The sequence below is a fragment of the Aeromicrobium alkaliterrae genome, from assembly GCF_039529015.1.
Taxonomy (GTDB): Bacteria; Actinomycetota; Actinomycetes; order Propionibacteriales; family Nocardioidaceae; genus Aeromicrobium; species Aeromicrobium alkaliterrae.
In genome coordinates, this window is the sequence record NZ_BAAAME010000002.1 from 861,684 (window position 1) to 918,480 (window position 56,797).

The window sequence follows — 56,797 nt, forward strand, 5'->3', positions numbered from 1 at the left end:
GCTGACGGCCGCGGCGAGCGTGCGGCGCGACCAGGCCGAGGCGGCGGTCTCGCCCGACCTCGCGCGCACGCTCGGCTCGATCGCGGCCTGCCTGGCGCTCATGGGGTCGGGGGTCGTCTCATGAGCGAGCGCCAGCGAGCGAACACCCGGGATGCCCTCATGCCGCCGTCGCGCATGCTTGCTCTTCCTGGCGCGGTGGCGGCATGAGCGACCTGGAGCAGGTCCTCGCGCTGGAGCACGAGGCGGTCTGGACCTACGGGTTGATCGGTGGCGCCTTCGAGGGTCTCCGCGAGCAGGCCGAGGCGTCGTTCGCGGCGCACCGCGCCGAGCGCGACCGGCTGCTCCCCCGCGTCCGCGAGGCCCTGCCGCCGCAGGTCGCCTACGCGCCCGCGACCATCGCCGACGAGGCCTCGGCCCGCCTGCGGGCCCAGGACGTCGAGTCACGACTGGCCGCCGCCTGGAGCGCCGTCGTCGGCACCACGACCGGCGACGACCGCAGCGACGCCGTCGACCAGCTCGTCGTCACCGAGACCGCACGCCTGGCCTGGGGCGGCACGCCCGTCGCCTTCCCCGGCCTCGACTGACCCCGCCCCTCACCCGCCCAGAATTGTCGAGTTTGAGCCCATTCCTGGCTCGAAGACGGGACCAAAGTCGTCACATCTTGGCGGTCAGGGGGTCGTGAGGACGGCGACCAGGTCGGCGACCGGGACGTCGCGACGCTCGCCCGTGGCGCGGTCCTTGACCTCGACCAGGCCCTCGGCGTAGCCGCGGCCGACCACGACGATCGTGGGCATGCCGAGCAGCTCGGCGTCCTTGAACTTCACGCCGGGCGACACCTTGGGGCGGTCGTCGAACAGCACCTCGACGCCCGCGGTCTCGAGGTCGGCGACGACCTGCTCCGCGCCGGCGACGGTGACGTCGTCCTTGCCCGCCAGCACGACGTGGACGTCGTACGGGGCGAGCTCCTTCGGCCAGACGATGCCGAGCTCGTCGTGCGAGCTCTCGATCACGGCGGCCACGGCCCGCGACACGCCGACCCCGTACGAGCCCATCGTGACGGTCGCCAGCTTGCCGTCCTCGCCCTGCACTTGCAGGCCGAGGGCCTCGGCGAACTTGCGGCCGAGCTGGAAGATGTGACCCATCTCCATGCCGCGGGCCAGCTCGAGCGGGCCGGAACCGTCGGGAGCCGGGTCCCCGGCGCGGACCTCGGCGGCCTCGATCGTGCCGTCGGCGGTGAAGTCACGGCCCGCGACGAGGTCGAGGACGTGCTTGCCGGGCTGGTTGGCCCCCGTGACCCACCGCGTGCCGGGCACGACGCGCGGGTCGAGGAGGTACCGGATGCCCGTCCCGCTCTCGGTGCCCAGCGAACCGGGACCGATGTAGCCCTTCACGAGCCCGGGGTGGTTCTTGAACGCGACCTCGTCGAAGGCCTCGACCTCGGCGGGCGAGACCTGCGTCTCGAGGCGCTTGGTGTCGACCTCGCGGTCTCCGGGCACGCCGATCGCGAGCGGCTCGGTGGAGCCGTCGGGGTGCCGCAGCATGACGAGGACGTTCTTGAGGGTGTCGCCCGCCGCCCAGGGGCGGTCCTCGCGCGGGAAGCGCTCGTTGAGGTGGTCGACGAGCGTCTCGATCGTGGGGGTCGCGGGCGTGTCCTCGACGTGCGAGTCCGGCAGCCCGTCGAACGCGATGGCCTCGGGCACGACCGTCGTGACGGCCTCGACGTTGGCGGCGTACCCGCCCGGCGAGCGCACGAACGTGTCCTCGCCGATCGGCAGCACCGCGAGGAACTCCTCGCTGGCCGAGCCACCCATCGCGCCCGAGTCGGCGTGCACGATCACGTACTCGAGCCCCAGCCGGTCGAAGATGCGGATGTACGCGTCGCGGTGGTTCCGGTAGCTCGTCTCCAGGCCCTCGTCGGAGAGGTCGAACGAGTACGAGTCCTTCATGACGAACTCACGGCCGCGCAGGATGCCGGCGCGGGGACGCGCCTCGTCGCGGTACTTGGTCTGGATCTGGTACAGCGTGACGGGCAGGTCCTTGTACGACCCGTAGAGGTCCTTGACGAGGAGCGTGAACATCTCCTCGTGCGTGGGCCCGAGGAGCATGTCGGTGCCGCGGCGGTCCTGGAGGCGGAACAGGTTCGGCCCGTACTCGGTCCACCGGTTGGTGGCCTCGTAGGGCTCGCGCGGCAGCAGCGCCGGGAAGCGCACCTCCTGCGCGCCGATCGCATCCATCTCCTCGCGCACGATCTGCTCGACCTTGCCCAGCACCTTCAGTCCCAGCGGCAGCCACGTGTAGATGCCCGGCGCCGCGCGGCGGACGTATCCGGCTCGGACGAGCAGCTGGTGGCTCGGCACCTCGGCGTCGGTCGGGGCGTCGCGGAGCGTACGGACGAACAGCTGGGACATGCGCATGGAGCGACCCTACTGACCCGTCTCACTGGGGCGTGGAGGCAGCCTTGCGCGCGATGGCGATCAGCGGGACCTGCAGGGGCAGGCGGGCGACCGTGCCGATCTTGAACCACGTGGGGGTCTTCCGGCTGCGCAGGACGTCGGCGGTCATCTGCACGTTGGCCGGGAAGACCGACAGGAGCAGCAGCGCGGCGATCCGGCCGCCCCACTGGCGGGTCCGGGGGCGAGCGAGCAGCACGGCCGAGCCGACCTCGACGACGCCCGACGCGTACACGAGCTCCTTCTTGTACGGCAGCGCCTTCGGCACGATCTTCTCGAAGGGCTCGGGCTTGACGAAGTGCAGCACCCCCGCCACGCCGAGCAGGACGGTCAGGAACGTGATGTCACGGTTGCGGGCCATGGCGCGACTGTAGTCGGCCTGGACCGCCCCAGCCTGCGAGAGTCTCAGAGCAGGATCGTGGCGAACGTGTCGTGCTGGCGGAAGCCCGCGCGCAGGTAAGTGCGGTGGGCGCGCTCGTTGTGCCGGTTGACGTAGAGGCTCACGGTGGGCGCGATCTCGTCGCGCACGAGGTTGACGACCCCCGCGACGGCGGGCGCGGCCAGGCCGGTGCCCCGCAGCTCCGGGTCGACCCACACGCCCTGCAGCTGGCACGTGCCGGGCCCGGTGGCGCCGACCTCGGCCTTGAACAGCACGCGGTCGCGCTCGACGATGGCGTAGGACCAGCCCTGCGCGATCAGCTGCGCGACACGCGCCCGGTACAGGTTGCCGTGGGTGGCCTCGGGGTCGACGCCGACCTCCTCGGTGAACATCTGGACGCAGGCCGGGTAGAGCAGGTCGAGCTCGTCGACCATGACCCGACGCACCCGGAGGTCGGGGGCGATGACGGGCGCGTGGTCGATCAGCAGGAACGGCTGGTCGGGGCGCACCGAGCGCGCCGGACCCCACGCGGGCTCCAGGCCGGCCCACAGGCGCAGCACCGCGTCACGCGGTCCGGCGATCGAGGCCGGCCGCACGGGGCTCGTGCCGATGATCTCGGCGAACGCGTCGATCGCGGCGTCGTCGGCCTCCCCCGGCACGACGTTGGCGCCGCAGTGGCACACCGAGCGCAGGCGTCCGTCGACGAAGAACCCGAGCACCTGGCCGCCGAGCCAGCGGGGCTCCAGGCGGGTCAGGTCGCCGCGGTGCCGCAGGAAGACGTTGACGTGCGGATCGGCCTCGATCACCCGACGGAACTCCGGGAGGTCGAACGGCGTCAGGGGCCGTACCTCCGTGCGCGTGCCCAGCACGACGAGCTCCCTTCGACCGACTGGGGTCAGCCTAGGTCACGGTGACCTGGGCGGCACCGCCGTCGACGGGCTCCATGTCCTCGGCGATGCGCATGGCCTCCTCGATCAGGGTCTCGACGATCTTGCTCTCCGGCACGGTCTTGATGACCTCGCCCTTGACGAAGATCTGACCCTTGCCGTTGCCGGACGCCACGCCGAGGTCGGCCTCGCGGGCCTCCCCCGGGCCGTTGACGACGCAGCCCATCACGGCGACGCGCAGCGGTACCTCGAGGCCGTCGAGCCCCGCGGTGACCTCCTCGGCCAGCGTGTAGACGTCGACCTGGGCCCGCCCGCAGGACGGGCAGGAGACGATCTCGAGCTTGCGCGGGCGCAGGTTGAGCGACTGCAGGATCTGGATGCCGACCTTGACCTCCTCGACCGGAGGCGCCGACAGCGAGACGCGGATCGTGTCGCCGATGCCCTTGCCGAGCAGGTAGCCGAAGGCGACCGAGCTCTTGATCGTGCCCTGGAACGCCGGCCCCGCCTCGGTGACACCGAGGTGCAGGGGCCAGTCGCCGCGCTCGGCGAGCAGCTCGTAGGCGCGCGACATGATGACCGGGTCGTTGTGCTTGACCGAGATCTTGAAGTCGTGGAAGTCGTGCTCCTCGAACAGCGACGCCTCCCAGACGGCGGACTCCACGAGCGCCTCGGGGGTGGCCTTGCCGTACTTCTCGAGCAAGCGCTTGTCGAGCGAGCCCGCGTTGACGCCGATGCGCAGCGAGGTGCCCGCGTCCTTGGCCGCCTTGGCGATCGCGCCGACCTGGTCGTCGAACTTGCGGATGTTGCCGGGGTTCACGCGCACGGCGGCGCAGCCGGCGTCGATCGCGGCGAACACGTACTTCGGCTGGAAGTGGATGTCGGCGATGACCGGGATCTGCGACTTCCGCGCGATCGCCTCGAGCGCGTCGGCGTCGTCCTGGCTGGGGCACGCGACGCGCACGATGTCGCAGCCGGCGGCGGTCAGCTCGGCGATTTGCTGCAGCGTGCTGTTGACGTCGGAGGTCAGCGTCGTCGTCATCGACTGGACCGAGACGGGGGCGTCGCCACCGACGTCGACCGAGCCGACCTTGATCTTGCGCGAGACCCGCCGCGGCGCCAGCACGGGCGGCGGCGCTTCGGGCAGACCCAGATCGATGCTCATGACTCCGAATCTAGCGCCCCGCACCTCAGATCGGCCCGCGCACCTCAGGTCACCCGGACGGGATTGACGATGTCGGCATAGATCAGGATCACGCTCATCACGATCAGCGTGATGCCCACGACGTAGGCGACCGGCAGCATCTTGGCGACGTCGACGGGTCCCGGGTCGGGCTTGCCGCGCAGGCGGGCCCAGCGCGACCGGGCCCCCTCCCACAGCGCGCCGGCGATGTGGCCGCCGTCGAGCGGCAGGAGCGGCACGAAGTTGAACAGCGCGAGGAACAGGTTGAGGCTCGCGAGCAGGGTCAGCACCCGCTGGGCGCGCTCGGCCCACGTCGGCTCGTCGACCGTGACGAGCTCACCCGCGACCCGGCTGGCACCGACGACGCTGATGGGGCTGTCGTCGGGTCGCTCGGCGCCGAAGGCGGCCTTGACGACGTCGACCATCCGGGACGGCAGGTGGAGGATCGCCTCGGCGGTGCGCTGGGTCGTTTCCCACATGACCTCGCCGACGTACAGCGGGCCCTGGCGCTGGTAGGTGAACTCCGGCGAGACGCCCAGGAATCCGACGTCCTCGACCTTCGAGGGGTCGTTGACCGCGAGACGCTCGATGACCGAGGTCGTGACGGGCACCGTCGAGCTCGTGCCGTCGCGGACGTAGGTGATCGTGGACGTGTCGGAGCCGTTCGCCCGGATCAGTCCGGTGAGCTCGTCCCACGACTCGACCTCGGTGCCGCCGAAGGCGGTGATCTCGTCGCCGGGGAGCAGCCCGATCTCGCTCGCGGGCGTGGGCGGGTCCTCGCTGGTGCAGGCGCGACCGGCCTCGGCGTCGCTGATGGCGCAGTCCGAGACGGTCTGGACGGTCGTGGTGGGCTGCTCGACGCCGAAGCCCATGATCACGACGGCGAACAGGAACGCCGAGATGACGACGTTGACCATCGGCCCGCCGGCCATCACGACGACCTTCTTGTACCAGGGCAGCTTGTAGAACAGGCGCGGCTCGTCGGCGGTCGTGATGGTCTCGTACTCGGCCTGCCGCGCGTCGGTGACGAGCTGCGTGAACAGACCCGTGTTGGTCGAGCGCACCGCGTGGGGGTCGTCGTCCGGCCCCGGCGGCAGCATCCCGACGAGCTTGACGTAGCCGCCGAGCGGGATGGCCTTGAGGCCGTACTCGGTCTCACCGCGTCGCGTCGACCACACCGTGGAGCCGAAGCCCACGAAGAACTGGGTGACCTTCACGCCGAACTTCTTGGCGGGGTACATGTGGCCGCACTCGTGGAGCGCGATCGAGATCGCGACGCCCACGAGGAACGCGATCACGCCGAGGGCGTAGATGACGGCGGTCATGCGGTCTCGATCCTGGTCCGGGCCCGGTCACGCGCCCACGCGTCAGCGTCGAGCACGCCCTCGAGCGTGAGGTCGGCGGCGCCCGCCTCGGCGGAGCCACAGTGCTCCTCCACGACCTCGGCCACCGTGTCCACGATGCCGAGGAAGTCCAAACGGCCCTCCACGAACGCGTCGACGCAGACCTCGTTGGCCGCGTTGAACACCGCCGGGGCGGTGCGGCCGAAGCGGCCCGCCCGTTGCGCGAGGGCGACGGCGGGGAACGCGACGTGGTCGAGCGGCTCGAACTGCCACGTGACGGGCGAGGTCCAGTCGCAGCCGGGGACGGCCCCGGGGACACGCGCTGGCCAGGCGAGCCCGAGGGCGATCGGGAGCCGCATGTCGGGCGGGGACGCCTGGAGCATCGTGGACCCGTCGACGAACTCGACCATGCTGTGCACGACCGACCCGGGATGGACCACGACGTCGATGCGGTCGTAGTCGATGCCGAACAGCAGGTGGGCCTCGATGACCTCCAGACCCTTGTTGACCAGGGTCGCGGAGTTGATCGTGATGACCGGGCCCATGTCCCACGTCGGGTGGGCCGCGGCCTGCTCCGGCGTGACGTCGGTCAGCTCGGCACGGGTGCGGCCCCGGAAGGGTCCCCCGCTCGCCGTGACGATCAGGCGACGCACGTCGGCGGGGTCCTCGCCCTTGAGGGCCTGGGCCAGCGCGGAGTGCTCGGAGTCGACCGGGACCAGCTGGCCGGGCCGCGCGGCCGAGGTGACCAGCTCGCCCCCGACGATCAGCGACTCCTTGTTCGCCAGGGCGACGGTCGTGCCGGCTGCCAGCGCGGCCAGCGTCGGCCCGAGGCCTACAGCGCCCGTCATGCCGTTCAGCACCACGTCGCACGGCGTGCGGGCGACCTCGGTCGCCGCGTCCTTGCCGGCCAGCAGGCGCGGGATGCGGTGGTCGCCCTGCTCCCAGCCGCGCCGCTGGGCCTCGGCGTAGAGCGCCAGCTGCACGTCCTGGGCGGCCGTGGCCTGCGCGACCGCGACGACCTCGACCTCGTGCGCGATCGCCTGGCGGGCCAGCAGCTCGGGCTGACCACCGCCGGCGGCCAGGGCCACGACGTCGAACCGGTCGGGGGTCGCCTCGACCACCTCGAGAGCCTGCGTCCCGACGGACCCGGTGGAACCAAGAATGGCGACACGCTTGCGCATGTCGCCATTCTGGCTCACCACTGCCGGTTCCCCCGAAGCGGCAGGGAGCTGTGAGGTGGTGTCGAGCACCACCGGACCTACTTGACCTCGGCCCGCAGGACGGCCCAGAGTCCGAGCGCCATCGGGATGACGAACCAGATCAGGCCGGACGTGCCGAGCTGCGCGAGCTGCTCGCCTCCCAGGTCGCTGCCGTCGAACAGCGGCTGCTGGGCGTAGCCGAAGTCGATCCACGGCTGCAGGTCGCGGAACCACTCCTGCAGGCCCGCCAGGATCGCGAGGACCCCCGGCAGGACGAAGGAGTAGACGAGGTACCCGACGACCGCGGCGGCGGAGTTGCGCAGCAGCACGCCGAGCATGAAGCCGATCAGGAGCCCGAGGATGTTGCCGATCAGCAGGTACACGAGCTGGGTCGCGTCGAGGTCCCAGACCGGGTCGATCCCGTTGATCGCGGCGCCCACGACGTTGCCCAGCGCACCGATGACCAGCGCGAACACGATCGCGACGACCGCGACGATGATCGAGGCGGCGGCCTTCGCACCGATGACCGCGGCGCGGTTCGGCGCGAGGCTGAACGTGACCAGGCCCGACCTCTGGCTCCACTCCGACGTCACGGCGAGTGCCGCGATGATCGGCAGGAGCAGGGCGAGCGGCGTGCCGAAGGCGGCGCCGAAGATCTCGTAGGAGAGGCTCTCGTCCGGCACCACCAGGATCACGATGACCGCGGCGATCACCGAGATGATGAGGCTGCTCGCCACGAGCCAGAAGCCCGAGCGGGTGTCGAACATCTTGCGGAGCTCGACCGCGACGAGGCGACCGAACGGCACACCAGGACGCTGGGTCTGGATGGTCTGCGGCGGGGCGGTGGGGTTTGCGGCGCTCATGCGACACCTCCGGTGGTGACGACACCCTCGCGCTGGGTGGTGGCGGTCAGCTGCAGGAACATCTCCTCGAGCCCGGCGCTGTCCGCGCCACGCAGCTCGACGAGGGCGAGGCCGGCCGCTGCGGCGACCTGGCCGATCTGGGCGGGCTCGGCGTCGACCGAGAGGCCGCCGTCGCTGGGCGAGGCGGTCAGGCCGGCCTGGGCGAGCGCGCCGGCCAGGGCGGCGTTGTCGGCGGCCTTCACGAAGGCGCCGGCGCCCTGGAGGAGCTCGGCCTTGGTGCCCTGGGCGACGATCTTGCCGTTGCCGATGACGATGATCTCGTCGGCGATGATCTCGATCTCGTGGAGCAGGTGCGACGAGAGCAGCACGGTGCCGCCCTGGTTCGCGTAGGCCCGCAGCAGGCTGCGCATCCAGTGGATGCCGGCCGGGTCGAGGCCGTTGGCCGGCTCGTCGAGGATCAGGATCTTCGGGTCGCCCATCAGCGCGTTGGCGATGCCGAGGCGCTGGCGCATGCCGAGCGAGTAGTTCTTGACGCGACGCTTGGCCTCGGAGTCCGAGAGGCTCACCAGGTTCAGCATCTCGTCGACGCGGGACTTCGGCAGTCCCATCGTCAGCGCGCTGAGCGTGAGGATCTCGCGGCCCGTGCGGCCCGCGTGCTGGGCCGAGGCGTCCAGGAGGACGCCGACCTGCGTGCCGGGGTTGGGGATGTCGCGGTAGCGGACGCCGCCGATCGTGGCGGTGCCGGAGTCGGGGATCGTCAGGCCGGCCATGATGCGCATGGACGTCGACTTGCCGGCGCCGTTCGGACCGAGGAAGCCCGTGACGGTGCCGGGCTTGCACGTGAACGAGACGTCGTCCACGGCACGGAACGCGCCGTACGTCTTCGAGAGGTGTTCAACGGTGATCATGGGCTCCACCTTGCCGGTGCGACGGCCCCGCCCGCATCGTCCCGCCGTCCACGGTTCGCCGCCGAAAGTATGAAGACGCCCGAGCCTGTCGGCCGGTCTGCCGGGCCGAGCGACTCACCTAGGCTGACGACGTGAACGAGTCCCTGCCCCGCGAACGGCGCCAGGTCTTCGACCCGCCGCCGATCTCCCGGTGGGGCCGCGTCTGGAGGTGGACCCTCGCCCTGTTCATCAGCGGCGTGGCCTGGGCCTCGATCGCGATCTGGCAGTGGCAGAACGCGCAGTGGTGGTTCTGGCTCGACCTGGGACTCGGCGTCGCGGCTGCCGTGCTGTCGACCCGGCGTCGCCAGCGCCCCGTGCTCGTCGCACTCGTCACGAACGCCGTCACCTGCGTGTCGTACTCGGCCAGCGGACCGGCAACGCTCTCGCTCTTCTCGCTCGCCACGAGGCGCCAGTGGCGCGAGATCGTGCCTGTCGGCCTCGTGACGCTGGCCGCGGGCCTCATCGGCCTGCGCAACGAGCCGGACGCCCAGCGCGACGACTTCATCGTGACGGGGCCGGCCCTGGTGGCCGTGCTCGGCGTGATCATCGCCTGGGGCATGTACGTCGGCTCGCGGCGCGAGCTGCTGGGCACGCTGCGCGAGCGCGCCGACACGGCCGAGTCGGAGCAGGCCGCACGCCTCGCCCAGGCCCGGGTCAGCGAGCGCACCCGCATCGCCCGCGAGATGCACGACGTCCTGGCCCACCGGATCTCGACCGTCACGATGCACGCCGGGGCGCTGACCTATCGCGAGGACCTCTCGCCCGACCAGATGCGCGAGACCGCCGGGGTGATCCAGCAGAACGCCCACCAGGCGCTCGTCGAGCTGCGGGAGGTCCTCGGCCTGCTGCGGGAGGGCCCCGGCGACGCAGCGCCGGAGCGGCCGCAGCCCGATGCGTCGGCCGTGGGCGCGCTGATCGGCGAGGCGCGCGCCACCGGCCTCCGGGTCGAGGCAGCGTTCGACCTGGACGTCGACGCCGTGCCGCAGACGACGGGGCGCACGGTCTACCGCGTCGTGCAGGAGGGGCTGACCAACGTGCGCAAGCACGCCACGCACACGGCCGCCGAGGTGCAGGTGTCCGGCCGTCCGGGCGACGGGCTGCGCGTCGTCGTCCGCAACAAGCTCCCGCTCGGGCAGCCCGCGTCCGTGCTGCCCCCGTCGGGCCTTGGGCTGATCGGCCTGCGGGAGCGGGTCGAGCTCGCGGGCGGGCGCCTCGACCACCGGATCACCTCCGACCGTGACTTCGTGCTCGAGGCGTGGATACCGTGGCCCGCATGAGTCCTGAGGGCCCCGTGCGTGTGCTGCTGGTCGACGACGACGCCCTGGTGCGGGCCGGTCTCGCCCTGATCCTCGGCGGGTCCGACACGATCTCGGTCGTCGGGCAGGCCGGCGACGGCCGCGAGGCGCTCGAGCTCGTGCGCGCCGGTGGCGTCGACCTGGTCCTCATGGACATCCGCATGCCCGTGCTCGACGGCATCGCCGCGACCGCGCAGGTGCTGGCGCTCCCCGACCCGCCGAAGGTCATCGTGCTGACGACCTTCGACGCCGACGACTACGTCGTGCGAGCCCTCGCCGCGGGCGCGCACGGGTTCCTGCTGAAGGACACGGCCCCGGCCGACATCGTCGACGCCATCGCGCGAGTCGTCGCGGGCGAGCCGATGCTCTCCCCCACGATCACGGCCCAGCTCATCCGGCAGGTCGCCGACGCCGCCCCGACCGCGGTCGCCGACCAGGCTCGCGAGCGGGTCTCGGAGCTGACCGAGCGCGAGCTCGAGGTCGCCGTCGCGGTCGGACGCGGCGCGTCGAACGCCGAGATCGCCGAGCACCTGCACCTGAGCCTGGCGACCGTGAAGGCGCACCTCGCGCACATCTTCACCAAGCTCGACGCGACCAACCGGGTCCAGGTCGCGATCGCCGTGCACGACGCCGGCCTGCTCTGACCCGGCCTTCTCACCGGACCTCGCCTAGCGTGGAGGCATGAGCCTCCCGAGCACGGTCACGCGCGCGATCGACACCGCCCTCGACAAGGTGGTCCCTGCGGGGTACTCCTCGATCGGACCGACGCTGCGTCGGCACTGGTGGCCGGCGGACCCGCCGGAGCACTCCCTGGTCGGCAAGCACGTCGTCGTCACCGGCGCGAGCCGCGGCCTGGGCCTCGCAGCAGCGACCGACCTCGCACGCCTCGGGGCCGTCGTGCACCTGCTGGGCCGCGACCAGGCACGCCTCGACGAGGCCGCGGCAGGCCTCCGCCTTGCCGTGCCGAACGCCGACGTGCGCCCCGAGACCTGCGACGTGAGCGACCTCGACGCCGTGCGCGCCTACGCGACCCGCACGCTCGAGCAGGTTCCTGAGCTGCACGCCCTGATCCACAACGCCGGCGTGATGCCCCCGGCGCGCAGCGAGTCCGCCCAGGGCACCGAGCTGACGTTGGCGACCCACGTCGTCGGGCCGCTCCTGCTGACCGAGCTCCTGCGTCCGGCGCTGCGAGCCGCCGACGACGCGCGCGTGCTCATCATGTCCTCGGGCGGCATGTACTCCGCGCCCCTGGACAGCGCCCTGGCCGACGACCTGCAGTACCGCGAGGGCACGTACCGCGGCATCCGCGCCTACGCCCGGACCAAGCGCCTGCAGGTCCTGCTGGGCGAGCAGCTCGCCGCCCGCCTGGCCGACGACGGCGTCGCGGTGCACAGCATGCATCCCGGCTGGGCCTCCACCGAGGGGATCGCCGAGAGCATGCCGGGGTTCGCGCGCGCCATCCGGCCGATCCTGCGCGACGCGCACTCCGGGGCGGACACGCTCGTGTGGTTGACCGCTGCCCCGGAGGCCGCGACGACGTCGGGTCTGTTCTGGTCCGACCGTCGCCCGCGCTCGACGAGCTACCTGCCGTGGACGTCGGAGGACCCGGTGCTGCGACGTCGGGTGTGGGACGCGATCGCCGCGCTCGCCGGCATCGAGCACGCGCCGGCCTAGACCTGCAGGGTCGCTCCGTCGAGCAGGGCGTCGATGACGTCAGGGTGCTCCACCCGCCAGCGCTCGACGCCGTCCAGGTCAGCGGCCGGGGCCGGGAGCGGGTCGGTGCGGCCCAGACCTCGCAGGAGGTCCCACGGCACCTCCTCGTCGCCGATCGTCGCCGAGGCCGGGTCACCGGCGATGCTCGCACCGTCGTCGCCGGGCACGACCTGCAGTCGCAGGGCTGCGAGCACCGCGACGACGCGAGCACGGCCGGTCAGCTCGATCCGCAACGTGTCGCCGTCGGTCAGGCCCAGGAGGCGCAGGGCACCCGCGAGGGAGGCCACCTGGTCGAGCAGGTCGGCGAACGTCAGGTCTCCGTCGTCATCGCTCAGGGCGACGTCGTCGGCGCGGCCGTGGACGACGTGGTGATCCAGCGTCAGGAACGCCAGGGTGGAGGTGCGCGACATCAGACGCCCCGGAAGACCGGTCGACGCTTCTCGTCGCGGGCCGTCAGCGACTCGCGGACGTCCTCGGACGCCCAGACGTCACGGAAGCTCTGCTCGATCGCGGCGTCGTCGGCCGTCGATCCGTTGAGGACGAGCTTGTTGTGCGCCAGCGCGAGCGGCGCCAGCGCGGCGATCTCGTGCGCCCAGGCCAGCGCGTCCTCGAGCGTGCCGGCGCGGTCGGCGAGGCCGCAGAGCAGGGCCTCCTCGCAGTCGAGGGACTCCCCCGCCAGCATCAGCCGGCGGGCGCGACCCGTGCCGGCGAGCTCCGCCAGCGTGCGGATCGTCCAGGCGTCGACCGCCATGCCGTTGCGGGCGGTGGGCACCGCGAACTTCGCCGTGGCATCGGCCACGCGCAGGTCGCAGGCCATCGCGAGCTGCGTGCCGGCCCCGATCGCCGGCCCGTTCACGGCGGCGACGATCGGCACGGGCACCTTCGCGAGGTGGTGCAGCATCCCGTAGAGCGCGTCGAGGAACTCGTCGCCGTACACGCCTCCGAGGTCGGCGCCCGAGCAGAACGCCGTGCCCTCGCCGGTCACCAGGATGGCGCGCGCTCCCGTGCCGACGGCCTCGTCCACGGCCGCGCGGATCGCGAGGCACAGGTCGGTGTTCAGGGCGTTGCGCCGATCGGGACGCGTGAGCGTCAGCACGGCGACGTCGCCGTCGCGCTCGGCGGTGAGGACGGCGTCGTCAGAGGCGGGGGGCACGGGATCCGACATGGCCGTCACGCTAGCGGGACCGGAGGATGGACCGTCGCCGGGTCAGGCGCGGTACGGCGCACCCACGATCCAGCCACCCAGGTGGGCAGGCTCGGCGGACGTGTCGACGACCTCCACCTGGTCGCCCTCGCGGATCGTTCCGGGAGTGATGACCCACGCGTCCAGCGCCAGGCGGTTGTCGAACCGGGTGCGGATCTCGCGGAAGACGTCGAGGTCCTGCTCACCGGAGTCCGGGTCGATGCTCGTCACGACGCAGCGGATGCGGCGCGCGAAGATCCCCACGACGGCGGTGCCGATGCGCAGGGCGCGACCTTCCCAGTCCCGCTCCTCGTCGCCGAGCGTGCCGCCCACGAGGATGTTCGGGCGGAGCCGACGGACGTCGTGACCGAACTGCTCGACGGCGCCGTCGGTCGCGACCAGCAGGTTGCCGATGTCGAACCGTTCAGGGCCGGTGTAGGCCACGAGATCCGCGGGTTCACCGACCGCGCGCCTGATCTCCTCGGCTGCCGCGGGCGAGTCCCAGCGGTGGCCCGCGACCCACGGCACGCCGTCGTCCCCGGTGACCGCCGGGACGGTCAGCAGGCCGTGGCGGGTGCGCCCCGTCAACGGGCCCTTGCGTCCGCGCACGTGCACGACCCGGTCGCCTCGGACGCCGTCGTCGGTCAGCTCAGCGGTCGTCAGGCGCTCGCCGCGCAACGACTTGACCGGGTAGCGCCACAGTCCCTCGACGTGCATCCGCCCACCTCCACTCACCCCTACAACCCGCCCCCTCGCGAGTGAATTCCCGCCCCGCGGCGAGTGGATTCCCGCCCCTCGGCGAGTGGATTCCCGCCCCTGGGTCCACAGCATCAGGTCCAGGGCAGGGCGGGAAGTCGCTCCTCGCGGGGCGGAAACTCACTCGCGAGCGGTCGTGGGTTACTCGGCGGGGGGCGAACCATCGTCGATTCCGAGGAGGCCGGACAACCTCTCGCGAGTAAAGACCACCATCACCTCGTCGCCTGGCGCGAAAGCAGTTTTCATCTCAGGAGGACACGGGTTCGCCACGACGAACCACACATGCCCAGCGTCGAAATCGAGCCGCAGGGCAAGAGGAAGATCGAACGAACTCTCAGACGACACGATCGTGCCGTCGCTCAGTCGGCCCGGGCCGAGGCTGACGGTTTCCCACATGATGCTCGAGGATCTGACACTCGTCCCGAGGATCCCTTCACACCGACCGGGCAGCGCTGGTCCGATCGGCGTCAGCGAGTGCCCGACGAAATGGGTTCTCATCGGCCCGTCGAAGACGTCCACACCGTACGGAAAGAAGGCGTTCGACCAGGTGATGGTCACGGGTCCGACGTCGGTTTCCAGCTCGACGCCCATCTCCACGTGATGCCAGTCCCCGAAGTCCCATCGAGGGTTCTTGGAGCCCTCGATGAGAACGTCCCAGTACTGGACCGAACGCAAAGTGCGACCCGTCAGAAGGCCAGCTCTTCGATAGAAGTCGGCGCGGCGTTGAGGATCGTCGGCCTGCACGCTCGCCACGATTCCAATCTACTCGGCGACGGCGAGCTGGCCGCAGGCAACGTCGATCTCGTCACCGCGGGCGTCACGGATGGTCGTCGAGATGCCCTTGGGCTTCCAAGCGGCGGACGAACTCGTCCATGTCCTCGTCGAGCGAGCGCCTGTACTTCGAGCCCAAGGACCTCGTTGAGCGGGGTCAACGTGACTCAAGGGGTACCCACCATGGGGCGGTCCGATCTCATCGCACCGACTCCCACCACACGAAGATGCGGTCCAGAACGTCGTCCGTGAGCTGGGAAGCTTCGATCCCCATGTGATCGGTCAGCTCCCTCCTGAGAAGCTCAGCCACTTCCGACCGATCCGCTCCCTTCAGCAAGGAGGAGATCAGCGGGTCTCGCATGCAGTCGTACGCGTCGAGAGCATCGGGTAGGTCATCCGGATCCCCCGGGTAGAAAACGCCGATCGGGTCCCACTCGTTCAAGATGACCCGGAGCTGCGCCTGAGCCGTGCGAGCCCAGCTCGCGTCATGAGCCATGTCGACGAACCTATCGCGGTCGGACCGTCGTCACGATCGGTGCTTTGCCCCAGCGGCTAACGACCGGAGAAGGGCGGAAAGTCGCTCCTCGTGGGGCGGGAACTCACTCGCGAGGGGGCGGGAATTCACTCGCGAGCGGTCGTGGTTACTCGGCGGCGGCGAGCTGGCCGCAGGCGGCGTCGATCTCGTCGCCGCGGGTGTCGCGGATCGTCGTCGAGATGCCCTTGGCCTCGAGCCGGCGGACGAACTCGTCCATGTCCTCGTCGCGCGAGCGGGTGTACTTCGAGCCCGGGACCTCGTTCAACGGGATGAGGTTGACGTGGACCCAGCTCCAGTCGCCGTAGGCGTTCAGGACGTCGCCGAGGAGGTCGGCGCGCCACGCCTGGTCGTTGATGTCGCGCATCATCGCGTACTCGATCGACACGCGACGCTTGGTCACGCGCGCGTAGTCCCAGGCGGCCTCGACCGTCTGAGCGACGTTGAAGTGCGTGTTGATCGGCACGAGCTCGTCGCGCAGCTCGTCGTCCGGCGCGTGGAGCGACAGCGCCAGCGTGACCGGGATGCCCTCGTCGGTGAGCTGACGGATGCGCGGCACGAGGCCGACCGTGCTGACCGTGATGTTGCGAGCCGACATGCCGAGCCCGTCAGGCGCCGGAGCGACCATCCGCCGCACGGCCCCGATGACGGACTTGTAGTTCGCGAGCGGCTCGCCCATGCCCATGAAGACGACGTTCGAGAGGCGCCCGGGGCCACCCGGCACGACACCGCTGGCCATCGTGGCGGCGGCGTCGACGACCTGGTCGACGATCTCGGCGGTGCTCATGTTGCGCTGCAGACCACCCTGGCCCGTGGCGCAGAACGGGCACGCCATGGCGCAGCCGGCCTGGCTCGACACGCAGATCGTGGCGCGCGACGGGTACCGCATCAGGACGGACTCGACGAGCGACCCGTCGAACAGGCGCCACAGCGTCTTGCGGGTCGTGCCCTTGTCGGCCTCGAGCGTGCGGACCGGGGTCAGGAGCGCGGGAAGCAGAGCGCCGGCGATCGCGTCGCGGTTCTTCGCGGGCAGGTCGGTCATGTTCGCCGGGTCGCGCTCGAGCCGCGCGAAGTAGTGGTGCGCGACCTGCTTGACCCGGAACGCCGGCTCACCGAGCTCGGCAGCGGCGGCGGCGCGCTCCTCGGCCGAGAGGTCGGCCAGGTGGCGCGGCGGCTTGCCCCGACCCTTCGGGGGTGCCAGCACGAGCGGCAGCGCGCGCGGTTCGGTCATTCCCCCAGTGTCTCACCCGCACCCCACCGGGACCGAATCCTCCTACCGCTGGCGGAGGGAGTCGACGAAGTCGAGCTTGGCCAGCACCTTCGGCGGGATGATGAACGGGTAGAGGTCGTCGGCGCCCATGCTGCGGTTGATCTGGTTGAGCGCGGTCGACAGCGGGATCCAGACCCCGGTGACGAGATCGCTGAAGATGCTGAACGCGTCCGGCTCGACCGTGATCAGCCCGTTCCAGCGAGCCGTGTCCACCGAGTCCTGGATGTGCAGGGTGTGCGCGAAGCTCTCGGCGAAGTCCTCGAACGGGTGCATCGTGGCGTACGTGCTGATGTAGCTCTCCGCCCAGTCGGCGGGCGGACCCTCGTTGTAGTGCCGCTCGATCTCGTCGGCGTAGGAGATCTCCTCGTTGCCGAAGAGCTCGCGGGCCTCCTGGATGCGGTCGCCGCGCACGTGCAGCGCCTCCATGTAGTGCCCGACCTCGTGTCGCAGGTGACCCAGCATCGTGCGGTACGGCTCAGCCAGCTCAGCCTGCACCTTCGCGCGGTGGGCGTCGTCACCCTCGGCCAGGTCGATCGTGATGAGGCCGTCCTCGTGGCCGATCACGACGTTCTCGTCGACGCTGGACAGCATGTCGAACGCCAGGCCGGTCTCCGGGTCGTCCTCGCGCGAGACCCAGCCGAAGCCGAGCCGTGTCAGCTCGACGAGCAGGTGGCGCTTCGCCGCCTCGGCGACCGGAAGCTGCGACAGGCCGATGGCGTCGTCGTCGGCGGGTCGGGTGCGGGTCAGACGGCAGGCCTCGCACGGCTCGCCCTCGAGGCGCGTCAGCCAGGTGCAGCCCGTGAGGTTCAGGTTCGGGCACACGTGCCAGACGTAGCCCTCCGGGTCGACGAACCGCCCGTCGGCGTCGACCACGACGATGTCGGCCGACTCCCGCCAGTAGCCCAGGGCGGAGCCGCAGGAGACGCAGAGGCTGTTCTCGAAGAACAGACGGTTGTCACAGGTCGAGCAGGTGAAGGCGCGCACGGTTCAGTGTGACGGCTGGCTGGCCCATCCGCTCTTCGGCGTCAGACGCTCGTCTCGTCGCCGGCGTACAGGAAGCTGGCGTCGTCGATGAGCCAGTGGCCCTCGACCAGCACGAGGTCGTACGTGTACGTGTCGGACGTCTCACGCTCGCGCCCGTCGTCCAGGTACGTCCAGCTCTCCTCGGTCGTGATCCGGGCCGTGTCGCCCGTGATGCTGACGTCGAGGATCTCGATCCCGTAGGTCCGCCAGAAGTCGTCGGGCTTGCCGTCCTCGATCTCCTCGAGGCCCTCGTGGAAACCGTCGCACGTCGAGTAGTCGGCGGCCGACTGACCGTAGTCGGCGCGGAACTCGGCCGTGGTCGTCTCCTGGAACGAGTCGCAGTCGCCGAAGCGGAACGCGCGGTCCCACATCAGCACGGCGGCCGCCGGGTCCGAGGCGCCGCCCGGCAGGGCGCGACCGTCGCGGCTGGCGATGCCGGCCACGAGCCCCAGGACCACGCCGAGCACGATGATCGCGAGGCCGGCCAGGGCCGTGGCGTACGGCCAGAGCGGACGGTCATGCATGGACGACATCGTCGCAGAATCTGGGCTCGTCGTGGGACGAGACACTCACACGGGAGCGACGTCGACCTCGACGTCGAGCAGCGACGTCTTGGCCTCGCTGTAGATGACGCCCTTGACGGGTGGCACGTCGGCGTAGTCGCGCCCCCACGCCGTCGTGACGTACCGCTCGCCGGCGAGCTGGTCGTTCGTGGGGTCGAGCGCCAGCCACGTGCCGCCCGGGACCCAGAGCGCGACCCAGGCGTGCGACGCGTCGGCACCCACGATGCGCTCCTTGCCCGGAGGTGGGTCGGTGGCGAGGTAGCCGCTGACGTAGCGGGCGGCGAGTCCGTGCGACCGCAGGCAGGCCAGGGTCAGGTGCGCGAAGTCCTGGCACACACCGGCCTGCGCCTCGAAGAGGTCGTCGATCGTGCTCGTGACGGTGCTGGCGCCCTGCTCGTACGTGAAGTCGGCGTGGATGCGGTGCATGAGGTCCATCGCCGCCTCGACCAGGGGGCGCCCCGGCGTCAGCGAGTCGGCGCCGTAGTCGCGGGCCAGCGCGGCGTGCGGGACGAGGTCGGAGCGCAGCACGAGCTCGGTCGCCGACCAGGCGTCGACGACCTCGCGGCGTCCCGCAGGCCGACACGTCTCCCACGGCTGGGCGTCGGCCTCGTCGTCGCGCACCTCGGTGAGCACCTCGACCTCCGAGAACGCCTCGACCCGCAGGACCTGGTGCGGCTCGTCGACCTGGAAGTACGTGCGGGTGTTGCCGTAGTGGTCCGTCGCGGCCCACTGGTCGGTGGCACCCGGGTCGACCGTGACCTCGTGACGGCCGACGTGCTGCCACGGCAGCTCCCGCGGGGTCACGTGCGCGACGCCGTAGCTGTCGCTGACGTCGGCGTCGTAGGTGTACGTCGTGGTGTGTCGGACCTGGTACCTCACGGCGCCACCTCCCGCACCGGACGCGGCAGGTCGAACGAGCGCGGCGTGGGCGCCGAGACGAGGTGCACCTCGACGACGGCGTCGGCGAACCGGGACAGCAGCCCGCGCACCGTGGTGACGGCCTGCTGCAGGTGGGGTCGCCGCTCGCCCTCGATGACCACCAGGCTCGCGAGCTCGAGGTTCTCGAGCTCGCCCTGCAGGTCGGCCAGGAGGCGCTCGGGACGGGTCGAGCCGGTCGAGGCCGGCAGCGCGCGCAGGACCTCGGAGGCGCGGGCGAGGTTGAACGCGACGGACCTCGGGTTGTCCGGATCGAACATCAGCAGCTCCACGACCCCCGCCGGGCGCACGTAGCCGCGGTAGCGGCGGCGGTGCGTCACGGCGCTCTCCGCGATCATCAGCACGGTCGAGAGGACGTCGCGGTCGACGTCGATGCCGCGGCGCTCCGTGACGGTGCCGTCGAGCAGCCGGACGACCTGCTGGCAGCGCTCGATGGCGCGGCCGACCATGATCATCCGCCATCCGTCGTCGCGCATCATGCTGTCGATGACGCCGTGAAGGGCCGAGATCGCCGTCAGCATCCGGCCGGCGGAGTTGGTCACCTCGTGGCTCAGGGCCGACTCGGCGAGCGTGCTGGCAGCGCGGTCGATCGCACCGAACACGCGCCAGACGTCGGGCGAGAGCTGGTCGCGCACGGCCTGGGCCGCGTCGCGCAGCGAGGCCACCGACTGCGCCACCGACCCGGGTCGGAAGGGATCGAGCAGCAGCGACCGCAGCTCCTCGTCGAACTCGTCCTCCTCGAACGGCGACGGGCTGAGGTCACGGAGCTTGCGCGACACGACCCGGAGGTTCTGGCCTCCGGCCGACCACGGACGCGACCGGAAGTCCTGGGCCAGTCCGTGCGCCGCGATGACGAGCCGCAGCGTGTCCTCGGCGCGCTCGGCGTAGCGGCCGAACCAGAACATGTCCTCGAGCACGCGCGGGACCATCGCGGCGGGCGCGCGCACGTTGGTCATGGGCAGGACCTCGACGAGGCGCTGGTCGGGCTCGTCGGGCCGCGACTTCAGCACCCAGACGTCCTTGCTGCGCGGGACGCGACCGGTCTCCATGATCGAGCCGAGACCGCCGAGCAGCGTGCGGTAGGCCGAGCCGTGCCGCACCGTGAACGTGCGGATGACGACCGGCTCCGGCTGCACGCCGAACGGCCCGAGAGCCGGGGCCTGCGAGTGGTGGGGCCGCTCCTGCGCCACGAAGCGGTACGGCTCGGCCTCGATGCGCTCGAGCAGGTCGTCGCCCGTCAGCGGGCCCGTCGGGTCCGTGCGGTCGATCGTGCGGATCGTCAGCTCCTCGAGCCGGGGCCGGACCTGCTCGAGCTCGTCGGGGTCGCCGAGCCAGTAGGAGCGGATCGACGGCAGCCGCAGCGGCTCGTCGAGGAGCACCTCGCACGCCCGCGCGAGGAACGGCGCCAGGCCGAGGTTCTCGACGACGCCGGACCCCAGCCCGTTGACGACCCGCACCGTCCCCCGGCGCACCGCCTCGACCAGGCCCGTGACGCCCAGGTGCGAGTCGCCCCGCAGCTCCAGCGGGTCGGTGTAGGCGGAGTCGACCCGGCGCACGATGACGTCGACCCGCTCGAGCCGGCCGAAGACCCGCATCCAGACGATCCCGTCGCGCACGACGAGGTCGCTGCCCTGCACGAGCGGGAAGCCGAGGCTCGAGGCGACGAACGCCTGGTCGTACGCCGTCTCCGACTGCGGTCCCGGCGAGAGCAGCACGACCCGCGGGTCGCTCGCCTCCCCCGGTGCGGCGTCGATCATGGCGGCGCGCACGGCCTGGAAGAACGGGGCCACGCGGTGCAGGCCAGCGTCGCGGTAGAGCTCGGGCACGACGCGGCTGATGACCCGCCGGTTCTCCATCGCGTACCCGATCCCGGACGGGGCACCCGTGCGGTCGGCCAGGACCTGCCAGTCTCCGGAAGCGGTGCGAGTCACGTCGCTCGCGGAGATCAGCAGCGGGTGCTGCTCCCCCGGCCCGCCGCGCAGCTCCCGCAGGAAGCCGCCGTGCCCGAAGACCAGCTCGGGCGGCAGGACGCCGGTCGCGAGGAGCGTCTGGGGGCCGTACAGGTCGACCAGGATCGCGTTCAGCAGCTCGGCGCGCTGCGCCAGCCCGACCTCGAGCGGCGCCCACTCCTCGGCGGACACCACGATCGGCACCGGGTCGAGGCGCCACCACGAGGGCGACTCCCCCGGCCGGGAGTACCGCACGCCGTCGTCGCTCAGGAAGCGGACGACGTCGGCGCTGATCCGCTGGAGCTCCTCGCGGTCCAGGCCGATCGCCGCGCCGGCGAGGGCCTTCCACGCAGGGCGCAACGAACCGTCCGGTGCGACGACCTCGTCGTACCGGGCCGGTTCGGCGTTCAGCGTCGGCTGGGCCACCGCCGCCGAGTAGTCGTGCAGCACCGTCAGTCGCGCTCCTGCTGATCGCTCCGGGCACGGTGACCCGGGAGCTCGTCGGCCGGCACGCGCCGCAGGTCGAGCGTGCGCGGGTACTCCGGCGCCATCGCCCGGGCCGCGCGCTCACGAGCGGCGGCGACGTCGATGCGGCCCGGCGTGTGGCCGAACGGCTCGAAGCGCGTGGCCCGACGGGCCTCGGCCTCGGCGGCGTTGACCGGCGGGTGCTCGTAGTTCCGCCCGCCGGGGTGGACGACGCGGTACGTGCAACCGCCCAGCGAGACCTGGGCCTGGGTGTCGACCAGGTCGAAGCGCAGGGGCGAGTGCACCTCGATCGTCGGGTGCAGGGCCGACCACGGCTGCCACGCGCGGTACCGCACACCGGCGTAGTACTCGCCCGGCGTACCGGTGGGGGTCAGAGGCACGGGGACACCATGGCACGCCACGAGGTAGCGATCCAGGTCGAGCCCCCGCACCAGGACCTGCAGCCGCTCGACCGAGGAGTCGACGTAGCGAGCGGTGCCGCTGCCGGTCGCCTCCTCGCCGAGGACGTGCCAGGGCTCGATCGCGCTGCGAAGCTCCATCTCGACCTGCGTGCCCCGTGCCTCGATCAGCGTGCGGCCCAGGCGCGGGAATCGGAACTCGACGAACGGGTCGAGCCAGCTGCGCTCGAACTCGATGCCGTCGGCCCGCAGGTCCTCGACGACGCGGCCGATGTCGGCCACGGCGCCCTGCGGCAGCAGGAAGTCCTCGTGCAGGGCCGTGCCCCATCGCACGAGCGGCTCGGTGTTGGGGCGGCGCCAGAACATCGAGACCAGCGAGCGCACCAGGAGTGCCTGCACCAGGGCCATCTGCGGGTGCGGCGGCATCTCGAAGCCGCGCAGCTCGAGCAGACCGAGACGTCCCCGCGAGGAGTCCGGGCTGTAGAGCTTGTCGATGCAGAACTCGGCCCGGTGCGTGTTGCCCGTCAGGTCGGTCAGCAGGTGGCGGAGGATGCGGTCGACGAGCCACGGCCGGGCGGGCAGCTCGCCGTCCTCGTCGGCGGGGGCCGCGGCCAGGCGGTGGAGCTCGCGCAGGGCGATGTCCATCTCGTACACCGCCTCGGGGCGGCCCTCGTCGAACCGGGGTGCCTGGCTCGTCGGACCGATGAAGCGGCCCGAGAACAGGTACGACAGTGACGGATGGCGTTGCCAGTACGTGATGAGGCTGCCGAGGACGTCGGGGCGCCGCAGCAGCGGCGAGTCGGCCGGGGTGGGGCCGCCCAGCGTCAGGTGGTTGCCGCCTCCCGTGCCCGTGTGCGAGCCGTCGAGGTCGAACTTCTCGGTGCCGAGACGCGTGCGCCGGGCGGCGTCGTAGAGCGTGTCGGTCAGGTCGCGCAGCTCGTCCCAGGTCCGTGTCGGCTGCAGGTTGACCTCGATGACTCCGGGGTCGGGTGTCACGACGAGCTGGGTCAGGCGCGAGTCCGGCGGCGGCGGGTAGCCCTCGAGCACGACCGGCACGTCGAGGTCGGCGGCGGCCTTCTCGATCGTCGCCACGAGCGTCGCGTAGTCCTCGAGGCGCTCGGTGGGCGGCAGGAACACGTAGACGAACCCGTCGCGGGCCTCGACCGTCAGCGCCGTGCGCGGCGCGTCGTGGGGCTCGACGCTCATCGCGCTCGGGAGCACGGTCGTCAGCGGTGGGCCGGCCTCGAGGTACGACGGGTCGCCGGAGGCCTCCGGCGGCTCCCACGAGACGGCGTCGAGCGGCAGCCGCAGCCCCACCGGCGAGTCGCCCGGCCCGAGGACCAGGCGGCCGCGACGGAACAACCAGCGCGGGCTCGACCACGTCTCCCCCGTCACGATGGGCACGACCCAGCCCGACGGCTCGGGGACACCGGCGTCCAGGCCCGCGGCCCAGCCGGGGTCGAGCGCCTCCGGCAGGTCGGCCGGGGGTTCGCCGGTCGGGCTCCGCAGCGCAGCGGTGAACGGGACGAGCGGGTCCTCCCAGGCCGGGATCACGCGGTCGTCGTCCACGCCCACGGCAGCGGCGAAGGCGCGGGCCAGGCGCTCGGCGCTCGCCGGCGCACCCTCGACGGCCTCGTCGGCGTTCCAGGGGTCGGCCAGGAGCTCGGGCCGGGTCCACAGCGGCTCGCCGTCGGTGCGCCACTGGAGCGCGACGTTCCACCGGGGCAGCGGCTCGCCCGGGTACCACTTGCCCTGGCCGCGGTGGACCACGCCGCCTCCGGCGTAGGTCTCGCGCAGCCGGGCCGCCAGCTCACCCGCGAGGCGGCGCTTGTCGGGGCCGTCGGCGTCCGTCGTCCACTCCGGCGCGGTCATGTCGTCGATCGAGACGAAGGTCGGCTCGCCGCCGGTGGTCAGTCGGACGTCGTCAGCCACGAGGCGCTCGTCGACGGCGTGGCCCGCGGCGTCCACCCGCGACCACGCCTCGTCGGTGTAGGGCAGCGTGACGCGCGGGTCCTCGTGCACCCGTCGCACGACGTTGGAGAACGAGAACTCGACCTCGGCCGCCTCCATCTGGCCCGTGATCGGTGCGGCGGACGCCGGGTCGGGTGTCGCGGAGAGCGGGATGTGACCCTCGCCGGCGAACAGCGCCGAGGTCGGGTCGAGGCCGATCCAGCCCGCGCCGGGCACGTAGACCTCGGCCCACGCGTGCAGGTCGGTGAAGTCCTCCACCGCGCCGGTCGGGCCGTCCAGGGCCTGCGCGGCCAGCAGCGGGTCGGTCTTGAGCTGCACGAGGTAGCCCGAGACGAACCGCGCCGCCAGACCGTACTGCCGCAGCAGCGACACGAGGAGCCAGGCGCTGTCGCGGCACGAGCCGATGGCCCGCAGCAGGGTGGTGTCCGGGGTCTGCACGCCGGGCTCCATGCGCACCGAGTACTCCACGTCACGGTTGACCGCAGCGTTCAGGCCGACGAGGAAGTCGACGATCGGCACCCCGTCCTCCGGCAGCGCCGGCAGCTGGTCGCGCCACGTCGTCACGACGGGGCCGGGCCCGCCCTCAGCGGCTTCCGGGACGGGCGCCAGGTACGGGGCCAAGTCGGCGCGCAGGCCGGGCTCGTAGTCGAACGGGAACCGCTCGGCGTACTCCTCCACGAAGAAGTCGAACGGGTTGACGACCGTCAGGTCGGCGACCAGGCCGACCGTGACGTCCAGGTGGTCGACCGGCTCGGGAAACACGAGTCGCGCCATCCAGTTCCCGAACGGGTCCTGCTGCCAGTTGATGAAGTGGTTGGCCGGTTCGACCTGCAACGAGTAGGCCTCGATCGGCGTCCTCGAGTGCGGTGCCGGCCGCAGTCGCACGACGTGCGGGCTCAGCCGCACCGCGCGGTCGAAGGTGTACGTCGTGCGGTGCTCGAGTCCAACCTTGATCGCCATGTGACCACCCTGCATGACGCGCGTTACCTGCGCGTGTCGGGGCGAGGGAACCGCCGGTGGTTCACGCCCTGGTGCGCGGCCTCAGGCGACGTCGACGAGGTAATGCAGGACGACCCAGGCGACGGGCGCCACCATGATCAGCGAGTCGAGCCGGTCCATCAGGCCGCCGTGGCCGGGGAGCAGGTCGCCCATGTCCTTGATGCCGATGTCGCGCTTGATGAGGGACTCCGACAGGTCGCCGAGCGTGGCCATCACCACGCTGGCCACCCCGAGCAGGACGCCGACCCACCAGTGGCCCTCGAGCGCGAGCACCACGACGGCCACTCCTGCACCGATGCCAAACAGCAGCGAGCCGGTGAAGCCCTCCCAGGACTTCTTGGGGCTGATCGTCGGCGCCATGGGGTGCTTGCCGAACAGGACGCCCGCGATGTAGCCGCCCGTGTCGGACGCGATCGTCGCGACGATGAACGCGACGATGCGCCACGGGCCGTCGTCCTCGGCGAGCATGAGCAGCACGAACACGCCCATGAGCGGCAGGTAGGCGAGCACGAACAGGCCCGAGCTGACGTCGCGGACGAAGCCGTCGGCCCCGTCGGTCAGGCGCCAGACGAGCGTCGCGATGACGGTCATCGCCATCGCGAAGGAGGTGGCCTCCATGTCGGCGTAGAACGACGACAGCAGCATCGCCGTGCCGCCGACCGCCACCGGGAGGATCGGGACGCGGATGCCGGCGGTCGCGAAGGCGCGCTTGAGCTCCCACATCCCCACCAGGAGGGCGACGACGACGACCGCGACGAACAGGTCCTTGACGAAGAACAGCGACGCGACGACCGTCAGGCCGAGCGTCACGCCGACACCGATGGCTGCGGGCAGGTTGCGGCCGGCCCGGCCGTGGTCCTTGGCGGGGGCGGCCGACTCGGGCGGAGAGGAGGAGGAGTCGGTCATGGGCACAGGCTCAGACCTCGAGGAGCTCGGCCTCTTTGCCCTTCAGCAGCTCGTCGATCGTGTCGACGTACTTCTTGGTGAGGGCATCGAGACGCTTCTCCGCGCCGGTGTTGTCGTCCTGCGAGATCTCGGAGTCCTTCTCGGCCCTGTCGAGCGTCTGCTTCGCGTTGCGACGCACGGCGCGCACGGAGACCTTGCCCTCCTCGCCCTTGGAGCGGGCGAGCTTGATGTACTCCTTGCGGCGGTCCTCGGTGAGCTCGGGCAGCGTCACGCGCAGCACCTTGCCGTCGTCGGACGGGTTGACGCCGAGGTCGGAGTCGCGGATGGCCCGTTCGATGGCCGCCTTCGCGCTGACGTCGTACGGGCTGATGATGACGGTGCGCGGCTCCGGGACCTGGAAGCCCGCGAGCTGCTGCAGCGGGGTCGGCGTGCCGTAGTAGTCGGCCGTGATCTGCGCGAACATCGCCGGGTGGGCACGACCGGTCCGGATCGCCGCGAACTCCTCGCGGGTGTGCTCGACGGCCTTGCCCATCTTGTCGTCGGCCTCGCGGAGTGTCTGGTCGATCACGGTGCTTCTCCTGTAGTCGTGCCAATGGTCGGGCTGGATCCTGCGTGGACCAGCGTGCCGATCTTCTCACCCCGCAGGGCGCGGGCGATGTTTCCTTCGCCCTCCATCCCGAAGACGATCATCGGGAGCTTGTTCTCCATGCACAGCGCGAACGCCGCCGCGTCGACGACCTTCAGGCCGCGGCGCAGGGACTCCGCGAACGTGACCTCGTCGTACTTGCGGGCGTCGGGCGTCGTGCGGGGGTCGGCGTCGTAGACGCCGTCGACCCCGTTCTTGCTCATCAGGACGATGTCGGCCTTGATCTCGAGCGCGCGCTGGGCCGAGACGGTGTCGGTCGAGAAGTACGGCATGCCGGCGCCGGCGCCGAAGATCACGACGCGGCCCTTCTCGAGGTGTCGCACGGCGCGGCGCGGGATGTACGGCTCGGCGACCTGCGACATCGCGATGGCGGACTGCACGCGGGTCTCGACGCCCTGCTTCTCGATGAAGTCCTGCAGCGCCAGCGCGTTCATGACGGTGCCGAGCATGCCGATGTAGTCGGCGCGGCCGCGCTCCATGCCCCGCTGGCTGAGCTCCGCGCCCCGGAAGAAGTTGCCGCCACCGACGACGATCGCGACCTCGACGCCGTCGGCCACGGCCTCGGCGACCTGGGCGGCGATGCGGTTGACGACATCGGGGTCGATGCCGATGGCACCGCCACCGAAGACCTCACCGGACAGCTTGAGAAGGACACGGCGAGCCATGAGCACCAGCCTATCGCGACGACGCCGCGAAAGCCCCACCGCATCCGCCGAGGTCAGACGCTCAGTTCCCCTCGCAGACGAGCTCCCCGCCGACCTCCAGCAGGTCGTTGGTGCCCCATCCGTCCGTCAACCGGCTGACCCAGCGCGGGCCCGCGACGACGTCGTACGGCACGTCGCAGTCGTTCTCCTCGGCCGACGCGGCGCCCTCGGCGTCCGAGGGATCGTCGTAGACCGAGAGGATCGCCGTCGCGTCGCTGTCGTCCGCCGCGGCCTCCCGGGAGACGCACTCCACCGAGCGTGCCGCGCCGTCGCTGCGCGGGGCCTCGTCGGTCTCGGACGGATCATCCGCGCAGACGGCGTCGGCCCACGCCTCGACGACGTCGTCGACCGCGTCGGAGGTCAGACCACCGGCACCGCAGCCCGTCAGGGCGAGCACGGCGCCGGCAACGACGACGGCCGGAAGGCGGCGAGGCGGCATCAGCCGATCCTCGCACAACCTCCCGGCCGTGACATCGTGCGCAGAGCTGGTGCTCAGGCGCCGATCTCGATGTGGGCGAACCCGGTCAGCGTGACGCCGGCCTCGTCCAGGACGGCCTTGACCGTCTTCTTGTTGTCGGTGACCGACGCCTGCTCCAGCAGGACGACGTCCTTGAAGAAGCCGTTGACGCGACCCTCGGTGATCTTCGCGATCGCCTGCTCGGGCTTGCCCTCCTCGCGGGCCGTGGCCTCGGCGATCTCGCGCTCCTTGGCGACGACGTCGGCGGGGACGTCCTCACGCGTGAGGTAGCGAGGACGCATGGCCGCGACCTGCATCGCGGCACCACGAGCGGCATCGGCGTCGTCGCCGGTGAACTCCACCAGCACGCCGACCGACGGGGGCAGGTCGCTCGCCTTGCGGTGCAGGTACGTGGCGACCTGACCGTCGAACGACGCGACGCGACCGAGCTCGAGCTTCTCGCCGATGACGGCAGCCAGGGAGCTGATCGCCTCGGTGACCGACGTGCCGTCGGCGAGCGCGACCTTGCCGAACGCCTCGGCGTCGGCGGGACGCTCGGCGTCGGCTGCGGCGGCCAGGGCCGTCGCCAGCTCGATGAACTGGTCGTTCTTGGCCACGAAGTCGGTCTCGGAGTTGAGCTCGACGATCGCGTTGCCCGAGGCGGCGACGAGGCCCGAGGAGGCCTCACGCTCGGCACCACGCTTGGCGGCCTTGGCCGCACCCGTGATGCGCAGGATCTCGACCGCGCGGTCGAAGTCGCCCTCGGCCTCGGTGAGCGCCTTCTTGGCATCCATCATGCCCGCGCCCGTGGCGTCGCGGAGCTTCTTGACATCAGCGGCGGCAATCGCCATGTGTCTCTACCTCGTTTCTAGGACGTGGAGGGGAATCAGGACTCGGTGGTCGCGGCGTCGGCGGCCGGAGCCTCGTCGGCAGCGGCCTCGGCCGGAGCCTCGGTGGCGGCCTCCGCAGCGGGGGCCTCCTCCGCGGGCGTCTCGGCGACGGGGGCCTCAGCAGCAGGCGCCTCGGCCGCGGGGGCCTCGGCAGCAGCGGCCTCGGCGGGCGCGTCGGCCGACGTCAGCAGCTCGGCCTCCCACTCGGCCAGCGGCTCGCCGGCGCCGAGCTCCTCGCCCGCCGCCTCCTCGCCGCTCTTGGCGCCACCGCGGGACACGAGGCCCTCGGCGACGGCGTCGGCGATGACGCGCGTCAGCAGCGCGACGGAACGGATGGCGTCGTCGTTGCCCGGGATCGGGAAGTCGACCTCGTCGGGGTCACAGTTGGTGTCCAGGATCGCGACGATCGGGATGTTGAGCTTCTTGGCCTCGTCGACCGCGAGGTGCTCCTTCTTGGTGTCGACGATCCACAGGGCCGCCGGCGTGCGCGACATGTCGCGGATGCCGCCGAGCGTGCGCGAGAGCTTGTCGTACTCGCGACGCATCTGCAGGAGCTCCTTCTTGGTGCGACCCGAGCCCGCGACGTTGTCGAAGTCGACGTCCTCGAGCTCCTTCATGCGCTGCAGGCGCTGGTGCATCGTGGAGAAGTTGGTGAGCATGCCGCCGAGCCAACGCTGGTTGACGTAGGGCATGCCGACGCGGGTGGCCTGCTCCTGGATCGGCTCCTGCGCCTGGCGCTTGGTGCCGACGAACAGGATCGTGCCGCCACGGGCGACGGTGTTCTTGACGAACTCGTAGCCGGCATCGATGTACGCCAGCGACTGCTGGAGGTCGATGATGTAGATGCCGTTGCGCTCGGTGAAGATGAAGCGCTTCATCTTGGGGTTCCAGCGGCGGGTCTGGTGTCCGAAGTGGACACCGCTCTCCAGCAGCTGACGCATGGTCACGACGGCCATGGTGATCTCTCGTTTCTGGGCACGACGGCCCGTTCCTGGTTGACGCACGGACACCGTGTCCGCGCCCTGGTGCCGTGACGGGGGCCTACCGGACCCGATGTTGCTGGGCCGGACCAGGACCTCGCCCGCGGAGACGGTGCTCCTGGGCCGGGGCCCGAGAGCGGCGTCGATGCGGATGACGGCACGCGAAGTCACCTCCGAGGGAGGTGCTGAGGCCATCGTAGGCCACGAGGCCCGGCGAGACGAAATCCGCGGCCGTCCACAGCCTCTCGCCGTCCACACACGGCCGATCGGTGCTGGCCGGGGCGTCGCCCGCTGGGCTGAGGTGGGGTCATGCCGACCCCGTCGCACGCCCCCTCGCCCCGTAGCCTCCGCGCGACCCCTCCGCGCTGGTCCGGGCGATCGCTCCGGGTGCCGTCGCTGGCCGCCGTCGTGGTGGCCTCGCTCGCGGCGGGGTCGGTGCCGGCGGTCGGTGCCGACGACGCCTGGGTCTGGCCGCTCGACCGTCCGGCCGTCGACCGGGCGTTCGAGGCGCCCCCGACCCCGTACGCCGCGGGGCACCGCGGCGTCGACCTGCGCGGCGCTCCGGGCGAGGTCGTCGTCGCGGTCGCTCCCGGCACGGTGACCTTCGTGGGCGACGTGGCCGGCACCCCGGTCGTGACCGTCGGACACGGTGCCGAGCGCTCGACCTACCAGCCGGTCGCGGCATCGGTCGAGGTCGGACGCAGCGTCGACGCGGGCGAGACCATCGGGACCCTTCTGCCCGGTCACCGGGGGTGCGGCGCTGCCGCGTGCCTGCACCTGGGGCGGGTCGCGGGCGAGACCTACCTGGACCCGTCGTTGCTGCTGGCGGGGCGTTATCGCCTGATCAGTCCCGACGGGCCGCCTCCGACACCGCCGCGGCGCGGCGACGGTGCGCTGTCCCCGCCCGTCGACGCGCCGCTGACCTCGGCGTTCGGCCGGCGCGTCCACCCCGTCACGGGCCAGCCCCGCCAGCACGACGGCCTCGACTTCGGCGCTCCCTGCGGCACTCCGGTCGCGGCCGCGGCGGCCGGCACGGTCGTGCGCGCGGGACACGCCGGCGGCTACGGACTCCGGGTCGAGGTCGACCACGGCGGAGGGCGCGTGACGTCCTACAGCCACCTGTCCTCGGCGCAGGTCGCCGTCGGATCCGTCGTCACCCAGGGCCAGCCCGTCGCGCGAGTGGGCACGACCGGGGTCTCGACCGGATGCCACCTGCACTTCTCGGTGCACGACGGCGGCACGGCCGTCGATCCCGCTCCCCTGCTGTGAGCGTCGTCGGCCGCGTGGGGATCAGGCCCGCGGGTGGGCCTGCCGGAAGGCGGCACGCAACCGCTCGTTGCTGACGTGCGTGTAGATCTGGGTCGTGCCGATCGAGGCGTGGCCCAGCACCTCCTGCACCGACCGGAGGTCGGCCCCACCCTCGAGCAGGTGGGTCGCTGCGGTGTGTCGCAACCCGTGCGGCCCGAGGTCGGCGACGCCGTCGACCTCGCCGAGGCGCCGGTGCACGACCTCGCGCACGGTGCGCGGGTCGATGCGCCCGCCCCGCACGCCCAGGAACACCGCCGGCCCGCTGGCCTCGGTCACGAGCTGCGGTCGGCCGTGCTGCAGCCACGCCTCGACGGCGTCCTGCGCCGGCAGGCCGAACGGGACGGTGCGCTCCTTGCGACCCTTGCCGAAGACCCGCACGACACGGCGGGACGTGTCGATGTCGTCCCGGTCGAGTCCGACGAGCTCACCGACGCGGATCCCGGTCGCGTAGAGCACCTCCAGGATCGCGAGGTCGCGCGTGCCGGTGACCGCATCGGTCTCGATACGTTCTGCGGCAGCGTCGAGGACCGCGCGCACGTCGGACGCGCTGAGCGTCGCCGGGAGCTCGCGGCGCGCCGCGGGTGACACCAGGAGGGCGGCCGCATCGGTCTCGGCGTGCCCGGAACGGCGCAGCCAGGCGGTGAACACCCGCAGCGACGTGCTCCGCCGAGCCAGCGTGGAACGAGCCCGTCCGAGCGACTTCTGCTGCGCGAGGTGGCTGCGCATCGTGCGGATCGTCAGGTCGGCCGGGTCGTGCACGCCGAGCCTCTCGGCGTGCTGGGCGAGCCCCTTCACGTCCGTCACGTAGCCGCGGATCGTGTGTGGCGTGAGGTCGCGCTCGAGCGTCAGGTGGCGCTCGTAGGCGTCGATCACCCGGTCCCAGGTCGCGTCCTGCTCACTCACTCCCCCAGCATGGCGGCCGACACGGGTCGCGGCCGACCGCCACGCCGTCAGCCGGGGAGGCCGCGCAGCACGACCCAGCCGTCCGACCCGCGCCGCGCGCAGCCCCGGCGCTCGAGCATCGCCAGACCGGCGCGCACCGAGCGCACCGGGAGCTCCAGCACCGACGTGAGGTCACCGATGCCGAGGCCCTGCTCCCGCGCCAGGGCCTCGTGGATGCGCCGAGCCTCGTCGGTGAGCGCCTCGCTCGCACCGTGGTCGGACCATCCGAGGCCGTCGAGCTCCTCGGCGACGTCGTCGGCCGACGCGACGAGCACCGCCTCCCCGCGGCGCACCGCCAGGTGGGTGCCCCCGGACTGCTGGGAGAGCACGGGACCCGGCACCGCCATCGACGCGCGGCCGAGGCGGTCGGCCCACCGCAAGGTGTTGAGCGAGCCGCTGCGTGGCGCGGCCTCGACCACCACGGTGCCCGCGCCCAGCGCCGCGATGATGCGGTTGCGTGTCAGGAAACGGTGGCGCAGGGGCGCGGCCCCGGGCGGGTGCTCGCTCACGATCCAGCCGGTCTCCGCGATGCGGTCGAGCAGGTTGGCGTGGGCCTGCGGGTAGGCGACGTCGACGCCGCACGCCAGGACCGCGACCGTGCGACCGGCGACGGCCAGGGCGCCCCGGTGGGCGCAGCCGTCGATGCCGAAGGCCGCGCCGCTCACGACGGTCCAGCCGCGGTCGGCGAGGTCCGCGCCGAGGTCACCCGCGATCTCCGCCCCGTAGGTCGTGCACGCCCGTGCGCCCACGACCGACACCGCCCGCGTCACCTCCGCAGGACCCTCGCCACGGACCCACAGACCCCAGGGAGCGAGCCCGGGGTCGTCGACCGACGCGAGGTCGTCGAGCGCGACCGGCCACCCTGCACGGCCGGCGGTGACCCACCGCGCTCCCGCGGCAGCGGCCGCCTCGAGCACGGCATCGACCGGCGACAGGTCCACGCGGTCGCGCCACGCCGTGGGCACCTCCGGCGTGCCGGACTCACCGCGGCACGCCGCAGCCACGGCGTCAGCACCGTGCAGGCGCACGAGCTCGCGCATCGGCGCGTCGAGCGGTTCAGCCGCGATCGACAGCGTGAGCAGGTCCGCGTCGCGCCGGTTCATGCCACCACCAGGGCGCGCATCGCGGCGTCGAGGGGCAGGTCCGACCGCAGGCTGAGGGCGGTGCGGACGTCGTCGGCGATCGGCCGGTCGTGCTGGTGCAGGTCGGCGACGCTCCACGCCAGGCGCAGCACGCGGTCGGCCGACCGAGGGTTGAGCTTGTCGGCGTGCAGCTGACGGTCGAGCAGCAGGCGGGCGTCCTCGGCGACCGGCCAGGAGCGACGCAGCTCGGTGCCGGGGACGTCGGCGTTGAGCCGCCACGGCGTGCCGTCGAAGCGCCGCCGCTGGCGCTCACGCGCCGCCAGCACCAAACCGGCCAGGTCGTGGCTCCCCCGTCCCGTCGCGAGCGTCTCGGCCAGCTCCGGACGGGTCGGCGTGGTGAGCGTCCGTCGGATGTCGATGCGGTCGCGGATCGGGCCGGAGATCTTCTCGCCGTACCGGCGCCGCATGGCTGGGCTGCACCGGCACGTCGATCCCCGGGTGGCCCCTTGGCCGCACGGGCAGGGGTTGGCGGCGAGGACGAGCTGGAACCGGGCGGGATACACGACCGTGCGGGCCGCGCGGGCCACGACGATCCGTCCGCTCTCGAGCGGCTGGCGGAGTGCCTCGAGCACGTTGATCGCGAACTCCGGTGCTTCGTCCAGGAACAGGACGCCGCGGTGCGCCAGGCTCATCGCCCCTGGTCGCACGAAGCGGCTGCCGCCACCGACGATCGCCGCCGCGCTGGCCGTGTGGTGCGGGTCGAGGAACGGCGGCCGCACCAGCAGCGGCACGTCGGCCGGGAGCAGGCCGGCGACCGAGTGCACGGCACTGACCTCGATCGCGTCGGACCGCTCCAGATCGGGCAGCAGGCCCGGGAGCCGCTGCGCGAGCATCGTCTTGCCCACCCCGGGAGGGCCGACCATCGACAGGTGGTGACCGCCGACCGCCGCGACGAGCACGGCGAGCCGGACGTCCTCGTGGCCCGCGACGTCGGCCAGGTCGAGCCCGGACAGCCGTTCGCCCGCGCCCCACGGCTGCGTCGACGGCGGGTCGAGCGGCGGCACCGGCGGGTCGTCCGGCGGCTCGTCGCCCGTCATCATCGCGACGAGCTGGCGCAGGGACCGGACGCCGGTCACGGCGATGCCCTCGACCAGCTCGGCCTCCGGCACGTTGACCTCGGGCACGACGACGTGGGTGCACCCCGCCTCCGCCGCCGCGAGCGTGGCCGGCAGGACGCCCGGCACGGCACGGAGCCGACCGTCGAGGGCCAGCTCGCCGACGAAGGCGGTGCCGCGCAGTGCCTCCGGCGGAACCGCCCGCTGCGCCGCGAGGATCGCCATCGCGATCGGCAGGTCGTAGTGCGAGCCGGTCTTCGGCAGCGTCGAGGGAGCCAGGTTGACCGTGATGCGCTGGTCGGGCCACGGGACCCCGGAGTTCATGACGGCCGACTTGCAGCGGTCTCGGGCCTCGTTGACCGTGGCGTCCGGCAGACCCACGATGACGGTGCCCGGGAGACCCCCGACGATGTCGGCCTCGACCTCGATCGGCCGGCCGACCAGACCGTCGAGCGTCACGGACGCGGCGCGCCCCGACATCAGGCCACGCCCCGGATCATGGCGATCTCGGCCGCGCCGCTGCGCGGCACCACGACGCTGACCAGGTCGATGCGCACGCTCGACGGGTGCACGTCGTGCGCCTCCAGCCACGCCTGCGCGAGACGCCGGAGCCGGGTGGCCTTGTGCGTCGTGATGGCCTCGCTCGGTGGCCCGAACGTGAGGCTGCTGCGGGTCTTGACCTCGCAGACGACGAGCGTCGTGCCGTCGCGCGCGACGATGTCGATCTCCCCGAACCGACAGCGCCAGTTGCGGTCGAGGATCACGAGTCCGGCGGCGACGAGGTGGTCGGCGGCGACGCGTTCGCCGTAGGCGCCGAGGGCCTGGTTCCGTGCGTAGGTCATGCACCGAGCGTCACGGCCGGAGCGGGCGACCGCGAGGGTCGGATCGCGCCCTGTGGACGACCAGAGCCTGGGGACGACGCGGCGGTCAGACCGTGCCGGGCGGCACCTTGAAGTCGGAATCCTGGAGCTCCTCGACGTTGACGTCCTTGAACGTCAGCACCTTGACCTGCTTGGCGAAGCGCGCCGGACGGTAGATGTCCCAGACCCAGGCGTCCGACAGGGTGACCTCGAAGTACGCGTCACCCGTCTCCGAGCGCACCTTCACGTCGACCGCGTTGCACAGGTAGAACCGGCGGTCGGTCTCGACGACGTACTTGAAGATCTTCACGACGTCGCGGTACTCGCGGTACAGCGCCAGCTCGGCGTCGGCCTCGAAGCGCTCCAGGTCCTCGGTGCTCATGTGTCGCTCCCCTGATAGTTCTGGACGGTCCCGGTCGTGATGGCGGGGGCCCTGGTCACCGCTCGGACGTTCGCCCACGTGGTGCGGTGCTCGGGACAGGGCCCATGCTGCCTCAGGGCCGCGTCGTGGACCGACGTGTTGTAGCCCTTGTGCGTCGCGAAGTCGTAGTGCGGGTACTGCTCGTGCAGGTCGACCATCATCGCGTCCCGCGTGACCTTGGCGACGACCGAGGCCGCGGCGATCGACGCGGCGACGCGGTCGCCCTTCCACATCGCGAGACCCGGGACGTCGAGCCCGTCGACCGGGAACCCGTCGGTCAGGACGTAGCCCGGGCGCACCTGGAGCCGGGCAAGGGCCCGACGCAGGGCCTCGATGTTGGCCGGCTGGATGCCCATGCGGTCGCAGTCCTGCGGGGAGATCACGACGACCGCCACGTCGACGGCGCGCTCGAGCACGAGCTCGTAGCAGCGCTCGCGTCGGGCCGGTGTGAGGAGCTTGGAGTCGGCGAGACCGGGGATCTCCCGGTCGAGCACGACCGCGGCAGCCACCAGCGGGCCCGCGCAGGCTCCACGCCCGGCTTCGTCGACGCCAGCCACCGGGGTCAGCCCGCGGCGCTCCAGGGCGCGCTCGTAGCCGTAGAGGCCGGCGTCACGCCGGATCGTGCGTCCGCGCAGACGGGTCGTCATCGAAGCTCTGGCCCCGGGCGATCAGCTGGGCGGGGAGTCGGGGACGTCGTCGAAGGCGTCGACGTCACCGAGCCCTCCGAGGCGGTTGAGCGGCCAGACGCGGATCCAGGCGATGCCCACGACGTCGTCGACGCTCACCTGACCGCCACCGGGATCTCCCAGGTGCTTCGAGGAGTCGGCCGAGTTCCCCCGGTTGTCGCCCATGACCCAGAGGTAGCCCTCCTTGACGAGAACGTCGAACTCGGTGTCGCGGATCACGGTGGGGTCGAGCACGTACGGCTCGTCGATCGGCTCGCCGTTGACCAGGAGCCGGCCGCTGCCGTCGCAGCACTGCACCCGATCGCCGCCGACGCCGATGACGCGCTTGATCAGATGATCACCCGTCGGGAACAGGCCGATCGTCTCCAGGCCCTTCTGGAGGAAGTTCGGGTCGGACGGCTCGGCCTGACCGGCCAGCCATCCTCCGGGATCGTCGAACACGACGATGTCGCCGCGGTCGGGCTCACCGGTCCAGAGGGAGACCTTCTGGACCAGGAGCTTGTCGTTGACCAGCAGCGTCGGCTGCATCGACTCCGAGGGGATGTAGAACGCTTGGAGGAAGAACGACTTGACGACGATCGCCATGACGGTGGCGATCGCGATCAGGAGCAGGGACTCCTGCCAGATCGGCAGGCCGCGTCGCTGCCGGTGCTCTTTGCTGGTCGCCACCGGGGAAGCGTAACGGGGCGGGCCCAAGGCCCGCCCCGTGACACTCGCTCGTCTCACGAGCAATGTTTCGCCGCACTCGGTGCGGGCGCGATCAGATGTCGCGCTTCTCCTTGATCTTGGCTGCCTTGCCGCGCAGGTTGCGCAGGTAGTACAGCTTCGCGCGGCGCACGTCGCCGCGGGTGGCGACCTCGATCGACTCGATGATCGGGGTGTGGAGCGGGAAGGTGCGCTCGACGCCGACGCCGAAGCTGACCTTGCGGACCGTGAACGTGCGGCCGATGCCCGAGCCCTGCACCTTGATGCAGACGCCCTGGAAGACCTGGACGCGCGAGCGGTTGCCCTCGACGACCTTGACGTTCACCTTGAGGGTGTCGCCGGCGCGGAAGTCGGGGATGTCGTCGCGGCGGGACTCCGCAGCGAGCTGGTCGACGATGTTGGTCATGTGTGCTCCTCGTGGGTGCCGCAGGTCACCGACGGTGTTCAGAAGATGGTCGCCTCCTGCCGTGACGGCGGGAGGGAATCGGCGTGAGTGGTCGCGACCCCTGTGGCAGAGGCGACCACGCCGAGGGTCAATGTTGCCACACCGCGGCGTTCCCGGAGAAATCGGGGCACCGCCGGTCATGGACGGCGGAACGCCCGCCGGAGCGTATCCGGCGGGCGTTCCTGATCCAGATCGGGCCCGAGCCCGTTCAGGTGCGGGCGCGTCAGTCGAAGGCGTAGCCTTCGCCGTGCAGCACCGTGTCGATGCCGGCGATCTCGTCCTCCTCCTTGGCGCGGAAGCCGATCGTCTTCTCGATCACGAAGCCGATGACGTAGGCGACGACGAACGAGAACACGATGATCGTGAGCGAGGACAGGATCTGTGCGATCAGCAGGTCCGTCTCGCCACCGAAGAACAGGCTGCCACCCGTGAGCGTCTCCGAGCCGAAGAAGCCGATGTAGACACAGCCGATGAAGCCGGCCACCAGGTGGATGCCGACGACGTCGAGCGTGTCGTCGAAGCCGAGCTTGAACTTCAGGTCGACCGCGAGGGCGCAGACGACACCCGAGACGACGCCGAGCACGAGGGCCCAGACGGGGGTCAGGAAGGCGCAGGCCGGGGTGATGGCGACGAGGCCGGTGACGACGCCCGAGGCGGCGCCGACCGCGGTGGCCTTGCCGTCGCGGAAGGTCTCGACGACGATCCAGCCGATGAGCGCGGCGGCCGGGGTGATCAGCGTGTTGAAGAAGATCAGCGAGGTCTGGCCCTCGTCGGCGCCGTAGACGCCGGTGTTGAAGCCGAACCAGCCGAACCACAGGATCGCGGCACCGATGAGCACGAGCGGCACGTTGTGCGGCTTCGACTCCTCCTTGGAGAAGCCGACCTTGCGCTTGCCGAGCACCAGGGCCAGGGCCAGGGCAGCAGCACCCGCGGACTGGTGGATGATCGTGCCGCCGGCCCAGTCGAGCGCAGCGCCGAAACCGAAGACGTCGTTGGCGAGCCAGCCGTAGAAGTTGCCGTCGGCGTCGACACCGAAGAGCCAGCGGAACGTCGGGAACACGACGAAGGTCGCGAACAGGGCCGCGAAGAGCATCCAGGGCCAGAAGCGAGCGCGGTCGGCGACGGCGCCCGAGACGAGGGCCACCGTGATGATGCAGAACGCGACGAGGAAGGCGTGACCACCGAAGAGGTTGGCGGCGTCGCCGCTACCGGCCGACGTGACCAGATCGGTCATGCCGAAGTCCTCGAACGGGTTGCCGAAGTACTCGCTGCCACCGCTCGTGCCGTTGCCGGCGATTCCGGTACCGCCGTAGAGCACGTAGAGCACCGTGACGACCGCGATCGAGCCGAAGCTCAGCATCATCATCGACACGACGGACTTGGCCTTGACCAGTCCGCCGTAGAAGAACGCGAGTCCTGGTGTCATAAAGAGCACGAGAGCCGTGCAGATCAGCTGCCAGGAAAGATCGACTGACATTTCAACCTCATTTGCCTTGGGGGAGAACCATCGTCAGGGCAGCGTCTTTGCTGCACTCACTGCGCCGTCAGTCTGGCGGCGCGAGATTCCCTCAGGCTTGCCTCAGCATCACGCTGGCGTTACGACATCGGTGCCTGTGTGAACACGAGGTAACAGGGCGCGCGGATCAGGGCATCAGGTCGGGGCGACGCTCGCGCGTGCGCTCCAGCGACTGCTGACGGCGCCAGGCGGCGATGTTGCCGTGGTGACCCGAGAGCAGGATCTCCGGGACGTCGCGGTCGCGCCACGTCGCCGGCTTGGTGTAGACGGGGTACTCGAGCAGCCCGTCGGTGCCGTGGGACTCCTCGACGATCGACTCCGGATTACCCATGAAGCCGGGCAGCAGGCGCACGACGGCCTCGATCACGGCCAGCGCGGCGACCTCTCCCCCGTTGAGCACGAAGTCGCCGAGCGAGACCTCCTCGACGCGCCAGCGCGATGCGGCCTCGTCGATGACCCGCTGGTCGATGCCCTCGTACCGGCCGCAGGCGAAGACCAGGTGCTGCTCGCGGCTCAGCCGCTCCGCGTCGGCCTGACGGAAGGGTCGTCCCGAGGGCGTGGGGACCAGGACGACGCAGTCGTCCGACGTGACGGCGTCGAGCGCCTGCCCCCAGGGCTCGGGCTTCATGACCATGCCGGCTCCCCCGCCGTACGGGGTGTCGTCGACGGTGTGGTGGCGATCGGTCGCCCACTGTCGCAGGTCATGCACGCCGAGCTCGATCAGCCCGCTCTGGCGCGCCTTTCCCGGCAGCGACAGGTCGAGCGGCGCCAGGTAGTCCGGAAAGATCGTGACGACGTCGATGCGCATCAGCGAGCGCTGCCGGCGTCGTCGGTGGGCACGACCTCGGCCGAACCGGGGTCGAGCAGGCCCGGGCGGTCGAGCACGACCAGGTGGCCCGCCTCGAGGTCGACCTCGGGCACGAGAGCCGTGACGAACGGAACGAGCACCTCGGTGCCGCGGACGTCGATGACGAGCAGGTCCTGGCTCGGCGGGTGCTCGACCCGCACGACGGTGCCGACGGCGGGGCCGTCCGCGTCCCCGACGCGAGCGAGGAGCCCGACGAGCTGACGGTCGTAGAAGGCGTCGTCGTCGGGGACGTCGCCCTCGTCGACGACGGCCTCGAGCACCTGGCCGTGGAGGGTCTCGGCGTCGTTGCGGTCGGGCACCTCGGTGAAGCGCACGACGAACTTCTGGCCCTGCTGCCGCGCGGTGGCGACGGTCAGGGTGCGCCCCCCGGACGCGACGACGGACGAGCCCGGCGCAAACCTGCGCTCGGGCTCGTCCGTGCGGACGTCGACGGCCAGCTCCCCACGGATGCCGTGGGCCCGGCCGATGCGGCCGACGACGACCGAGACGGTCATCGCGACCAGCTCAGCGACGTCGGTCGACGTCGACGAAGTCGATGCGAGCCGCATCGCCGGCCACGGCCGCGGCCACGGTGCGGATCGCCGAGGCCGTGCGGCCCTGGCGTCCGATCACCTTGCCGAGGTCGTCGGCGTTGACGCGCACCTCGAAGAGGTCACCGCGGCGGGTCTGCTTGGCCCGCACGTCGACCTCGTCGGGGTGAGCGACGATGCCGGACACGAGGTGCTCGATGACCTCGACGATGGGTGCAGCCACGCTCAGGCCTCGGCGGGCTTGTCGTCGGTGGCGGTCTCCTCGGCGGGAGCCTCGGCCGGGGTCTCCTCGGCGGCGGGCTCCTCGGCCGGGGTCTCCTCGGCCTTGGGCTCGTCGGCCTTCTCCGCCTTGTCAGCCTTGTCGGCCTTCTTGGCGGCGGCCTTCTTGGTCGTCGCGTCGGCCTTGGGCTCGGCGTGGAGCTCCTTCAGCGCGGCGTCGAACGCGAGGGCCTTGTCGGTCTTCGGCTCGGGCTGCTTGAGGGTCGACGTGCCACCGATGTCGCCGGTGATCTTGAGGATCGCGGCGACCGACTCCGTCGGCTGCGCGCCGACGCCGAGCCAGTACTGCGCACGCTCGGAGTTGACGTTGATCGTCGACGGCTCGGTCTTGGGGTTGTAGGTACCGATCTCCTCGATCACGCGACCGTCGCGCTTGGTGCGCGAGTCGGCGATGACGATGCGGTAGTAGGGCGCGCGGATCTTGCCCATGCGCTTCAGACGAATCTTGACGGCCACGGTTGTGGTGTCTCCTTGGTGCTCGTGATGAGTGGACGTCCGTCGCGGGTGGGGAACACGCGCGTCGGATGAGTCGAGGGGCCGAGGTCGATGTGGGTGAGAGGGTCCTCACCGGCCTTCGGACACAAGGCGACATTGTGCCACGCGGGCGCGCGGGCCTCCAAGTCGCCACTCGGGTGCTCCCGAAGACTCTGCCACGATGGCGTCATGAGCGAGACCACGATCCTCCACCACGCCCAGTGCTCCACCTCCCGCCACGCCCTGACGGTGGCCGAGGAGGTCGGCGCCGACGTCGAGGTCGTGCAGTACCTCAAGACGCCGCTGGACCGCGACCAGCTGCTGGAGCTCATCGGCAAGCTCGAGGACTCCCCCGCGGACCTGGTCCGGAAGGACTCGTTCTTCAAGGACCAGGGACTCAATGCCGAGGACTACACGACGCCCGGCGCCGTCGCGGACCTGCTCGTCGCACACCCGCGGCTGATGGAGCGCCCCGTGCTGGTGCGCGGTGACCGCGCGATCATCGGCCGACCGAAGGACCGGGTCGCGCCCTTCCTCCAGGGGTGAGGCCGGGGTGGCCGGTGAGTGTTCCACCTGTGGCGGTGCCCCATCCACGGCATGGCTGCTCGTACGGTGGATGACTCACCGCCCACGTCGGCAGAGGTGGAACACTCACCGCCCCCTCACTCCACCGGAGCGGCGAACTGGGCCGCGTACAACCGCTGGTAGGCGCCGCCGGCCGCGATCAGGGAGTCGTGGGTGCCCTGCTCCACGATGTGACCATCCGTCATGACGACGATGTGGTCGGCGTCGCGGATCGTCGAGAGGCGGTGGGCGATGACGAAGCTCGTCCGCCCGGAGCGCAGCCGCGCCATGGCCTGCTGCACGAGCGTCTCGGTGCGGGTGTCGACCGAGCTGGTCGCCTCGTCGAGCACGAGGATCGCCGGGTCGGCGAGGAAGGCTCGCGCGATCGTCAGCAGCTGGCGCTGGCCTGCGCTGATGTTGGAGCCCTGGTCGTCGATCGCCGTGTCGTAGCCGTCGGGCAGGGTGCGGACGAAGTGGTCGACCGAGGCGGCCTCGGCAGCGCGCACGACGTCGTCCTCCGAGGCGTCTTCGGCCCCGTAGGCGATGTTCTCGCGGATCGTGCCCGCGAAGAGCCACGTGTCCTGCAGCACCACGCCGAACTGGTCGCGCAGCGCGTGCCGGTCCATCGCGGCGACGTCGACCCCGTCGAGGGTGATGCGTCCGCCATCGAGCTCGTAGAACCGCAGCAGCAGGTTGGTCAGCGTGGTCTTGCCGGCGCCGGTCGGTCCGACGATCGCGACCGTCTGTCCGGGCTCGGCCGTCAGGTCGAGGCCGGAGATCAGCGGCTCGTCCGGGTCGTAGGCGAACGCGACGTCCTCGAACGCCACGCGGCCGCGCACCGGCGACGGGAACGGCGGGTCGAGGGGCTCGTCGGACTCCTCGGCCTCGTCGAGCAGCTCGAAGACCCGCTCCGCCGACGCGACGCCGGACTGGACCAGGTTGATCAGGGCGGCGATCTGCGCGAGCGGCTGGGTGAACTGGCGCGAGTACTGGATGAAGGCCTGCACCTCGCCGATGCTGAGGGTGCCCGAGGCGACCCGCAGCCCGCCCACGACGGCGACCAGCACGTAGTTGAGGTTCGACACGAACATCATGAGCGGCTGCAGCGCACCGCTCAGGAACTGCGCCCTGAAGGCCGCGTCGAACAGGTCGTCGTTGTGCTTGCGGAAGGTCTCGCGGGCCTCGGCCTGGCGACCGAACACCTTGACGACGTCGTGTCCCGTGAAGACCTCCTCGACGTGACCGTTGAGCCGTCCCGTCGCGCCCCACTGCGCCACGAAGTGCGGCTGCGACTTCCGCGCGACGAAGCGCATGATGACGGCCACGACCGGCACCGTCACGACGGCGATCAGCGCCAGCTCGGGCGAGATCAGCAGCATCATCACGAGCGTGCCGACCATCAGCAGCACGCTGCCGAGGAACTGCGAGATCGCCTGCTGCAGCGACTGGGCCACGTTGTCGATGTCGTTCGTGGTGCGCGACAGGATCTCGCCGCGCTCGGACCGGTCGAGGTAGGACAGCGGCACGCGGTGCAGCTTCGCCTCGACCTCCTCGCGCAGCTCGCTGACCATGCGCTGCACGACGATCGTCGTCGTGCGGCCCTGCAGGTACATGAACCAGGACCCGGCGGTGTACAGCACCATGACCGACAGCAGCACGAACGCCAGCGAGCCGTGGTCGATGCCCTCGCCCGGCCGCAGGTCGACCGAGGAGACGAGCGAGGCCAGCTGGTCGTTCCCGTCGGCCCGCAGCTGCGCGAGCACCTCGGCCTTGGTCGATCCCTCCGGGAACTGGCTCGAGAGGAAGCCGGTGAAGACGATGTCGGTCGCGTGCCCCAGGATCCGCGGACCGATGACGGAGAGCGACGCGCCCACCACGCCGAAGGCGAGGATCGAGCCGGCCGCGAGCCGGCTGGCCAGCAGACGGCGCACCAGACGCCGGAACGTCGCCGCGAACCGGGTGGCCTTCTGGGCGGGCGGGGCCATGCCGGCACCGGGGCCTCGCATCGGAGGCGCAGCCTGGCGAGAGCTCATGAGGCCTCCTCCTCGGTCAGCTGGGAGAGGACGATCTCGCGGTACACCGTGCACGAGTCCATCAGCTCGGGGTGCGTGCCGGTGCCCACGACCCGGCCCTGGTCGAGCACGACGATGCGGTCGGCGTAGCGGATCGTGCTGACCCGCTGGGCCACGACGATCACGGCGGCGTCGGCGGTCACCGGTCGCAGGGCCACGCGCAGGGCCGCGTCGGTCGAGAAGTCCAGGGCGGAGAAGGAGTCGTCGAACAGGTAGATCGCGGGCTGCTTGACCACGGCGCGCGCGATCGCGAGCCGCTGGCGCTGTCCGCCCGAGACGTTCGACCCGCCTTGGGAGATGGGTGTCTCGAGCCCCTCGGGTCGCTGCTCGACGAAGTCGCGCGCCTGGGCGATCTCGAGCGCCCGCCACAGCTCCTCGTCGGTCGCGTCGGGACGGCCGTAGCGCAGGTTCGACGCGATGGTCCCGGAGAACAGCATCGGCTTCTGCGGCACCAGCCCGATCGCGGCCCACACGTCCTCGGGCCGCAGCGCGCGCAGGTCGTGCCCGTCGATCTCGACCGTGCCGCCCGTCGCGTCGAAGAGCCGGGCGACCAGCCCGACCAGCGTCGTCTTGCCGCTGCCGGTCGAGCCGATGATGGCCGTGGTCTCCCCCGGCCTGGCGACGAGGTCGACCTCGTGGAGCACCGGGTGCTCGGCACCGGGGTAGGAGAACGTCGCACCACGCAGGTCGACGTGGCCCGACCCCAGCGTCACCGGCACGGCGTCGTCCGGGGCGACGACGCTCGGCTCGGTCCCCAGGACCTCCGAGATGCGCTCGGCGGAGACCTCGGCCCGCGGCCACAGCATGAAGATGAAGGTCGCCATCATGACCGACATCAGGATCATGACGAGGTAGTTCTGGAAGGCCGTCAGCTGCCCGATCTGCAGGTCGCCGCTACCGATCCGGTAGCCGCCGAGCCACGTCGCGAGCACGACCGACAGGTTCATCACGAGCATGACGATCGGGTACATCATCGACTGGAGCCGGCCCGCCGCGACCGCGACGTCGCGGTACTCCTGGTTGGCCTGACCGAACCGCTCGGTCTCCTCGCCCTCCTTGACGAAGGCCCGGATGACGCGGATGCCCATGATCTGCTCGCGCATCACGCCGTTGATCCGGTCGATCCGACCCTGCATCAGCCGGAACAGCGGCCGCATCTGCCGGATCACCAGGCCGATGCTCACGACCAGCGCCGGCAGCACGACGACGAGCAGGCCCGACATCGTGACGTCCTCGCGCAGGGCCATCGCCAGGCCGCCGACCGCCATGATCGGGGCGGTCACGAACATCGTGAGCAGCATGAACGAGAGCAGCTGCACCTGCTGGACGTCGACCGTCGAGCGGGTGATGAGCGTCGGGGCGCCGAGCTCGGCCATCTCGCGCGCGGCGAACGTCTCGACGCGGTCGAACAGGGCGGCGCGCAGGTCGCGCCCCAGCGCCATCGCGACGCGGGCGCCGACGTACACGGCCGCGACCGTCGCGACGACCTGCAGCAGCGTGACGGCGAGCATCACGCCACCGAGGCGCCAGATCAGTCCGGTGTCGCCCTCCACGACGCCACGGTCGATGATGTCGGCGTTCAGGCCGGGGAGGTAGAGACTCGCGACGGTCTGGGCCAGCTGCAGGACCAGGACCACCAGGAGGGACGTCCGGTACGGCTCGAGGAACCTGCCGAGCAACGGAACGAGCACCGTTGCACGCTACAACGAACCTGGTCAGCCGCCTAGACGACGAGGTCGAGGCCGAGCACGACGACGAGCCCCGTCACCGACAGCACGGTCTCCATGATCGACCAGGTCTTGATGGTCTGGCCGACCGTCAGCCCGAAGTACTCCTTGACGAGCCAGAAGCCCGCGTCGTTGACGTGCGAGAAGAAGACCGAGCCCGCACCGATGGCCAGCACCAGCAACGACACCTCCATGCCGGCGAGATCACTCGCGATCGGCGCCATGATGCCCGCTGCGGTGATGGTGGCGACGGTCGCCGAGCCGGTGGCGACGCGGATCAGCACCGCGACGAGCCAGGCGAGCAGCAGCACCGACACGCCGGAGTCGCGGACGAAGTCGGCCATCACCTCGGCGATCCCGGTGTCGACGAGCGTCTGCTTGAAGCCGCCACCGGCGCCGACGATCAGGATGATGCCCGCGATCGGCGGCAGCGCGTCGTTGAGCACCTTCGACACGTCGTCGCGCCCCATGCCCGAGCCGCGGCCGAGGGTGAAGATCGCGACGATCACGGCGATCAGCAGGGCCACGAACGGCTCGCCCACGAAGTCGAGCACGGCGCGCGTCGTCGTGCCGTCGTCGACAAGGAGGTCGGCGAGCGCCTTGCCCATCATCAGGACGACGGGCAGCAGCACGGTCGCCAGCGTGATGCCGAAGCTCGGGCGCCGCTCGCGGGAGCTGGTCTCGGGCTCGAACAGCTCGCCGGCCGGAACCGGCACCCAGCGGTCGGCGAAACGGGCGAACACCGGGCCGGCCACGACGATCGTGGGGATCGCGACCAGGATGCCGAGCCCCAGCGTGATGCCGAGGTCGGCGTCCAGGGCGGCGATCGCGGCCAGCGGGCCGGGGTGCGGCGGCACGAACCCGTGCATCGCGGACAGGCCCGCGAGCGCCGGGATGCCGAGCGCGATGACGGACCGCTCGGCCCGCTTGGCGACGAGGAAGATGACCGGCATCAGGAGCACCAGGCCGATCTCGAAGAACATGGGCAGGCCGATGATCGCGCCGATCGCGGCCATCGACCACGGCAGCATCCGCGGGCTCGACCGACCCACGATCGTGTCGACGATGCGGTCCGCTCCCCCGGAGTCGGCCAGCAGCTTGCCGAACATGGCTCCGAGGGCGATCAGCACGCCGACGCCCTTGACGGTGTCGCCGACGCCCGTGCTGAAGCTGGCGACGACGTCGAGCATCTCGCGCCCGGCGACCGCGCCGACCACGAGCGAGCCGAGGGTCAGGGCGAGGAACGGGTGCAGCTTGAACCAGGTGATCAGCAGCACCAGCACGGCGATGCCGACCAGGGCGGCCGTGATCAGCGTGGCGGTTCCCGCGACGGCCTCGACGGGTTCGGGGCTCGTGGCGGTGGCCAGCTCGGTGAGGTTCACGACGTCTTCTCCTCCGGTGCGAGGGCCTGCAGACCGGCCCGTTCCACGAACGCGTCGACGATGTCCTCGATCGGCGGCGTGATGTCGAACGCCCAGCCGTGCTCGTCGGACTCCAGCGGCTCGAGCGTGCGTTCCTGCGAGTCGAGCAGGGTCGGCGGCATGAAGTGGTCGCGCTTCTCCATGCGCTCGTGGATCAGGTCGTGGTCGCCCACGAGGTGCAGGAACAGCACCTGGTCGGACCCGCTGCGCAGGACGTCACGGTAGACGCGCCGCAGGGCCGAGCAGGCGATCACGCCGCCCGACTCCTGGTGCTCGGCGAGCCACCCGGCCACGAGCTCGAGCCACGGCCAGCGGTCCTCGTCGGTCAGCGGCGTGCCCGAGGCCATCTTCTCGATGTTCGAGCGCGGGTGGAAGTCGTCACCGTCGGCGTACGGGACGCCCAGCCTCTCGGCCAACGCGGCTCCGACGGCGGACTTCCCGGTGCCGGAGATCCCCATCGACACCACGAGGGGCGGGCCAGGCATGACATCGACCATCTGCCGACCGTACGCCCGAGTGCGCGACTCGGCGAGGCGGCCCGCGAAGTGACCGGCGATGATGCATCAGGGTCGCGCCAGCGACTCGCATGCATCATCCCTCGCTCACGCCGGACCAGGAATGATGCATTCCGGTCGCCATGGCAGCCCGAAAGCATCATCTCCGGTCCCGCGCGACCGCTGCTGGTCCATGCCGCTTGTCAGCGACGACCCCGAGCAGTCAGGCAACATCGGCCTACAGCAGGTCGCGGAGCTCCTTGGGGAGCTCGAAGTCGGCGTCGCCGCCCTGCTGGCCGAAGCCGAAGGCGCCGGCGCCGCCCTGGCTGGGCGCGGGCTTGCCCTGCGCCTCGGCGGCCCGCTTGGCCGGGTTGCCGGAGGTGCGCTTGCCCTTCTTCTTCTGCTGCGGCTTCTGACGGGCACCGGCCCGCTTGCCGGGCATCCCCGGGAGACCCTGCATGCCGGGCATCCCCGGTACGCCGCCGCCCTTGGCCATCTGCTGCATCATCTTGGACGCGTCGAAGAAGCGCGTCACGAGCTGGTTGACGTCGCTGACCTGGCGGCCCGAACCGGCGGCGATGCGCGCCCGGCGGGAGCCGTCGATCATCTTCGGGTTCTCGCGCTCGGCCGGCGTCATCGACAAGATGATGGCCTTGATCTTGCCGAGCTCCTTGTCGTCGAGCGCGGCGATCTGGTCCTTGAACTGACCCATGCCGGGGAGCATCCCGAGCATCTTGCTCATCGAGCCCATCTTCGAGATGGCCTCGAGCTGCGCGAGGAAGTCGTTCAGCGTGAACGCGCCGCCGGCGAGCTTCTCGGCCGCCTTGGCCGCCTCGTCGGCGTCGAAGGCCTTCTCGGCCTGCTCGATCAGCGTCATGACGTCACCCATGTCGAGGATGCGCGAGGCCATGCGGTCGGGGTGGAAGACGTCGAAGTCGGTCAGCTTCTCGCCCGAGGAGGCGAACATGATCGGGCGACCCGTGACCTGGCGCACCGACAGCGCGGCGCCACCGCGGGCGTCGCCGTCGAGCTTGGTGAGCACGACACCCGTGAAGTCGACGCCGTCGGCGAAGGCCTGCGCGGTCTGCACCGCGTCCTGGCCCGTCATCGAGTCGATGACGAACAGGACCTCGTCAGGATCGACCGCGTCGCGGATGTCCGAGGCCTGCTTCATGAGCTCGGCGTCGATGCCGAGGCGGCCGGCCGTGTCGACCACGACCACGTCGTGGAGCGTGCGGCGCGCCTCCGCGATCGAGGCCGTGGCCACCGCGACGGGGTTGCCGACGCCGTTGCCCGGCTCCGGGGAGAACACCGTGACGCCGGCCTGCTGGCCGACGACCTCGAGCTGCTGGACGGCGTTGGGACGCTGCAGGTCGCAGGCCACCAGCATGGGGCTGTGACCGTTGTCCTTGAGCCAGCGACCGAGCTTGCCGGCGAGCGTCGTCTTTCCGGCACCCTGCAGGCCCGCGAGCATGATGACCGTCGGTGCGGTCTTCGCGAAGCGGACCCGGCGCGTCTCGCCGCCGAGGATCGTGACGAGCTCGTCGTTGACGATCTTGATGACCTGCTGCGCCGGGTTGAGCGCCTTGCTGACCTCGACCCCGTTGGCCCGCTCGGTGACCGACGCGACGAAGTCGCGCACGACCGGCACGGCCACGTCGGCCTCGAGCAGGGCGAGGCGGATCTCGCGCACGGTGGCGTCGATGTCGGCCGGGCTCAGCTTGCCCTTGCCGCGCAGCGACGTGAACGCGGACTGCAGGCGGTCTTGCAGAGAGTCGAACACGGAGTTCCTCAGGGAAGGTCGAGAAGAGTCGTCGGACAGCCGTGCCAGCCTAGCCGAGGGGGTCAGGCCAGCGCGCCCGCGACGGCCTCTCGCACTCGCTCCGAGGCCGTCAGGTCCAACGGGTCGCCGGCGTCGTCGACGACGTAGAACACGTCGCGGACCTCCGCGCCGAACGTGCTGACGTGTGCCGACCGGATCGAACCGCCCGCGGCGTGCACCGCCCGCGCGACGAGGTAGATGAGGCCGCGCCGGTCGAGCGCTCGCACCTCGAGCATCGTGGCGGTCAGGTTGGCGCGCGCCATGAGTCGCACGCGCGGGTCGTCGTCGCCCTTGGCCGGACGGTCGAGCCGCAGGTCCAGGTCGACGCCGCCGGACAGCACGTGGCGGACCCGGTCGGCGACGATCTGGCGGTCGACGTCGGTGCGCGGCGTCTCCCACATCGACACCGCGAACCCGTCGCGCGTGACGGTGCGCAGGGAGTGCAGGTCGATGCCCGCCAGCGCCAGCGCGCCCGCGAGCCGGGCGAGCAGGCCTGCGGCGTCGGGCGCGACGATCGTCAGCAGGGAGCCGCCCTGGTGCTCGGCGACCTCGACGCGCACGCCGTCGACCCCGTCGAGCGACGGGAACGGGAGCTGGTCGGGCCAGCCCTCGTACGAGGCGTCGGCGTCGGCGTCGCCCTCCCCCGCGAGGCTCGCGCGGACCTTCTCGACGAGGCCGTCGATCAGGCCGCGACGCCAGCGCGAGCGGGCCTCGCTGCTCGTGGCGGCGCCGTCGGCTCGCGAGAGCGCGGAGAGCAGGTCGAGGAAGCTCTCGGTGCGCACGATCTCGGCGACGTTGAGGGCCGTGGCGGGGTCCTCGATGTCGCGCCGCGTGGCGACGGTCGGCAGCAGGAGGTGCCAGCGCACGAGTGCCGCGACGACGTCGGCGTCGGCCTCGGGGAACCCCCATCGCAGGACGATCTCCCGCGCCATCGGCTCGCCGACCTCGCTGTGGTCGCCCTCGCGCCCCTTGCCGATGTCGTGCAGCAGCGACGCGACGGCCAGCAGGTCGGGCCGGTCGACCGTGCGCAGGTGGGCGCCCGCCTGCACGCAGGTCTCGATGCTGTGCCGGTCGATCGTGTAGCGGTGGACCGGCGACGACGAGCCGCGCAGGCGCAGGTCGGCCCACTCGGGCAGCCAGTGGTCGACCAGCCCCACGACGTCGAGCTCGTGCCAGACGTCGACGAGACCCGGCCCGGCCGTCAGCAGGTCGACGAGCGCCCGACGAGCCGGACCGTCCCACGGCGGCGCGTCGGCGGCGACAGGCGCCGCTGCGGCCAGTGCGGCGGCGGTCGTGGGGCTCAGGGGCAGCCCGGCGCGCGCCGCGACGGCCGCGGCCCGCAGGGCGAGCACGGGGTCGGACGCGTCGGCACCCGCGGTCAGCACGATCTCACCGGCGACCTCGTCACCGTCGCGGCCGACGCCGGGCACGAGCTGCACCGTGCGCCCCACGTCGCGGGGCGATCGGGACGCCGACAGCGACAACGTCTGCTGGAGCCGGCGCCAGGTCAGGCGCCCGACGTGGTCGAGTCGCCGGCCCGCGTCGCGGACCATGACCTGCAGCTCGGCGCGGGACATCCCCATCTCGACCGCGACGTCCTCGGCGAGCTGAGGGTCGAGGCGGTCGGTCGCGCGCCCGGACACGGCGTGCAGCACGTCGCGCACGTCGAGCAGCTCGCTGCGCAGGGCCTCGACCTCGCCGAGCGGCGCGTCGACGAGCCACGTGGCCACGAGGCCGCGCAGCACGACCGCGTCGCGCAGGCCGCCGGCGGACTCCTTGAGGTCCGGCACGGCGACGTAGGCGAGCCAGCCGGCGCGCTGCTCACGACGGGACCGGTCGAGCCGGACCTCCTCGACCGTCGTGCGCGCCCCGGCGCGCCAGTCGGCGAGCACCTCGGAGCGCAGTCGCAGCACGAGTCCGGTGTCGCCGGCGACCGTGCGGGCGTCGAGCCAGCCCATCGCGACCTTGAAGTCGCTGCGGGCGGCCTCGCGCATGCCCGAGGCCGAGCGGACCGCGTGGTCGAGCTTCAGACCCTGGTCCCACAGCGGATACCAGAGGCCCTCGGCGATGCGGTCGATCTCGGTGGTCGGCACGGTGTCGTCGTGCACCAGCACGACGTCGACGTCGCCGAACGGCGTCAGCTCGCCACGGCCGTAGCCTCCGACCGCCACGACCGCGACGCCCGAGCCGATCCGGGCGTCGCCGCCGGACGGCACGAGGGCGCTGTAGGACGCCCGCACGCACCGGTCGACGTCGAGCGTGCGGTCCTGACGCGCGGCCCGGAGGTCCGCGCGCCTGCCCGAGTCAGGCACGGGTCAGACGGCGGCTTCGTCGGTCTCGCCGGTCCGGACCCGGACGACCGAGTCGACCGGGATGACCCAGACCTTGCCGTCGCCGATCTTGCCGGTCTGCGCGGCCGAGGTGATCGTGCTGACCACGGTCTCGACGTCGGCGTCGTCGACGACGACCTCGAGGCGGATCTTCGGCACGAGGGACACGTCGTACTCCGCGCCGCGGTAGACCTCGGTGTGGCCCTTCTGCTGGCCGTAGCCGCTGGCCTCGGTGACGGTCATGCCCGCCACGCCGGCCGAGGCGAGGGCCTCGCGGACCTCTTCCCACTTGTGCGGCTTGATGACCGCTGTCACGAGCTTCATTCCCCTGTGCTCCGATCTCAGAAGTGCGAGCTGCCGGTGTTCGTGGCGATGTCGTAGGCGGACTCTCCGTGCTCGGCGAAGTCGATGCCCTCGACCTCGTCCTCCTCGTCGATCCGCCAGCCCATCGTGTACTTGATCGCGTAGGCGATCAGGGCCGTCAGGACGCCGGTCCAGACGATCGCGAAGCCTGCGGCGCCCGCCTGGTCACCCAGCGACCCCAGTCCCCCACCGTAGAGCAGTCCGTCGATTCCGCCCGGCGCGGCGGCCGAGGAGAACAGGCCGATCAGCACGGTGCCGAGGATGCCGCCCACGAGGTGGACGCCGACGACGTCGAAGGAGTCGTCGAAGCCGAACTTGTACTTCAGGCCGACCGCCCAGGAGCAGACCGCGCCGGAGATCGCCCCGATCGCGATGGCGCCGACGGGCTCGACCGCACCGCACGCGGGCGTGATGGCGACCAGGCCCGCGACGATGCCGGAGGCCGCGCCGAGCGAGGACGCCTTGCCGTGCAGGAGCTTCTCGACCGCGAGCCAGGCCAGCACGGCCGCCATCGTGGCGATCGTCGTGTTGAGGAACGTCACGCCGGTCTCGGACATGAACTGGGCCGTGTCGAGCGGGCCGCCGTCGCCCTCGACGAACACGATCGAGCCGACGTTGAAGCCGTACCAGCCGAACCAGAGCAGGCCCGCGCCGATCATCGTCAGCGGCAGGTTGTGGGGCCGCATGGGCTCGCGTCCGAAGCCGAGCCGCTTGCCGATGATGAGGGCCAGGACCCCGCCCGCGACGCCGGCGTTGATGTGCACGACGGTGCCGCCCGCGTAGTCCTGCGCGGGGAAGATCGAGTGGAGGTAGCCCAGGCCGAAGACCATGTGCGCCAGCGGGAAGTAGCAGAGCGTGACCCAGATCGGCAGGAACACGACCCACGCCGACAGCTTGACCCGGTCGGCGATCGCTCCGGAGATCAGCGCCGCCGTGATGATCGCGAAGGTCATCTGGAAGCAGACGTAGATCAGCTGGTCGGCCTCGACGCCCTTCAGGCCGAAGTGCGTGAACGGGTTCGAGAACAGGCCACCGAGCAGCTCGTCCTCGCTGAACGACATCGACCAGCCCCAGAGCACGTAGATCAGACCCACGACCGCCGCGGCGACGTAGGACATCATCAGCATGTTCAGCACGGACTTGGCGCGCGACATCCCGCCGTAGAACAGCGCCAGCGCGGGCACCGTCATCAGCAGGACGAGTGCCGTCGCGACCAGCATGAAGGCGTAGTAGCCGTCCATCGAACCCTCTACTTCCACGTCGAGTCAGGTTGCCGCGACTCTAGGAAGCGCACGTTTCAGACACCCGCACGACGTGTTACAGCCATGTGTCGTGGGTGCGGAGGGGGCTGTCACTCCGGTGGCTGAGGTGTGACCGAGCTCTGCGAGGGAGCCTCGAAGCCGCGTGTCACCTAGCGGGTGAGGGTGGTGCGGGACGAGCGGCATGGACCAGGAGAGGTCGGTTCCGGGCCGCCAACTCTGACCGCTGGACGGTGCTCGGCACGGCAATTGGTCTGCGGGCACGGCAAATTTGCCGTGCCCCGGGGCGAGTTGCCGTGCCCCGTCCAGGTCCCCGCGAACCTCGGCCCCGCGCGTCCTGGTCCGTGCCCGCTTGTCCGCTACCACCACCGGCCCGCACCCGACCGCCCCTTCGAGGCTCGTCGCTGGCGCTCCTCGCACCTCAGGGAACGGGAGGCGGGGCCCCGCGAACCTCAGTCCAGCAGGGCGTCGACGAACTCGGTGGCGTCGAAGGGGGCGAGGTCGTCGGCGCCCTCGCCGAGGCCGACGAACTTGACCGGGACGCCGAGCTCACGCTGGACCGCGATGACGATGCCGCCCTTCGCGGTGCCGTCGAGCTTGGTCAGGACGATGCCCGTGACGTCGACGACCTCGCTGAAGACGCGGGCCTGGGTCAGGCCGTTCTGGCCCGTCGTCGCGTCGATCACGAGGAGGACCTCGGTCACGGGGGCCTGCTTCTCGACGACGCGCTTGACCTTGCCCAGCTCGTCCATCAGGCCGGACTTGGTGTGGAGGCGGCCGGCGGTGTCGACGACGACGACGTCGGCACCGGTCTCGATGCCGGCCTTGACGGCCTCGAAGCCGACGCTCGCGGGGTCGCCGCCCTCGGGGCCGCGGACGATCTCCGCGCCGACCCGCTCGCCCCACGTCTGCAGCTGGTCGGCCGCGGCGGCGCGGAACGTGTCGGCCGCGCCCAGCACGACGCGACGGTCCTCGGCCACGAGCACCCGGGCGAGGCGTCCGACCGTCGTGGTCTTCCCGGTGCCGTTGACGCCGACGACCAGGACGACGCCGGGCTTGCCGTCGTCGCCGGTGACGTGGAGCCGGCGGTCGAGGTCGGGCCCGACCAGGCCGATGAGCTCCTCGCGCAGGATCTCGCGGGCGCGGGTCGTGTCGGTCGTGCCCTCGACGCGCAGGCGGGTGCGCAGGTTGTCGACCAGCTCGGTCGTGGGCCCGACACCGACGTCGGCGGCGAGGAGGGTCTCCTCGAGCTCGTCCCACGCGGACTGGTCGAGGTCGGAGCGCCCGAGGATCGCCAGCAGGCCCTTGCCGAGGCTGGAGTTCGAGCGCGCGAGGCGCGCCCGCAGACGCACGAGGCGTCCGCCGGCCGACTCGGGCCGCTCGATCGTGTCGGTGCCGCCGGGGGCGACGTCGGGGTCGGGTTCGTCACCCGTGCCGAGCGCCTCCGGGTGGAGGATCTCCTCCTCGGTCTCGAGATCGGACTCGATCGTCGGGGGCAGCTCGTCGCCCCGTCGCATCAGGAATCCGGCGACAAGGGCGCACAGGACGATCGCGGACAGGGCGATGATCAGCAAGAGCTCGGTCGACACGGATTCACCCTAGGCGACGACGGTGGACCGGGCGTCGAGGCGCTCCACGACGACCTGACGTCCGCACCTCTCCAGCACGGCCGGGTCGTGCGAGATCAGCACGACGGTGTGCTCCGGCGCCAGGGCCAGCACGTCCTCGACCAAGGCCCGCGCCAACGGCCCGTCGAGGTGCTCGGTCGGCTCGTCGAGCACGAGCACCCGGTGGCCGCCGAGCAGCAGGCGCGCGAGCGCGAGCCGCTGGCGCTCGCCGCCGGACAGGTGGCTGCCCCTCTCCCCCACGCCGCGTTCCAGGTCGAGCGCCAGTCCGGCGCGGGCCATCGCCGCGACGAGCTCGTCGTCCCCGGCTGCCGGGCGGGCGATGCGCAGGTTCTCGCGGACGGTCGTGTCGAAGACGGCCTCGTCCTGACCCAGGACCCCGACGACGGAGCGCACGTCCTCCGCCCGCAGCTCGGTCAGGTCCACGCCGCCGAGGCGGACGGTCCCACGCCGGGGCGCGACCATGCGGGCGAGGGTGAGCGCCAGCGTGCTCTTGCCCGAACCGCTCGGGCCGCCGATGCCGACGACCTCGCCCGGGCGCACCGTCAGCGACATCGGGGTCGTGAGGTCCGTCGCCCAGCCGAGGGTGACCGCGTCGAGCTCGATCGTCGGGTCGTCAGGGCGTGGCGCCGGGTCGACCGCGGGCGCGACCGCGGGCGCCGCGTCCACCAGGTCACGGAGACGACGCTCCGCGGCTGCGACGACGGGTCGCCGCCGCTCGGCGTCGGCCAGCGGGTCGAGCGCCTCGGCCAGCGCCAGCGGCGCCAGCAGCACGACACCCACGAGGAGCGGCGCGATGGTTCCAGCCGCCAGGACGGGACCCAGCACCGCGGCGGTCCCGGCGACCGACGCCGCCGTCAGCACCAGGACGACGGCACTGCCGCCACCCCCGGCGTGCGCCCGCCTGCGGTCGACCCGAGCCGTGCGGGCGATCTCGCTGCGGGCCGTCGCGACCGCCGCGTCCGCAGCACCCAAGGCCACGAGCTCGGCCGCGTTCCGCGCCGCCTCCGTCACGTCGGGCGCGAGGGGCGACGCCACCGAGGCCCCCGACCACCTCGGCACCGCGATCCGCAGCACCAGCACGGTCACCAGGGCCTGCGCCGCGACGACCGCACCAGCGGCGGGCTCGACCACGCCCACGACCGTCGTCAGCACGACGACGACCGAGAGCGCCGACCACCACGGGAGGCGGATGCGCAGCAGACGGTCCTGCACCGTGTCGACGTCCTCGACGGCCTGCTGCACGACCTCGCCGTGGCGCCGACCGGCGAGCCCGTGGGGCGCGAGACGCGCCACGGCCGCGTAGACCTCGATCCGGGTGCGGATCGCCGTCTCGAGCGCGACGTCATGGGTCAGCAACCGCTCGGTGTAGACCGCGGCCGCGCGGCCGACACCGAAGAACCGCACGCCGACGATCGCGATCATGAGGTAGAGCACGGGCGGCTGCTGCGCCGCTCTGACGATGAGCCAGGCCGACGTGAGGAGCAGACCCGTCGCCGCGACCTGCGCGACGGCGGCGAGCACGGCGCCGAGGGCGAGCCGCGCCCTCATCGGACCGGCTCCGGCACGCGACCGAGCTCGAGCACGCGGTCCGCGGCGTGCAGCACGGCCGGGTGGTGCGCGACCACGAGCGTCGTGACACCGAGACCACGGACCGTCTCGATGACGCGCTGCTCACGAGCAGCGTCGAGGCCCGCGGTCGGCTCGTCGAGCAGGAGCAGGTCGACGCCGCCGGCCCGCACCCGCAGCAGGGCACGGGCGATCGCGACCCGCCGGCGCTCACCGGCCGACAGGTCGCCCGCGTCCTCCCGCACGACCCGGTCCGGATCGAGGTCCTCCGCCCCGGCGTCAGCCAGCGCCTGCACGACGTCGTCCCGCGAGCCGCCCGCGCCGAGCAGGACGGCGTCGCCGATCGTGCCCGCGGGGACGGCCGGCAGCTGGGGCACCCACGCGACCCGTCGACGCCACGCGACGACGTCGACCTCGTCGACCGGCACGCCGCCGAGCGTGAGGGCGCCTGCGCTGAGCGGGACGAATCCCAGGAGCGTGTCGAGCAGCGTCGACTTGCCGACCCCCGAGGGCCCGGCGACGGCGACGAGCTCGCCGGGCAGGACGACGGCGTCGCCGACCACGACCTCGGGCGCGCCGACGCCACGGTCGACCCGGACCCCGTCGACCACGATCGCGGGAGACGCCGGGACGCCACGATCACC

The 56,797-nt window shown here is 71.6% G+C and carries 55 protein-coding genes (1 of these 55 running past the window's edge); 6 read left to right on the forward strand and 49 right to left on the reverse strand.

The window, feature by feature from the left end; genetic code table 11:
* The first annotated feature begins 203 nt into the window (after positions 1–203).
* A complete protein-coding gene (locus ABD127_RS05410) occupies positions 204–584 on the forward strand; it encodes a DUF4439 domain-containing protein (RefSeq protein ID WP_344198522.1) in 381 nt (126 codons plus the stop codon).
* 84 nt (positions 585–668) lie between these two features.
* Here ABD127_RS05410 and ABD127_RS05415 read toward each other — a convergent pair whose 3' ends face one another.
* The 8 genes from ABD127_RS05415 to ABD127_RS05450 all read right to left on the reverse strand — a co-directional run bounded on the left by ABD127_RS05415 (position 669) and on the right by ABD127_RS05450 (position 9,209).
* The gene (locus ABD127_RS05415) at positions 669–2,408 is read right to left on the reverse strand and encodes a proline--tRNA ligase (RefSeq protein WP_344199422.1); all 1,740 of its coding nucleotides are present in this window, start codon (positions 2,406–2,408) and stop codon (positions 669–671) included.
* A gap of 28 nt (positions 2,409–2,436) precedes the next feature.
* A complete protein-coding gene (locus tag ABD127_RS05420; RefSeq protein WP_344198524.1) occupies positions 2,437–2,811 on the reverse strand; it encodes a DoxX family protein in 375 nt (124 codons plus the stop codon).
* Positions 2,812–2,855: 44 nt separating this feature from the next.
* Positions 2,856–3,698, reverse strand: a complete 843-nt coding sequence (locus tag ABD127_RS05425) for a GNAT family N-acetyltransferase (RefSeq protein ID WP_344198526.1) — start codon at positions 3,696–3,698, stop codon at positions 2,856–2,858.
* Positions 3,699–3,729: 31 nt separating this feature from the next.
* Entirely contained in the window at positions 3,730–4,878 is a 1,149-nt protein-coding gene (gene ispG / locus ABD127_RS05430) for a flavodoxin-dependent (E)-4-hydroxy-3-methylbut-2-enyl-diphosphate synthase (RefSeq protein WP_344198528.1), read from the reverse strand.
* Between the two features lie 44 nt (positions 4,879–4,922).
* Positions 4,923–6,221 (reverse strand): M50 family metallopeptidase, encoded by a 1,299-nt coding sequence (locus ABD127_RS05435; protein ID WP_344198530.1) that lies wholly within the window; start codon positions 6,219–6,221, stop codon positions 4,923–4,925.
* On the reverse strand, positions 6,218–7,420 hold the full coding sequence (gene dxr, locus ABD127_RS05440) for a 1-deoxy-D-xylulose-5-phosphate reductoisomerase (protein WP_344198532.1): 1,203 nt from the start codon (positions 7,418–7,420) through the stop codon (positions 6,218–6,220). Before dxr ends, ABD127_RS05435 begins: the two co-directional genes overlap by 4 nt.
* 77 nt (positions 7,421–7,497) lie before the next feature.
* Complete coding sequence (locus tag ABD127_RS05445; RefSeq protein ID WP_344198534.1) at positions 7,498–8,301, reverse strand: ABC transporter permease; 804 nt, start codon at positions 8,299–8,301, stop codon at positions 7,498–7,500.
* The gene (locus ABD127_RS05450) at positions 8,298–9,209 is read right to left on the reverse strand and encodes an ATP-binding cassette domain-containing protein (RefSeq protein ID WP_344198536.1); all 912 of its coding nucleotides are present in this window, start codon (positions 9,207–9,209) and stop codon (positions 8,298–8,300) included. Before ABD127_RS05450 ends, ABD127_RS05445 begins: the two co-directional genes overlap by 4 nt.
* Positions 9,210–9,340: 131 nt before the next feature.
* Here ABD127_RS05450 and ABD127_RS05455 point away from each other — a divergent pair, with 131 nt between their 5' ends.
* From ABD127_RS05455 to ABD127_RS05465, 3 genes are read left to right on the forward strand one after another with little or no spacing between them, the layout of a single operon-like run.
* Complete coding sequence (locus ABD127_RS05455; RefSeq protein ID WP_344198539.1) at positions 9,341–10,525, forward strand: sensor histidine kinase; 1,185 nt, start codon at positions 9,341–9,343, stop codon at positions 10,523–10,525.
* Positions 10,522–11,187 (forward strand): response regulator transcription factor, encoded by a 666-nt coding sequence (locus tag ABD127_RS05460; RefSeq protein ID WP_344198541.1) that lies wholly within the window; start codon positions 10,522–10,524, stop codon positions 11,185–11,187. The genes ABD127_RS05455 and ABD127_RS05460 overlap by 4 nt, the downstream gene beginning before the upstream one ends.
* A 37-nt stretch (positions 11,188–11,224) precedes the next feature.
* Positions 11,225–12,217: an SDR family NAD(P)-dependent oxidoreductase gene (locus ABD127_RS05465; protein WP_344198543.1), complete on the forward strand. Its 993-nt coding sequence runs from the start codon at positions 11,225–11,227 to the stop codon at positions 12,215–12,217.
* On the opposite strand, the gene ABD127_RS05470 is transcribed toward ABD127_RS05465, so the two are convergent.
* The 17 genes from ABD127_RS05470 to rpsB all read right to left on the reverse strand — a co-directional run bounded on the left by ABD127_RS05470 (position 12,214) and on the right by rpsB (position 29,652).
* Positions 12,214–12,666, reverse strand: a complete 453-nt coding sequence (locus tag ABD127_RS05470; protein ID WP_344198545.1) for a hypothetical protein — start codon at positions 12,664–12,666, stop codon at positions 12,214–12,216. The genes ABD127_RS05465 and ABD127_RS05470 overlap by 4 nt on opposite strands.
* A complete protein-coding gene (locus tag ABD127_RS05475; protein WP_344198547.1) occupies positions 12,666–13,421 on the reverse strand; it encodes an enoyl-CoA hydratase in 756 nt (251 codons plus the stop codon). The genes ABD127_RS05470 and ABD127_RS05475 overlap by 1 nt, the downstream gene beginning before the upstream one ends.
* 42 nt (positions 13,422–13,463) lie before the next feature.
* Complete coding sequence (locus tag ABD127_RS05480; protein WP_344198549.1) at positions 13,464–14,156, reverse strand: MOSC domain-containing protein; 693 nt, start codon at positions 14,154–14,156, stop codon at positions 13,464–13,466.
* A gap of 180 nt (positions 14,157–14,336) precedes the next feature.
* On the reverse strand, positions 14,337–14,948 hold the full coding sequence (locus ABD127_RS05485) for a hypothetical protein (protein ID WP_344198551.1): 612 nt from the start codon (positions 14,946–14,948) through the stop codon (positions 14,337–14,339).
* A 217-nt stretch (positions 14,949–15,165) separates the two neighbouring features.
* Positions 15,166–15,462 carry a hypothetical protein gene (locus tag ABD127_RS05490; protein ID WP_344198553.1) on the reverse strand — a complete coding sequence of 99 codons (297 nt, stop codon included), beginning with the start codon at positions 15,460–15,462 and terminating at the stop codon, positions 15,166–15,168.
* Between the two features lie 145 nt (positions 15,463–15,607).
* A complete protein-coding gene (gene rlmN / locus ABD127_RS05495; RefSeq protein ID WP_344198555.1) occupies positions 15,608–16,729 on the reverse strand; it encodes a dual-specificity RNA methyltransferase RlmN in 1,122 nt (373 codons plus the stop codon).
* Positions 16,730–16,771: 42 nt separating this feature from the next.
* Positions 16,772–17,752, reverse strand: a complete 981-nt coding sequence (locus ABD127_RS05500; RefSeq protein ID WP_344198557.1) for a zinc-binding metallopeptidase family protein — start codon at positions 17,750–17,752, stop codon at positions 16,772–16,774.
* A gap of 41 nt (positions 17,753–17,793) precedes the next feature.
* Positions 17,794–18,315 (reverse strand): nuclear transport factor 2 family protein, encoded by a 522-nt coding sequence (locus ABD127_RS05505; RefSeq protein ID WP_344198559.1) that lies wholly within the window; start codon positions 18,313–18,315, stop codon positions 17,794–17,796.
* 45 nt (positions 18,316–18,360) lie between these two features.
* On the reverse strand, positions 18,361–19,233 hold the full coding sequence (locus tag ABD127_RS05510) for a transglutaminase family protein (protein WP_344198561.1): 873 nt from the start codon (positions 19,231–19,233) through the stop codon (positions 18,361–18,363).
* The gene (locus ABD127_RS05515) at positions 19,230–21,689 is read right to left on the reverse strand and encodes a circularly permuted type 2 ATP-grasp protein (protein WP_344198563.1); all 2,460 of its coding nucleotides are present in this window, start codon (positions 21,687–21,689) and stop codon (positions 19,230–19,232) included. The genes ABD127_RS05510 and ABD127_RS05515 overlap by 4 nt, the downstream gene beginning before the upstream one ends.
* A 2-nt stretch (positions 21,690–21,691) precedes the next feature.
* Positions 21,692–25,054 carry a transglutaminase family protein gene (locus tag ABD127_RS05520; RefSeq protein ID WP_344198565.1) on the reverse strand — a complete coding sequence of 1,121 codons (3,363 nt, stop codon included), beginning with the start codon at positions 25,052–25,054 and terminating at the stop codon, positions 21,692–21,694.
* An 81-nt stretch (positions 25,055–25,135) separates the two neighbouring features.
* Complete coding sequence (locus ABD127_RS05525; RefSeq protein WP_344198567.1) at positions 25,136–25,999, reverse strand: phosphatidate cytidylyltransferase; 864 nt, start codon at positions 25,997–25,999, stop codon at positions 25,136–25,138.
* 10 nt (positions 26,000–26,009) lie between these two features.
* Positions 26,010–26,564: a ribosome recycling factor gene (frr, locus tag ABD127_RS05530; protein WP_344199424.1), complete on the reverse strand. Its 555-nt coding sequence runs from the start codon at positions 26,562–26,564 to the stop codon at positions 26,010–26,012.
* Positions 26,564–27,310, reverse strand: a complete 747-nt coding sequence (gene pyrH, locus ABD127_RS05535) for a UMP kinase (RefSeq protein WP_344198569.1) — start codon at positions 27,308–27,310, stop codon at positions 26,564–26,566. The genes frr and pyrH overlap by 1 nt, the downstream gene beginning before the upstream one ends.
* A 61-nt stretch (positions 27,311–27,371) precedes the next feature.
* Positions 27,372–27,788, reverse strand: coding sequence for a hypothetical protein (locus ABD127_RS05540; protein WP_344198571.1), 417 nt, complete (start codon positions 27,786–27,788; stop codon positions 27,372–27,374).
* Between the two features lie 53 nt (positions 27,789–27,841).
* The gene (tsf, locus tag ABD127_RS05545; RefSeq protein ID WP_344198573.1) at positions 27,842–28,657 is read right to left on the reverse strand and encodes a translation elongation factor Ts; all 816 of its coding nucleotides are present in this window, start codon (positions 28,655–28,657) and stop codon (positions 27,842–27,844) included.
* Between the two features lie 35 nt (positions 28,658–28,692).
* Entirely contained in the window at positions 28,693–29,652 is a 960-nt protein-coding gene (gene rpsB, locus ABD127_RS05550; protein WP_344198575.1) for a 30S ribosomal protein S2, read from the reverse strand.
* 333 nt (positions 29,653–29,985) lie between these two features.
* Between rpsB and ABD127_RS05555 the strand changes: the two genes are divergently transcribed.
* Positions 29,986–30,945, forward strand: a complete 960-nt coding sequence (locus ABD127_RS05555) for a M23 family metallopeptidase (RefSeq protein WP_344198577.1) — start codon at positions 29,986–29,988, stop codon at positions 30,943–30,945.
* 21 nt (positions 30,946–30,966) lie between these two features.
* Here ABD127_RS05555 and ABD127_RS05560 read toward each other — a convergent pair whose 3' ends face one another.
* From ABD127_RS05560 to rpsP, 13 genes are all read right to left on the reverse strand, one after another.
* On the reverse strand, positions 30,967–31,887 hold the full coding sequence (locus ABD127_RS05560; protein ID WP_344198579.1) for a tyrosine recombinase XerC: 921 nt from the start codon (positions 31,885–31,887) through the stop codon (positions 30,967–30,969).
* A 47-nt stretch (positions 31,888–31,934) separates the two neighbouring features.
* Entirely contained in the window at positions 31,935–33,029 is a 1,095-nt protein-coding gene (dprA, locus tag ABD127_RS05565; protein ID WP_344198581.1) for a DNA-processing protein DprA, read from the reverse strand.
* Positions 33,026–34,603: a YifB family Mg chelatase-like AAA ATPase gene (locus ABD127_RS05570; RefSeq protein WP_344198583.1), complete on the reverse strand. Its 1,578-nt coding sequence runs from the start codon at positions 34,601–34,603 to the stop codon at positions 33,026–33,028. Before ABD127_RS05570 ends, dprA begins: the two co-directional genes overlap by 4 nt.
* Entirely contained in the window at positions 34,603–34,965 is a 363-nt protein-coding gene (locus ABD127_RS05575) for a YraN family protein (protein ID WP_344198585.1), read from the reverse strand. Before ABD127_RS05575 ends, ABD127_RS05570 begins: the two co-directional genes overlap by 1 nt.
* A gap of 85 nt (positions 34,966–35,050) precedes the next feature.
* Complete coding sequence (locus ABD127_RS05580; protein WP_344198587.1) at positions 35,051–35,365, reverse strand: DUF2469 domain-containing protein; 315 nt, start codon at positions 35,363–35,365, stop codon at positions 35,051–35,053.
* The gene (locus ABD127_RS05585) at positions 35,362–36,051 is read right to left on the reverse strand and encodes a ribonuclease HII (RefSeq protein ID WP_344198589.1); all 690 of its coding nucleotides are present in this window, start codon (positions 36,049–36,051) and stop codon (positions 35,362–35,364) included. Before ABD127_RS05585 ends, ABD127_RS05580 begins: the two co-directional genes overlap by 4 nt.
* Before the next feature lie 21 nt (positions 36,052–36,072).
* On the reverse strand, positions 36,073–36,759 hold the full coding sequence (gene lepB / locus ABD127_RS05590; protein WP_344198591.1) for a signal peptidase I: 687 nt from the start codon (positions 36,757–36,759) through the stop codon (positions 36,073–36,075).
* A gap of 91 nt (positions 36,760–36,850) precedes the next feature.
* The gene (gene rplS, locus ABD127_RS05595) at positions 36,851–37,201 is read right to left on the reverse strand and encodes a 50S ribosomal protein L19 (RefSeq protein WP_344198593.1); all 351 of its coding nucleotides are present in this window, start codon (positions 37,199–37,201) and stop codon (positions 36,851–36,853) included.
* Between the two features lie 262 nt (positions 37,202–37,463).
* Positions 37,464–38,717: an ammonium transporter gene (locus tag ABD127_RS05600; RefSeq protein ID WP_344198595.1), complete on the reverse strand. Its 1,254-nt coding sequence runs from the start codon at positions 38,715–38,717 to the stop codon at positions 37,464–37,466.
* Between the two features lie 166 nt (positions 38,718–38,883).
* Entirely contained in the window at positions 38,884–39,564 is a 681-nt protein-coding gene (trmD, locus tag ABD127_RS05605; protein ID WP_344198597.1) for a tRNA (guanosine(37)-N1)-methyltransferase TrmD, read from the reverse strand.
* Positions 39,564–40,118, reverse strand: a complete 555-nt coding sequence (rimM, locus tag ABD127_RS05610; RefSeq protein ID WP_344198599.1) for a ribosome maturation factor RimM — start codon at positions 40,116–40,118, stop codon at positions 39,564–39,566. The genes trmD and rimM overlap by 1 nt, the downstream gene beginning before the upstream one ends.
* A gap of 10 nt (positions 40,119–40,128) precedes the next feature.
* Positions 40,129–40,377, reverse strand: a complete 249-nt coding sequence (locus ABD127_RS05615) for an RNA-binding protein (protein ID WP_344198601.1) — start codon at positions 40,375–40,377, stop codon at positions 40,129–40,131.
* Positions 40,378–40,379: 2 nt separating this feature from the next.
* The gene (rpsP, locus tag ABD127_RS05620) at positions 40,380–40,889 is read right to left on the reverse strand and encodes a 30S ribosomal protein S16 (RefSeq protein ID WP_344198604.1); all 510 of its coding nucleotides are present in this window, start codon (positions 40,887–40,889) and stop codon (positions 40,380–40,382) included.
* A 207-nt stretch (positions 40,890–41,096) separates the two neighbouring features.
* On the opposite strand from rpsP, the gene ABD127_RS05625 reads away from it, so the two are divergent.
* Complete coding sequence (locus ABD127_RS05625; protein WP_344198606.1) at positions 41,097–41,453, forward strand: ArsC/Spx/MgsR family protein; 357 nt, start codon at positions 41,097–41,099, stop codon at positions 41,451–41,453.
* Between the two features lie 116 nt (positions 41,454–41,569).
* Here the strand turns inward: ABD127_RS05625 and ABD127_RS05630 are convergent, their stop codons facing one another.
* The 11 genes from ABD127_RS05630 to cydD all read right to left on the reverse strand — a co-directional run.
* The gene (locus ABD127_RS05630; protein WP_344198608.1) at positions 41,570–43,504 is read right to left on the reverse strand and encodes an ABC transporter ATP-binding protein; all 1,935 of its coding nucleotides are present in this window, start codon (positions 43,502–43,504) and stop codon (positions 41,570–41,572) included.
* Positions 43,501–45,234, reverse strand: coding sequence for an ABC transporter ATP-binding protein (locus ABD127_RS05635; protein ID WP_344198610.1), 1,734 nt, complete (start codon positions 45,232–45,234; stop codon positions 43,501–43,503). Before ABD127_RS05635 ends, ABD127_RS05630 begins: the two co-directional genes overlap by 4 nt.
* A 32-nt stretch (positions 45,235–45,266) precedes the next feature.
* Entirely contained in the window at positions 45,267–46,652 is a 1,386-nt protein-coding gene (locus tag ABD127_RS05640) for a GntT/GntP/DsdX family permease (protein ID WP_425545786.1), read from the reverse strand.
* A complete protein-coding gene (locus tag ABD127_RS05645; RefSeq protein WP_344198613.1) occupies positions 46,649–47,176 on the reverse strand; it encodes a gluconokinase in 528 nt (175 codons plus the stop codon). Before ABD127_RS05645 ends, ABD127_RS05640 begins: the two co-directional genes overlap by 4 nt.
* Positions 47,177–47,423: 247 nt before the next feature.
* Positions 47,424–48,968: a signal recognition particle protein gene (gene ffh, locus ABD127_RS05650; protein ID WP_344198615.1), complete on the reverse strand. Its 1,545-nt coding sequence runs from the start codon at positions 48,966–48,968 to the stop codon at positions 47,424–47,426.
* A 62-nt stretch (positions 48,969–49,030) separates the two neighbouring features.
* Positions 49,031–51,319 (reverse strand): [protein-PII] uridylyltransferase, encoded by a 2,289-nt coding sequence (locus ABD127_RS05655; RefSeq protein ID WP_344198617.1) that lies wholly within the window; start codon positions 51,317–51,319, stop codon positions 49,031–49,033.
* 3 nt (positions 51,320–51,322) lie between these two features.
* Positions 51,323–51,661, reverse strand: coding sequence for a P-II family nitrogen regulator (locus ABD127_RS05660; protein ID WP_344198619.1), 339 nt, complete (start codon positions 51,659–51,661; stop codon positions 51,323–51,325).
* Positions 51,662–51,678: 17 nt separating this feature from the next.
* A complete protein-coding gene (locus ABD127_RS05665) occupies positions 51,679–52,941 on the reverse strand; it encodes an ammonium transporter (protein WP_344198621.1) in 1,263 nt (420 codons plus the stop codon).
* A 470-nt stretch (positions 52,942–53,411) separates the two neighbouring features.
* Positions 53,412–54,548: a signal recognition particle-docking protein FtsY gene (gene ftsY / locus ABD127_RS05670; protein ID WP_344198623.1), complete on the reverse strand. Its 1,137-nt coding sequence runs from the start codon at positions 54,546–54,548 to the stop codon at positions 53,412–53,414.
* A 9-nt stretch (positions 54,549–54,557) separates the two neighbouring features.
* On the reverse strand, positions 54,558–56,135 hold the full coding sequence (gene cydC, locus ABD127_RS05675) for a thiol reductant ABC exporter subunit CydC (protein WP_344198625.1): 1,578 nt from the start codon (positions 56,133–56,135) through the stop codon (positions 54,558–54,560).
* Positions 56,132–56,797, reverse strand: partial view of a thiol reductant ABC exporter subunit CydD gene (gene cydD / locus ABD127_RS05680; protein WP_344198628.1) — the 3' end only. The gene runs 936 nt beyond the window's last position; 666 of the gene's 1,602 nt are visible here — the last part of the coding sequence; the start codon falls outside the window, past its right edge; it ends in the stop codon at positions 56,132–56,134. Before cydD ends, cydC begins: the two co-directional genes overlap by 4 nt.

What these genes read in the sequence shown, in the direction of transcription:
- ABD127_RS05410 (WP_344198522.1), top strand. Translation starts at nt 204, where the DNA reads ATGAGCGACCTGGAGCAGGTCCTCGCGCTGGAGCACGAGGCGGTCTGG.
- ABD127_RS05415 (WP_344199422.1), bottom strand. Translation starts at nt 2,408, where the DNA reads ATGTCCCAGCTGTTCGTCCGTACGCTCCGCGACGCCCCGACCGACGCC.
- ABD127_RS05420 (WP_344198524.1), bottom strand. Translation starts at nt 2,811, where the DNA reads ATGGCCCGCAACCGTGACATCACGTTCCTGACCGTCCTGCTCGGCGTG.
- ispG (WP_344198528.1), bottom strand. Translation starts at nt 4,878, where the DNA reads ATGAGCATCGATCTGGGTCTGCCCGAAGCGCCGCCGCCCGTGCTGGCG.
- ABD127_RS05435 (WP_344198530.1), bottom strand. Translation starts at nt 6,221, where the DNA reads ATGACCGCCGTCATCTACGCCCTCGGCGTGATCGCGTTCCTCGTGGGC.
- dxr (WP_344198532.1), bottom strand. Translation starts at nt 7,420, where the DNA reads ATGCGCAAGCGTGTCGCCATTCTTGGTTCCACCGGGTCCGTCGGGACG.
- ABD127_RS05445 (WP_344198534.1), bottom strand. Translation starts at nt 8,301, where the DNA reads ATGAGCGCCGCAAACCCCACCGCCCCGCCGCAGACCATCCAGACCCAG.
- ABD127_RS05450 (WP_344198536.1), bottom strand. Translation starts at nt 9,209, where the DNA reads ATGATCACCGTTGAACACCTCTCGAAGACGTACGGCGCGTTCCGTGCC.
- ABD127_RS05460 (WP_344198541.1), top strand. Translation starts at nt 10,522, where the DNA reads ATGAGTCCTGAGGGCCCCGTGCGTGTGCTGCTGGTCGACGACGACGCC.
- ABD127_RS05465 (WP_344198543.1), top strand. Translation starts at nt 11,225, where the DNA reads ATGAGCCTCCCGAGCACGGTCACGCGCGCGATCGACACCGCCCTCGAC.
- ABD127_RS05470 (WP_344198545.1), bottom strand. Translation starts at nt 12,666, where the DNA reads ATGTCGCGCACCTCCACCCTGGCGTTCCTGACGCTGGATCACCACGTC.
- ABD127_RS05475 (WP_344198547.1), bottom strand. Translation starts at nt 13,421, where the DNA reads ATGTCGGATCCCGTGCCCCCCGCCTCTGACGACGCCGTCCTCACCGCC.
- ABD127_RS05480 (WP_344198549.1), bottom strand. Translation starts at nt 14,156, where the DNA reads ATGCACGTCGAGGGACTGTGGCGCTACCCGGTCAAGTCGTTGCGCGGC.
- ABD127_RS05490 (WP_344198553.1), bottom strand. Translation starts at nt 15,462, where the DNA reads ATGGCTCATGACGCGAGCTGGGCTCGCACGGCTCAGGCGCAGCTCCGG.
- rlmN (WP_344198555.1), bottom strand. Translation starts at nt 16,729, where the DNA reads ATGACCGAACCGCGCGCGCTGCCGCTCGTGCTGGCACCCCCGAAGGGT.
- ABD127_RS05505 (WP_344198559.1), bottom strand. Translation starts at nt 18,315, where the DNA reads ATGCATGACCGTCCGCTCTGGCCGTACGCCACGGCCCTGGCCGGCCTC.
- ABD127_RS05520 (WP_344198565.1), bottom strand. Translation starts at nt 25,054, where the DNA reads ATGGCGATCAAGGTTGGACTCGAGCACCGCACGACGTACACCTTCGAC.
- ABD127_RS05525 (WP_344198567.1), bottom strand. Translation starts at nt 25,999, where the DNA reads ATGACCGACTCCTCCTCCTCTCCGCCCGAGTCGGCCGCCCCCGCCAAG.
- pyrH (WP_344198569.1), bottom strand. Translation starts at nt 27,310, where the DNA reads ATGGCTCGCCGTGTCCTTCTCAAGCTGTCCGGTGAGGTCTTCGGTGGC.
- ABD127_RS05540 (WP_344198571.1), bottom strand. Translation starts at nt 27,788, where the DNA reads ATGCCGCCTCGCCGCCTTCCGGCCGTCGTCGTTGCCGGCGCCGTGCTC.
- tsf (WP_344198573.1), bottom strand. Translation starts at nt 28,657, where the DNA reads ATGGCGATTGCCGCCGCTGATGTCAAGAAGCTCCGCGACGCCACGGGC.
- rpsB (WP_344198575.1), bottom strand. Translation starts at nt 29,652, where the DNA reads ATGGCCGTCGTGACCATGCGTCAGCTGCTGGAGAGCGGTGTCCACTTC.
- ABD127_RS05555 (WP_344198577.1), top strand. Translation starts at nt 29,986, where the DNA reads ATGCCGACCCCGTCGCACGCCCCCTCGCCCCGTAGCCTCCGCGCGACC.
- dprA (WP_344198581.1), bottom strand. Translation starts at nt 33,029, where the DNA reads ATGAACCGGCGCGACGCGGACCTGCTCACGCTGTCGATCGCGGCTGAA.
- ABD127_RS05570 (WP_344198583.1), bottom strand. Translation starts at nt 34,603, where the DNA reads ATGTCGGGGCGCGCCGCGTCCGTGACGCTCGACGGTCTGGTCGGCCGG.
- ABD127_RS05575 (WP_344198585.1), bottom strand. Translation starts at nt 34,965, where the DNA reads ATGACCTACGCACGGAACCAGGCCCTCGGCGCCTACGGCGAACGCGTC.
- ABD127_RS05580 (WP_344198587.1), bottom strand. Translation starts at nt 35,365, where the DNA reads ATGAGCACCGAGGACCTGGAGCGCTTCGAGGCCGACGCCGAGCTGGCG.
- ABD127_RS05585 (WP_344198589.1), bottom strand. Translation starts at nt 36,051, where the DNA reads ATGACGACCCGTCTGCGCGGACGCACGATCCGGCGTGACGCCGGCCTC.
- rplS (WP_344198593.1), bottom strand. Translation starts at nt 37,201, where the DNA reads ATGACCAACATCGTCGACCAGCTCGCTGCGGAGTCCCGCCGCGACGAC.
- ABD127_RS05600 (WP_344198595.1), bottom strand. Translation starts at nt 38,717, where the DNA reads ATGTCAGTCGATCTTTCCTGGCAGCTGATCTGCACGGCTCTCGTGCTC.
- trmD (WP_344198597.1), bottom strand. Translation starts at nt 39,564, where the DNA reads ATGCGCATCGACGTCGTCACGATCTTTCCGGACTACCTGGCGCCGCTC.
- rimM (WP_344198599.1), bottom strand. Translation starts at nt 40,118, where the DNA reads ATGACCGTCTCGGTCGTCGTCGGCCGCATCGGCCGGGCCCACGGCATC.
- ABD127_RS05625 (WP_344198606.1), top strand. Translation starts at nt 41,097, where the DNA reads ATGAGCGAGACCACGATCCTCCACCACGCCCAGTGCTCCACCTCCCGC.
- ABD127_RS05630 (WP_344198608.1), bottom strand. Translation starts at nt 43,504, where the DNA reads ATGAGCTCTCGCCAGGCTGCGCCTCCGATGCGAGGCCCCGGTGCCGGC.
- ABD127_RS05645 (WP_344198613.1), bottom strand. Translation starts at nt 47,176, where the DNA reads ATGCCTGGCCCGCCCCTCGTGGTGTCGATGGGGATCTCCGGCACCGGG.
- ABD127_RS05660 (WP_344198619.1), bottom strand. Translation starts at nt 51,661, where the DNA reads ATGAAGCTCGTGACAGCGGTCATCAAGCCGCACAAGTGGGAAGAGGTC.
- ABD127_RS05665 (WP_344198621.1), bottom strand. Translation starts at nt 52,941, where the DNA reads ATGGACGGCTACTACGCCTTCATGCTGGTCGCGACGGCACTCGTCCTG.
- cydC (WP_344198625.1), bottom strand. Translation starts at nt 56,135, where the DNA reads ATGAGGGCGCGGCTCGCCCTCGGCGCCGTGCTCGCCGCCGTCGCGCAG.